The 50,400-nt window shown below is 71.3% G+C and carries 43 protein-coding genes (1 of these 43 only partly in view); 15 read left to right on the top strand and 28 right to left on the bottom strand.

What is annotated here, in order from left to right; genetic code table 11:
* The 4 genes in view from ACZ67T_RS33510 to ACZ67T_RS33525 are tightly spaced (at most 22 nt apart) and all read right to left on the bottom strand, a layout consistent with a single transcriptional unit that may run on beyond the window.
* Window positions 1-116, bottom strand: the start of a protein-coding gene (locus ACZ67T_RS33510; RefSeq protein ID WP_469989040.1) for a class I adenylate-forming enzyme family protein. 1,429 nt of this gene lie to the left of the window's left edge; only the first 116 of its 1,545 coding nucleotides appear in the window; the start codon lies at window positions 114-116; its stop codon lies beyond the left edge, outside the window.
* Entirely contained in the window at window positions 113-769 is a 657-nt protein-coding gene (locus ACZ67T_RS33515; RefSeq protein WP_469989041.1) for a 3-oxoacid CoA-transferase subunit B, read from the bottom strand. Before ACZ67T_RS33515 ends, ACZ67T_RS33510 begins: the two co-directional genes overlap by 4 nt.
* Window positions 766-1,506, bottom strand: coding sequence for a CoA transferase subunit A (locus tag ACZ67T_RS33520; RefSeq protein ID WP_469989043.1), 741 nt, complete (start codon window positions 1,504-1,506; stop codon window positions 766-768). The genes ACZ67T_RS33515 and ACZ67T_RS33520 overlap by 4 nt, the downstream gene beginning before the upstream one ends.
* 22 nt (window positions 1,507-1,528) lie before the next feature.
* A complete protein-coding gene (locus ACZ67T_RS33525; RefSeq protein WP_469989044.1) occupies window positions 1,529-3,190 on the bottom strand; it encodes an AMP-binding protein in 1,662 nt (553 codons plus the stop codon).
* A gap of 190 nt (window positions 3,191-3,380) precedes the next feature.
* Between ACZ67T_RS33525 and ACZ67T_RS33530 the strand changes: the two genes are divergently transcribed.
* A complete protein-coding gene (locus ACZ67T_RS33530) occupies window positions 3,381-4,475 on the top strand; it encodes an FAS1-like dehydratase domain-containing protein (RefSeq protein WP_469989046.1) in 1,095 nt (364 codons plus the stop codon).
* A gap of 2 nt (window positions 4,476-4,477) precedes the next feature.
* The gene (locus ACZ67T_RS33535; RefSeq protein WP_469989048.1) at window positions 4,478-5,602 is read left to right on the top strand and encodes a hypothetical protein; all 1,125 of its coding nucleotides are present in this window, start codon (window positions 4,478-4,480) and stop codon (window positions 5,600-5,602) included.
* 21 nt (window positions 5,603-5,623) lie between these two features.
* On the opposite strand, the gene ACZ67T_RS33540 is transcribed toward ACZ67T_RS33535, so the two are convergent.
* On the bottom strand, window positions 5,624-6,385 hold the full coding sequence (locus tag ACZ67T_RS33540) for a FadR/GntR family transcriptional regulator (protein ID WP_469989050.1): 762 nt from the start codon (window positions 6,383-6,385) through the stop codon (window positions 5,624-5,626).
* 60 nt (window positions 6,386-6,445) lie between these two features.
* The gene (locus ACZ67T_RS33545) at window positions 6,446-8,176 is read right to left on the bottom strand and encodes an acetyl/propionyl/methylcrotonyl-CoA carboxylase subunit alpha (RefSeq protein ID WP_469989052.1); all 1,731 of its coding nucleotides are present in this window, start codon (window positions 8,174-8,176) and stop codon (window positions 6,446-6,448) included.
* A 142-nt stretch (window positions 8,177-8,318) separates the two neighbouring features.
* On the opposite strand from ACZ67T_RS33545, the gene ACZ67T_RS33550 reads away from it, so the two are divergent.
* Both ACZ67T_RS33550 and ACZ67T_RS33555 read left to right on the top strand, forming a co-directional pair.
* A complete protein-coding gene (locus ACZ67T_RS33550) occupies window positions 8,319-9,767 on the top strand; it encodes an acyl-CoA carboxylase subunit beta (RefSeq protein WP_469989053.1) in 1,449 nt (482 codons plus the stop codon).
* Between the two features lie 45 nt (window positions 9,768-9,812).
* Entirely contained in the window at window positions 9,813-11,057 is a 1,245-nt protein-coding gene (locus ACZ67T_RS33555) for a CaiB/BaiF CoA transferase family protein (RefSeq protein ID WP_469989055.1), read from the top strand.
* A gap of 22 nt (window positions 11,058-11,079) precedes the next feature.
* Here the strand turns inward: ACZ67T_RS33555 and ACZ67T_RS33560 are convergent, their stop codons facing one another.
* Window positions 11,080-12,165, bottom strand: coding sequence for an SMP-30/gluconolactonase/LRE family protein (locus tag ACZ67T_RS33560; protein WP_469989057.1), 1,086 nt, complete (start codon window positions 12,163-12,165; stop codon window positions 11,080-11,082).
* 55 nt (window positions 12,166-12,220) lie between these two features.
* Window positions 12,221-13,195 (bottom strand): alpha/beta hydrolase, encoded by a 975-nt coding sequence (locus ACZ67T_RS33565; protein ID WP_469989059.1) that lies wholly within the window; start codon window positions 13,193-13,195, stop codon window positions 12,221-12,223.
* Window positions 13,196-13,263: 68 nt separating this feature from the next.
* Between ACZ67T_RS33565 and ACZ67T_RS33570 the strand changes: the two genes are divergently transcribed.
* Window positions 13,264-14,325, top strand: a complete 1,062-nt coding sequence (locus ACZ67T_RS33570) for an alcohol dehydrogenase catalytic domain-containing protein (protein ID WP_469989061.1) — start codon at window positions 13,264-13,266, stop codon at window positions 14,323-14,325.
* Window positions 14,326-14,375: 50 nt separating this feature from the next.
* On the opposite strand, the gene ACZ67T_RS33575 is transcribed toward ACZ67T_RS33570, so the two are convergent.
* The 6 genes from ACZ67T_RS33575 to ACZ67T_RS33600 form a co-directional block, all read right to left on the bottom strand.
* Window positions 14,376-15,905 carry a class I adenylate-forming enzyme family protein gene (locus ACZ67T_RS33575; protein ID WP_469989062.1) on the bottom strand — a complete coding sequence of 510 codons (1,530 nt, stop codon included), beginning with the start codon at window positions 15,903-15,905 and terminating at the stop codon, window positions 14,376-14,378.
* Between the two features lie 88 nt (window positions 15,906-15,993).
* Window positions 15,994-17,229: a cytochrome P450 gene (locus ACZ67T_RS33580; RefSeq protein ID WP_469989064.1), complete on the bottom strand. Its 1,236-nt coding sequence runs from the start codon at window positions 17,227-17,229 to the stop codon at window positions 15,994-15,996.
* Window positions 17,230-17,285: 56 nt separating this feature from the next.
* Window positions 17,286-18,761, bottom strand: coding sequence for an aldehyde dehydrogenase (locus ACZ67T_RS33585; protein WP_469989066.1), 1,476 nt, complete (start codon window positions 18,759-18,761; stop codon window positions 17,286-17,288).
* Entirely contained in the window at window positions 18,758-19,600 is an 843-nt protein-coding gene (locus ACZ67T_RS33590; RefSeq protein ID WP_469989067.1) for a nuclear transport factor 2 family protein, read from the bottom strand. The genes ACZ67T_RS33585 and ACZ67T_RS33590 overlap by 4 nt, the downstream gene beginning before the upstream one ends.
* A 41-nt stretch (window positions 19,601-19,641) precedes the next feature.
* A complete protein-coding gene (locus ACZ67T_RS33595) occupies window positions 19,642-20,850 on the bottom strand; it encodes a thiolase family protein (RefSeq protein WP_469989069.1) in 1,209 nt (402 codons plus the stop codon).
* Window positions 20,847-21,266 (bottom strand): Zn-ribbon domain-containing OB-fold protein, encoded by a 420-nt coding sequence (locus ACZ67T_RS33600; protein WP_469989070.1) that lies wholly within the window; start codon window positions 21,264-21,266, stop codon window positions 20,847-20,849. The genes ACZ67T_RS33595 and ACZ67T_RS33600 overlap by 4 nt, the downstream gene beginning before the upstream one ends.
* Window positions 21,267-21,424: 158 nt before the next feature.
* Here ACZ67T_RS33600 and ACZ67T_RS33605 point away from each other — a divergent pair, with 158 nt between their 5' ends.
* On the top strand, window positions 21,425-22,594 hold the full coding sequence (locus ACZ67T_RS33605) for a CaiB/BaiF CoA transferase family protein (protein WP_469989072.1): 1,170 nt from the start codon (window positions 21,425-21,427) through the stop codon (window positions 22,592-22,594).
* Between the two features lie 3 nt (window positions 22,595-22,597).
* Here ACZ67T_RS33605 and ACZ67T_RS33610 read toward each other — a convergent pair whose 3' ends face one another.
* Window positions 22,598-23,362 carry an SDR family NAD(P)-dependent oxidoreductase gene (locus ACZ67T_RS33610; RefSeq protein ID WP_469989073.1) on the bottom strand — a complete coding sequence of 255 codons (765 nt, stop codon included), beginning with the start codon at window positions 23,360-23,362 and terminating at the stop codon, window positions 22,598-22,600.
* A gap of 159 nt (window positions 23,363-23,521) precedes the next feature.
* On the opposite strand from ACZ67T_RS33610, the gene ACZ67T_RS33615 reads away from it, so the two are divergent.
* A complete protein-coding gene (locus ACZ67T_RS33615) occupies window positions 23,522-24,286 on the top strand; it encodes a crotonase/enoyl-CoA hydratase family protein (protein ID WP_469989074.1) in 765 nt (254 codons plus the stop codon).
* Window positions 24,287-24,362: 76 nt separating this feature from the next.
* On the opposite strand, the gene ACZ67T_RS33620 is transcribed toward ACZ67T_RS33615, so the two are convergent.
* Window positions 24,363-25,133, bottom strand: coding sequence for an SDR family NAD(P)-dependent oxidoreductase (locus ACZ67T_RS33620; RefSeq protein ID WP_469989075.1), 771 nt, complete (start codon window positions 25,131-25,133; stop codon window positions 24,363-24,365).
* 80 nt (window positions 25,134-25,213) lie between these two features.
* Here ACZ67T_RS33620 and ACZ67T_RS33625 point away from each other — a divergent pair, with 80 nt between their 5' ends.
* Window positions 25,214-26,029 (top strand): SDR family NAD(P)-dependent oxidoreductase, encoded by an 816-nt coding sequence (locus tag ACZ67T_RS33625; protein WP_469989076.1) that lies wholly within the window; start codon window positions 25,214-25,216, stop codon window positions 26,027-26,029.
* Window positions 26,030-26,097: 68 nt separating this feature from the next.
* Here the strand turns inward: ACZ67T_RS33625 and ACZ67T_RS33630 are convergent, their stop codons facing one another.
* The 5 genes from ACZ67T_RS33630 to tcuA are packed head-to-tail and all read right to left on the bottom strand — an operon-like array spanning window position 26,098 to window position 32,028.
* Window positions 26,098-26,973, bottom strand: coding sequence for an enoyl-CoA hydratase/isomerase family protein (locus ACZ67T_RS33630; RefSeq protein WP_469989077.1), 876 nt, complete (start codon window positions 26,971-26,973; stop codon window positions 26,098-26,100).
* Between the two features lie 57 nt (window positions 26,974-27,030).
* Complete coding sequence (locus tag ACZ67T_RS33635) at window positions 27,031-28,158, bottom strand: alcohol dehydrogenase catalytic domain-containing protein (protein WP_469989078.1); 1,128 nt, start codon at window positions 28,156-28,158, stop codon at window positions 27,031-27,033.
* A complete protein-coding gene (locus tag ACZ67T_RS33640) occupies window positions 28,155-29,042 on the bottom strand; it encodes an N-acyl homoserine lactonase family protein (RefSeq protein WP_469989079.1) in 888 nt (295 codons plus the stop codon). Before ACZ67T_RS33640 ends, ACZ67T_RS33635 begins: the two co-directional genes overlap by 4 nt.
* Window positions 29,035-30,522, bottom strand: coding sequence for an aldehyde dehydrogenase (locus ACZ67T_RS33645; RefSeq protein WP_469989080.1), 1,488 nt, complete (start codon window positions 30,520-30,522; stop codon window positions 29,035-29,037). The genes ACZ67T_RS33640 and ACZ67T_RS33645 overlap by 8 nt, the downstream gene beginning before the upstream one ends.
* Window positions 30,523-30,534: 12 nt before the next feature.
* The gene (gene tcuA, locus ACZ67T_RS33650; protein ID WP_469989081.1) at window positions 30,535-32,028 is read right to left on the bottom strand and encodes an FAD-dependent tricarballylate dehydrogenase TcuA; all 1,494 of its coding nucleotides are present in this window, start codon (window positions 32,026-32,028) and stop codon (window positions 30,535-30,537) included.
* A gap of 116 nt (window positions 32,029-32,144) precedes the next feature.
* Here tcuA and ACZ67T_RS33655 point away from each other — a divergent pair, with 116 nt between their 5' ends.
* Window positions 32,145-33,092, top strand: a complete 948-nt coding sequence (locus ACZ67T_RS33655) for an alpha/beta fold hydrolase (protein ID WP_469989083.1) — start codon at window positions 32,145-32,147, stop codon at window positions 33,090-33,092.
* Between the two features lie 9 nt (window positions 33,093-33,101).
* Here ACZ67T_RS33655 and ACZ67T_RS33660 read toward each other — a convergent pair whose 3' ends face one another.
* On the bottom strand, window positions 33,102-35,513 hold the full coding sequence (locus tag ACZ67T_RS33660; protein WP_469989085.1) for an acetyl-CoA acetyltransferase: 2,412 nt from the start codon (window positions 35,511-35,513) through the stop codon (window positions 33,102-33,104).
* 227 nt (window positions 35,514-35,740) lie between these two features.
* Between ACZ67T_RS33660 and ACZ67T_RS33665 the strand changes: the two genes are divergently transcribed.
* Window positions 35,741-36,349: a TetR/AcrR family transcriptional regulator gene (locus ACZ67T_RS33665; protein WP_469989086.1), complete on the top strand. Its 609-nt coding sequence runs from the start codon at window positions 35,741-35,743 to the stop codon at window positions 36,347-36,349.
* A gap of 18 nt (window positions 36,350-36,367) precedes the next feature.
* Here ACZ67T_RS33665 and ACZ67T_RS33670 read toward each other — a convergent pair whose 3' ends face one another.
* Window positions 36,368-37,288, bottom strand: a complete 921-nt coding sequence (locus tag ACZ67T_RS33670; RefSeq protein ID WP_469989088.1) for a LysR family transcriptional regulator — start codon at window positions 37,286-37,288, stop codon at window positions 36,368-36,370.
* 264 nt (window positions 37,289-37,552) lie between these two features.
* Between ACZ67T_RS33670 and ACZ67T_RS33675 the strand changes: the two genes are divergently transcribed.
* The 3 genes from ACZ67T_RS33675 to ACZ67T_RS33685 all read left to right on the top strand — a co-directional run bounded on the left by ACZ67T_RS33675 (window position 37,553) and on the right by ACZ67T_RS33685 (window position 42,587).
* Entirely contained in the window at window positions 37,553-40,048 is a 2,496-nt protein-coding gene (locus tag ACZ67T_RS33675; protein ID WP_469989090.1) for a CaiB/BaiF CoA transferase family protein, read from the top strand.
* Between the two features lie 2 nt (window positions 40,049-40,050).
* Window positions 40,051-41,088: a zinc-binding dehydrogenase gene (locus tag ACZ67T_RS33680; RefSeq protein ID WP_469989092.1), complete on the top strand. Its 1,038-nt coding sequence runs from the start codon at window positions 40,051-40,053 to the stop codon at window positions 41,086-41,088.
* Window positions 41,089-41,150: 62 nt separating this feature from the next.
* The gene (locus ACZ67T_RS33685; protein ID WP_469989094.1) at window positions 41,151-42,587 is read left to right on the top strand and encodes an aldehyde dehydrogenase family protein; all 1,437 of its coding nucleotides are present in this window, start codon (window positions 41,151-41,153) and stop codon (window positions 42,585-42,587) included.
* 223 nt (window positions 42,588-42,810) lie between these two features.
* Here the strand turns inward: ACZ67T_RS33685 and snpA are convergent, their stop codons facing one another.
* The gene (gene snpA, locus ACZ67T_RS33690) at window positions 42,811-43,494 is read right to left on the bottom strand and encodes a snapalysin (protein WP_469989095.1); all 684 of its coding nucleotides are present in this window, start codon (window positions 43,492-43,494) and stop codon (window positions 42,811-42,813) included.
* A gap of 398 nt (window positions 43,495-43,892) precedes the next feature.
* Window positions 43,893-44,339 (bottom strand): integrase core domain-containing protein, encoded by a 447-nt coding sequence (locus ACZ67T_RS33695; RefSeq protein ID WP_469989097.1) that lies wholly within the window; start codon window positions 44,337-44,339, stop codon window positions 43,893-43,895.
* 131 nt (window positions 44,340-44,470) lie between these two features.
* Between ACZ67T_RS33695 and ACZ67T_RS33700 the strand changes: the two genes are divergently transcribed.
* On the top strand, window positions 44,471-45,511 hold the full coding sequence (locus ACZ67T_RS33700) for an NAD(P)/FAD-dependent oxidoreductase (RefSeq protein ID WP_469989099.1): 1,041 nt from the start codon (window positions 44,471-44,473) through the stop codon (window positions 45,509-45,511).
* Between the two features lie 127 nt (window positions 45,512-45,638).
* Here ACZ67T_RS33700 and ACZ67T_RS33705 read toward each other — a convergent pair whose 3' ends face one another.
* Window positions 45,639-47,000, bottom strand: a complete 1,362-nt coding sequence (locus tag ACZ67T_RS33705; protein ID WP_469989100.1) for an MFS transporter — start codon at window positions 46,998-47,000, stop codon at window positions 45,639-45,641.
* Window positions 46,997-48,058 (bottom strand): zinc-dependent alcohol dehydrogenase family protein, encoded by a 1,062-nt coding sequence (locus ACZ67T_RS33710; RefSeq protein ID WP_469989102.1) that lies wholly within the window; start codon window positions 48,056-48,058, stop codon window positions 46,997-46,999. Before ACZ67T_RS33710 ends, ACZ67T_RS33705 begins: the two co-directional genes overlap by 4 nt.
* A gap of 274 nt (window positions 48,059-48,332) precedes the next feature.
* Here ACZ67T_RS33710 and ACZ67T_RS33715 point away from each other — a divergent pair, with 274 nt between their 5' ends.
* The gene (locus ACZ67T_RS33715) at window positions 48,333-49,283 is read left to right on the top strand and encodes a sugar-binding domain-containing protein (RefSeq protein ID WP_469989104.1); all 951 of its coding nucleotides are present in this window, start codon (window positions 48,333-48,335) and stop codon (window positions 49,281-49,283) included.
* Between the two features lie 219 nt (window positions 49,284-49,502).
* Here the strand turns inward: ACZ67T_RS33715 and ACZ67T_RS33720 are convergent, their stop codons facing one another.
* A complete protein-coding gene (locus tag ACZ67T_RS33720; protein WP_469989105.1) occupies window positions 49,503-50,114 on the bottom strand; it encodes a hypothetical protein in 612 nt (203 codons plus the stop codon).
* Window positions 50,115-50,400 lie beyond the last annotated feature (286 nt).

Consider the following 50,400-nt stretch of genomic DNA (forward strand, 5'->3'; position numbering starts at 1 on the left):
GTGTACCAGCGGTCCTCGAAACACAGGGCCCGCGCCCCGGCGTCGAGACGCACGACCGCGTCGACGGTCTCGGCCAGATCCATGTCGCCCCGCTCCCTGTGTGTGGTGGTGGTCACCGTTCGCCCCCGTCGTCCAGGCGCACGGCGACCGGGGCGTCCGTGCGGTCCTGTACGTCGGCGACGCTCACGCCCGGGGCGAGTTCGCGCAGGACGAAGCCCTCCTGGGTCACGTCGAGGACGCCCAGCTCGGTGATCACCCGGTGGACGACGCCCCGTCCGGTGAGCGGCAGGGTGCACGTGTCGACGAGCTTGGCCGCGCCGTCGCGGGTCGTGTGCTCCATGAGGATCACCACGCGCCGCGCGCCCCGGACGATGTCCATGGCGCCGCCCATGCCCTTGATGAGGCGGCCCGTCGTCCGCCAGTTGGCGAGGTCCCCTGCGGCGGAGACCTGCATACCGCCGAGGAGCGCCAGGTCGAGATGGCCGCCGCGCACCATGGCGAAGGAGAGCCCGGAGTCGAAGGCGGACGCCCCGGCGGTCAGCGTCACCGGCTCCTTGCCGGCGTTGACGGTGTCCGGGTCCTCGTCCGTGGGCGAGGGGAATCCGCCCACCCCGAGTACCCCGTTCTCGCTGTGCAGGACGACCCGTATGTCCGGGGCGAGGAAGGAGGGGACGGACGTCGGGATGCCGATGCCCAGATTGACGTACATCCCGTGTGTCAGTTCACGGGCGCCGCGTGCGGCGATCAGGGTGCGGATGTCCGTGCTCATCCGACGGCCACCCCCCGGCGTTCGACGCGCTTCGGCGTCGAGTCCTGCGCCTGCACCACGCGCTGGACGAAGATGCCGGGCAGATGGATGTGGTCGGGGTCGAGGGCGCCGCTCGGCACGATGGTCTCGGCCTCGGCGACGGTGATGCGGCCCGCCATCGCGCACAGCGGGTTGAAGTTGCGGGCGCTGGAGTGGAAGACGAGGTTGCCGTCGGTGTCCGCGACGGCGGCGTGGACGAGCGCGAAGTCGCAGGTGATGGCGTGTTCGAGGACCACTTCTAGGCCGTCGATCACGCGGGTCTCGCGGGCCGGCGCCCAGGCTGCGACCGAGCCGTCAGGGGCGTGGCGCAGCGGCATCTTCCCGGTGACCAGGTCCGTTCCGGCACCGACCGGTGTGTAGAAGGCGGGGATTCCGGCGCCGCCCGCCCGCAGCCGTTCGGCAAGGGTGCCCTGCGGCACCAGTTCGACCTCCAGCTCGCCGCTGAGGAAGCGGCGCCCGAACTCGGCGTGTTCCCCCAGATACGAGGAAGTCATACGAGCGATGCGGCCGGCGGCCAGCAGGATGCCGAGCCCCCAGTCGTCCACACCGCAGTTGTTGGACACGACGCGCAGTGCGCCCGCGCCGTGCTCGGCGACGGCCCGGATGAGGTCCATCGGGATGCCGCACAGTCCGAAGCCGCCCACGGCGACGCTCGCGCCGTCGCCGATGTCGGCCACAGCCTGCTGAGCGCCCGTCACTTTGCCGACCGTGTTCACCGCCTCACCGGGCCACGTCGAAGCCGGCGCGGTCGCGGTCCCAGACGTCGTCGGAGAGCGGCCGGGAACGCAGGGCGACCTTGTCAGTCTTGAACTGGGCGTTGCGCGGCAGGTCGTCGACGATCTCGATGTAGCGCGGCACGAAGTAGTACGGCGCGTGGTCGTTGACGTACCGGGCCAGCTCCCCTGCGTCGAGTTTCGTCCCGGACCTGGCGACGACGGCGAGGGCCAGTTCGGCCTCCGACTCCAGTTCCGCCGACTGCCGTCCGAAGGCGGCGACTTCGGCGACGTCCGGATGGCGCGCCACCACCGACTCCACCTCGGCCATGGAGATGTTGCGGCCCTTGTAGCGGATGTAGTCCTTCTTGCGGTCCGCGAAGAAGTACTGCCCGTCCGGCTCGGCCCGCGCGAGGTCCCCGGTGTGGTGCCACAGGTTGCGCCAGGTGCGGGCGGTGGCCTCGGGTGCGTTGAAGTACCCGGCGAACAGTGTGAACGGCTCCTTCGGCCGGACGACGATCTCGCCCACCTCGCCGACGGGCACGTCCTCGTCGTGTTCGTCCACGAGCCGTACGTCGAGCCAGGGCACGGGCCGGCCGATCGCGTTGTCGCGCCACGGCGTGCCGTCGTCGGGCGCCGCGAAGATCCGGCACGGCACCTCGCTCTGCCCGTACGCCTGCTGGATGTCGGGGATGCCGAACCGCTCCTTGAACCGGGGGACCTGGCTCCACGGCATCGGCACCGGCACGGCGCAGCGCACGGTGTTGTCCTTGTCGTCGGGCCGCTCGGGGGCCTGCATCAGGAACATGTGCATCGCACCGAGCGTGAAGATCTGCGTGGCCTTGTAGTGCCGTACGCGGTCCCAGAACCGCGACACCGACAGGCGCGGGTCGATGGCGGCCGTCGTCCCGCTGACCAGGGACGGCCACAGCGCCGTGGTCCAGGCGCCGCCCAGGTACATCGGCAGGCAGGAGTACCAGACCTCGTCCTCGCGGATGTCCCGGTCCCTTATCCAGCGGACGGCGGAGTGCATCAGCCCCGAGTGCGTCTGCATGATGCCCTTCGGGGCACCGGTGGTGCCCGACGACCACCACATCATCAGGACGTCGTCGTAGTGGGCGACGGACGGGAGGGCGAGCGGAGCGCTCGTGAGCAACTCGTCGAAGGCGTGTGCCTCCAGGCCGGGGCGCCGCAGCGCGTCGAGGTCCGCGCCGCCCGCGACGACGAGGTGCTTGACCCGGCCGATGTCGGCGAGCGTCACGTACTGCGCGGCGTGCTCGGCGTCGGTCACCAGGACCTCGGCGGTGGAGGAGGCGATGTTCCGGCTGAGGAACTCGCCGTGGTAGTCGGTGCTCATCGGGGCGAATGTGGCGCCCAGTTCGGACGCGGCGACGCCGGCCAGGACGAGGTCGATGGAGGCGTCCATGTGGACGGCCACCACGTCGCCGCGGCCGACGCCGAAACCGGACAGGGCGGTGGCGAGGCGCGAGACGGTGTCGCGTGCCTCGCCGAAGGTGACGACTCGGTCGTCGGAGACCAACCAGTGGTGGTCGCCCTGGAGTTCGGCCTGTTCGGTCAGGACGCGACCGACGACCCGGTCGGTCGCGCGGGGGAGATCGACGATGTGCACGGGATGCTCCACGGTGTCGAAAGCACGGGTGCGCCTCACGGGCGCTATTCAGTACACTCTAATCTGGCGTCGGGGGTGCAGCAATGGGCGTCGCGATCGCTGGCACCGTAAAACAGACGGATGCCGTTCAGCAATGACCGTGCGACCGGCTTCCCCTGTGGGGCGGGCAGGTGCAGAGGTATTGCTGAACGCTGACCGTCAGTTTTAGTGTCCTTCCCGGAGGAGGCTCATGACCACGAGTGAGACCGACAGGCAGGCCCCATGGGCGCGCGCCTGGGATCCCCTGATGGCCCTTGTCGGAACCGACCTGTCCGACGGGCGGATCCACTGGGGAGCCGACCGCGTCGAGGCGGGGACCGTCCGACGCTTCCTCGAACCCATCGAATTGGGTTCACCCATCCACTACGACGAGAGCGTCGCGCGCCACCACGGCTTCGACGGACTGGTCGCCCCGAGCACCAGCCTGATCAGCTTCGCCCTGCCACCCATGTGGAACCCGGGCGAACCCCCGCTGTTCGCGGCAGCGGACGCGGACGTGGGCGCCGACGTGGGCGCGGACCGCGACGCCCAGCCGTCCCGCTCCCCGGTGCAGAACCCGGACATGTCCCGGATGCCCCCGGTGCGCGGCTTCTTCGCCACCGACATGGAGCTGGACTTCGTACGGCCGGTGGTCGCGGGCGAGTGGCTAGGCCGCCGCGGGCGACGCCTCCTGTCGTGCGCGCCCAAGGAGACCCGGGTGGGCCGGGGAGCCTTCTGCACGTACGAGTCCGAGATCGTCTCGGACCGCGGCGACGTCGTCGCCCGCGTACGCAACGGCTCGTACGCCTACGATCCGCACCCATCCGCGCGGCACCGGGAAACGCCGCGCGAGACCATGCGGCCGCCGGCCGCCGACAGCGGCGAGCAGATCCCCGCCGTCGCCTTCCCGCTCCCCGTCTACCGCCTCGTGATGGCTGCCGGAGCCAATCGCGACTTCAACTCCATCCACCACAACACCACCCACGCCCGCGCCACCGGCGCCCCCGACATGTACGCCAACACGCTGTTCCTGATGGGCATGTGGGAGCGCGCCGTACGCGACTGGGCCGGTCCCGGCGCCCGGTTCACGGCGATCAGGGGCTTCCGGATGCGCAGCTTCAACACCGCGGGGAGCACCGCGACCGTCCGCGGCCGGGTCACCGCCGCCGACGAACGGACCGGCATCGTCACGCTGAGCCTGCGCACCGAGGACGCCGGCGGCGCCACGACCGTGGGACCGGGCGAGGTCGACGTACACCTTCCGCCGTCCGGCCGGAAGCCACCGCACGATGCGACGAGAGGATGACCATGACGACCGTGCCTCACGCCCAGCTGATGGCTGAATGCGCCTACAAGATGCGGGTGTTGGACGCAGGTTTCGAGGGCCGCGTCACGATCGACGCCGGACAGTTCCTCTACGACCCGATTCTCGGCTGGGTCGAGGACGACGGCACGCTCTACTTCAGCGACCACGGGCCCCAGAAGGACCCCGACGTCTGGGTCCCGTTCGCCGGCCACGGCACCATCCACCGCCTGACCCGCGACGGGAAGCACTCACGGCTCTTCGAGCCCGGCGCCGTCCCCGGCATGCCCTATCTCATCCGTCGCGCGCCGGACGGGTTCGGCCCCTACGGCGGCGACATCTTCTTCCCCGGCCAGGCCAAGGGCGGCCGCGAGGGCGCGCTGAGCGGGCACCGCCTCTACCGGATCACCGAGGGCGACACCGAGCCGGAGACCTTCGTCGACATCCCGCACGCGGGCACCACCGGCGGTGGCACCCCGGGGGCGATGATGATCGGCGGGTTCGGCCGCAAGGGCACCGCGCACGAAGGCACATACCTGTGCCAGACGATGATGAACTGCGTGATCTACCAGATCACCCCGGACCGCGAGTGCCTCCCGCTGTTCGTCCTCGAAGAGGTCTTCGGCCGCCCCGTCATGCCGTACTTCCTCTTCTACGCCACCGCGGTCTGGGGGCCCGAACTGGACGGCAAGCTGCTGCTCGGCGGGATGCCCGACACCAGCTTCGAGACCGACGACCCCGGCCACAACACCCTTGAGTACTACGTCATCGACGGGGACCGCATCGACACCGAGCCGGTGTCCCGGCGCGACATCGGCTGGGCGATGGCCGAGGTCGCCCCGCCGGAGTTCGGACCGTACGGGGGGCACACCTTCCTCTTCGACTTCGGCGCCACCAACTTCATGCACGTCTCGAAGGCGGAGCCGGGACCGCTGCCGTACGACTCGAAGATCCTGCGCGTGGACCCGGCCGGACAGGTGCACGTCTTCGCGGACGGGCTGCAGGGCGGCTGGAACGAGCTGCGTTTCGACCGGGACCGCATGTACATTTCCTGCCTGCGGCGCAGCTTCTCCACCGGCGAGTACCACGAGCCCGACGGTTCCCTGTACGAGATCCGGGTGAAGCCCTGATCCCGCGCCTGCCGTGCGGCGTCACTCGTCCAGGGCGGCGGCCAGTGCGTTGAGGTGGCGCACCGTGCGGTGCTGGGCGAGGCCGGCGTCCCCGGCGATGATGGCGTCCGCGATCGCCTCGTGGGTGCGGTGCACCTCCTCGACCTGTTGCGAGGCCTGGACGCTGCGGGCCGCCTTCTTGTCGAACATCGCGGTGGCGCCGAGGAACCCGGCCGCACTGAGCTGGGTCAGCACGTTGACGAACAGGTGCAGCGCCGGATTGCCGCTGAGTTCGGCGACGACGGTGTGGAAGTCGTGGATGGTGGCGTCGGACTCGCCGCCCACGAACTGCGCCTCGTGCTCGAGGGCGTCGCGCAGCTTGCGGATGCCGTCCTCGTCGATGTGCTCGCAGGCGCTGCGGACCGCGGCGACTTCGAGCGCGGTGCGCGCCTCGAACAGGGCCTTCGGGGTGACCTTGCGGTAGCGCAGATAGACGGCCGCGGCGTGCGCCATGGCGTCCGGGTCGGGCTCGGCGACGACCAGGCCGCCGCCGGGGCCGCGGCGCATGTACGCGACATTGTGGTGTTCGAGCAGACGGATGGCCTCGCGCAGTGCCGCGCGGCTCACTCCGTACTCCGCGAGGAGGTCGGCCTCCGAGCCGATCACCTCGCCCACCGGCCAGTTCATCTCGATGATCTTCATCTCGATTTTCTCGCAGGTGAGCTCGGCCAGCTTCTTGGTGTGGCTGCGGCTGGTGGCCGCCGTCGTCCCGGAGGGCTCTGCCGTCACCGACTTGCTTGCCATGCGTGTAACTCCACCCTCGCCGGAAAAAAGCTTCCTCAAAACATGCCTGGAGCAGGAAATTTACCCTAGCAGGCCAAGAAAGGTGCCCTCTTTGATCACCGCCAGGGCGGTTCCGGGGGCGACGTGGTCACCGGGGGCGACGAGGAGTTCGGCGACGTGTCCGGCCACCGGGGTGCGGACCGTGGTCTCCATCTTCATCGCCTCGACATGGCACACGGGGTCGTCGGCGTTCACGGCGTCGCCGAGCGCGACGGCCAGGCCGACCACGGTCCCCGCGAGCGGTGCGACGATGCTGCCGGGGGTGTCGGTGCGGGCGCCGCACTCCTCGTCCGCGCGCGGGGGCCAGGTGGTGAGGGCGGGGACGCCCCGGCGGGAACGCCGGCCGGCCGGCGTGTGCGGCTCCTCGGGCTCCCACGGCTGTGCCGGAGCGGCCGGTGGGCGCAGGGCGGACAGGTCGAGTTCTCTGTCGACCCAGTTGGTGCAGTGCTCCGCGCCCGCGAAGTCCGGGTGGCCGAGCAGGAACCGCTGCGCCGGGAGGCCCGTGGCCAGGCCCTCGATGCGTGTCTCGTCGAGCGCACGGGCGAGGCGTGCCCGGGCCCGGTCACGGTCGGGCGCCCACACCGCGGCCTTCGCGAGCAGGCTGTCGTAGTACGGACCGATCGTGTCCCCTGCCGCGTATCCGGTGTCGCAGCGCACCCCGGGCCCCGACGGCAGGTCGAAGCGGGTGAGCCGGCCGGTGGCGGGAGTGAACCGCCCGCCCGTGGGGTCCTCGGCGTTGATCCGGACCTCGATGGCGTGCCCGGTGACGGCGATGTCCCCTTGTCCGAAGGTGAGGGGCTCGCCCGCGGACACCCGCAGCTGCCACTCGACCAGGTCGAGGCCGGTGACCAGCTCCGTCACCGGATGCTCGACCTGCAGGCGGGTGTTCATCTCCAGGAAGTGGAACGCCCCGTCCTGGTAGAGGAATTCGACGGTTCCCGCTCCCACGTACCCGCAGCCCAGGGCGAGGCGCACACTCGCCTCGCCCATCGCGCGGCGCACGTCGCCGGGCAGGCCGGGGGCGGGGCACTCCTCGATCAGCTTCTGGTGGCGCCGCTGCACGGTGCAGTCGCGTTCGCCGAGCCAGACCGCGTGACCATGGGTGTCGGCGAGGATCTGCATCTCGATGTGGCGCGGCCGGTCGAGGAACCGCTCGGCGTACAGCTCGGGGCGCCCGCAGGATGCGAGCGCCTCCCGTCGAGCCGCGGCCACGGCGTCGGGGACCTCGGTAGCCGAGCGGATCGTCCGGATCCCGCGACCGCCGCCACCGAAGGCGGCCTTGACGGCGACCGGCCAGCCGTGCTCGGCGCCGAAGGCGGTCAACTCGGTTTCGTCCCGCAGAGGTTGGTCCCCACCGGGCAGAACGGGAACTCCGGCCGAGCGTGCTGCCCGCCGGGCGCTGATCTTGTCACCCATGGTGGCGATCGCGTCGGGCGGCGGTCCGATGAAGGTGGCTCCGCGGTCGAGGACGGCCCGGGCGAACGCCGGGTCCTCGGAGAGGAAGCCGTAGCCGGGGTGGACGCCGTCCGCGCCGGAGCGGTCGAGGGCGGCGAGGAGCGCCGCCGCGTCGAGATAGGTCTCGGCCGCGGTCGTACCGTCCAGCGCGCAGGTCTCGTCGGCGTACTGCACGGCGAGCGAGTCGCGGTCCGGCACGGAGTGCACGGCGACGGTCCGCACGCCCAACTCCCGGCAGGTGCGGATGATGCGGAGCGCGATCTCGCCCCGGTTGGCGATCAGTACCTTCTCCAGCATGCTGACGCTCCCGTGAGGTCGGTTGAGCCTGAGCGGGCCCGACCGAGCCGGATCGATCGGGCCCGCTCAGGCTTGATCCGGCTCGAATCCGATGCCAAAAATCAGGATACTTAATTATGGCGAGGCGGCTATACTTCTGCGCATGGCCGACTTGGATGAGCTCCGTCGCAGGCCCACCGATGCCGCCCGCCCGGAGGCCGTCGCCCGGCAGCGGGCCCGAGGGGCGCGGACCGCGCGCGAGCGCATCGACGCGCTCGCCGACCCCGGATCGTTCCGTGAGTACGGGGTCCTGGCGCGGGCCGCGGAGGCCGGGAGCGACACCCCGGCCGACGGACTCGTCACCGGCATCGTCCGGGTGCGCGGGCTGCCCGTCGTCGTCGCGTCGTACGACTACACGGTTCTGGCGGGCAGCCAGAGCGAGGTCAACAACACCAAGCTCGCCCGCGTCCTGCACCTCGCCGAGGAGCGCTCGCTGCCCGTGGTGCTCTTCTCCGAGGGTGCGGGGCATCGCGTGCAGGAGGCGTCGCTGCGTTCCCGCGGTGGCGGCGAGGCCGTCTTCCCGACCCTCGCCCGGCTCTCCGGGAAGGTACCCACGGTGTGCGCCGTGCCGGGGCGGGCGTTCGCGGGGAACGCGGTGCTCGCCGGACTCTGCGACTGCGTGGTGGCCACGCGGAACGCGGCGGCCGGCATGGCGGGGCCACCGCTCGTCGAGGCCGCGCTCGGCGAGCGCTTCACCCCGGAGCAGATCGGCGCCGCCGACGTGCACGCCACCTCCGGCGCCGTCGAGGTCCTCGCCCGCGACGAGGCCGAGATGACCGCTCTGATCTCGGCCTACCTGTCCTACTTCGAAGGGCGCCTCGAACCGGCCGCCCCGCTCGCCGACGCCCGCGGCCTGCGCGACGTCGTACCGGCCGATCCGCGTCGGCCCTATGACGTACGACAGGTCATCGCGCACCTCGCCGACCTCGGCGAACTCCTCGAACTGCGCGCCGGGTTCGCCCCCAACCTCGTCACCGCGCTCACCCGGGTCGACGGCTGGCCGGTCGGCTGCGTGGCGAGTCAGCCGACGGCCCTCGCCGGGGCGATCGACGCCGACGCGGCGGACAAGGCGGCGCGCTTCGTGCGGCTGTGCGACGCGTTCGGCCTGCCGGTCGTGTTCCTCGTGGACTCGCCCGGCTTCGCCGTCGGACCGGCCGCCGAGCGCACGGCTCTGATGCGGCACAGCACTCACCTGATCCACACCCTGACCCACGCCAAAGTGCCCTTTTCCAGCGTCACGTTGCGCAAGTCCTACGGCCTCGCCCACGTGGCCATGGGCGGGCGACCGCTCGGCGCCTCGATGGTCCTCGCCTGGCCGACCGCGGAGTTCGGGGCGATGGGGCCCGAGGGCGCGGCCAACGTCCTGGGCCGCGCGAACGGGACGGACCCCGCCACGGCGCTGCGGCGCCAGGGCGCGCCCCTGCGCATGGCCGAGCTCTTCGCCGTCGACGACATGATCGACCCGGCGGACACCCGCGGCGCGCTCACCGACTGGCTGGCCGCCGTGATGCCGGGCACCCGGCCGAGTCACGGCCCCGTACCGCCCTGGTGATCGAGTTCCCCGACACCTGAACCCTCTTGGAGACAAGGACAGTTGATGGGTCTGCTCAGTGGCTACCGCGTCGTCGAGGTGTCGATGCTGCTCAACGGCGCCTCGACGAGCATGATGCTCGCCGACCTCGGCGCCGACGTGGTCAAGATCGAGAGCCCGCGCCTCGGCGACTATCTGCGCATCGACGAGACCCGCTATCTGCACGAGCAGGCCAACCGCAACAAACGCAGCGTCGCCGTGGACCTCACCACCGAGGGCGGCCGGGAGATCCTGGGGCGGCTCCTCGCCGGCGCGGACGTCCTCGTCACCAACGCGACCGGGAACCGCCCGGCACACCTCGGTCTCTCGTACGAGCAGGTGTGCGTCCACCGTCCCGACATCGTCTACTGCCAGAACACCGGCTTCGGCGCGAGCGGTCCGTACGCCGATCTGCCCGTGCACGGACAGATGATGGACGCCCTCGCCGGAGCACGCCCGGTCGAGCTCGACGAGGAAGGACTGACCCGGCCCGCGGGCGGCGCGATCACCTGGCCGAGCCTGCGCATCGGCGGCGAGGGCACCGCCACCGGCGCGGTCTACGCCGCCTTCCACATCGCCGCCGCCCTGGCCCGGCGTGAGCGGACGGGGCGCGGGTGCCTCCTTGACGTGTCCGCTGCGACCGCCGTGCTCGCCGACGCCTGGACGGCGGTCGCCGCCCACCTCAACCAGCCCGAAGCCGCCGCCGCCGTCGCGGACCCGGCGCAGCGCCGCGGCGTCGCCCGGTACCAGTGGTACGAGACCGCCGACGGGAAGTTCGTCCTCTTCTGCCCGGAGGAACGGAAGTTCTGGACCGCCTTCTGCGCCCTCGCGGACCGCCCCGACCTCGTCGATCAGGTGCACGGCGAGCCGCTGCGCCGCGACGTGCAGGCGATCATGCGCACCAGGACACAGGCCGAGTGGATGCGTGTCGCGGTCGAGCACCGGCTGCCGATCGGTCCGGCGCACGACGGCATCGAGGACGTGGTGGCCGATCCGCAGATCGCAGCGCGCCGCGTTCTGGTCGAAGGGCCGGCCGATCTGGGTGACGGGCGCACGATCACCCACGTCGGTCAGCCCGTCCTGGTCGACGGAGCGTCCACGCCTGTGCCCAGGCCCGCGCCTGCGCACGGCGCGGACACCGATGACGTGCTGCGCGAGCTCGGCTACGGCCAGGACGAGATCCGCGCGTTCGCCGACGGGAACATCACGGTGGCCGAGGACGTGGACGACGACTTCATCGCGCTGAACGTGCATGCACGGGTGGAGAGTTGAACCTCCACCCGTGGCGGCGTGTTCAGAGGCCGGGCACCGCCACGACCGACACAGTGCAGTCTCCGGGCGGCGTGCCGACCATGATGTCGGCGACCATCAGCGCCGGTTCGCCGTCCAGGCAGGTCGGGTAGACGACGTTCAGATCGGACGGCATCCGGGTCGGCAGCCCCTCGGCCGTAACGAGACCGTGCGCGCCGTCGGCGGTGAAGGCGTGGATCTCGTTCTTCATCGGAGCCGTCACGAACACCGTGCCGCGCCGGCTCACGCACACCCCGTCCATCTCCCCGATGTCGCGCCAGCGCGGCGGCGGCTGCACCCCCGACTCGAAGGCGCTCAGCGGCAGTTCGTACACGCCGCCGCCCACCGGATCGAGGGGCGAGCAGCTGACAGCCCAGCAGGTGCCGTCGACGGGGGAGACCGCGCAGCCGTTGACGTATCCGGGCATCACGACCCGGGTCACCGCGTCGGCGGCGCCCGGCTCCTGACGGACCAGCGCCCCGAGCGAGGCGACCGGAATGCGGTAGACGGCGGGCGACACCGGCGGCGGGGCGGCGGGGTCGGTCGACGGGTTGGTGTGCGGGCAGTCGGCGACGTAGAAGTTTCCGGCGGAGTCGATGGCGAGCCCGTTCGGCATCTGGAGCGGCTCGAACCGGTCGCCGATCGCGGAGCCCTCCCACAGCGGGATCCGGCCGCGGATCGTCCCCGTCATGGGATCGAACCCGATGATCTGCGGCTGCGACGGGGCGGGACCGGATCCGTCGGGGCGCGCGACCGGTTTGCCGTCGGCGACGGTGAAGGCGGTGCCGCTCGGGAACACCTCGGTGTCCGTGCGCAGGATGTCGCAGCCGAGGGTGGTGGTCAGCCCGTCGATCAGCCTGCGCTCCTCGACCGACACCTTGCCCTCCGGGCTGATCCGGGCGCGGGTGACGAACGCCTCGCCCTGGAGGTAGACCAGGCCCTGGCTCTCCCGGAACCACGGAAAGCCCACGTCGAGGCGGCAGTTGCCGAAGACGAACGTCTCGCCGTCGTCGAGCAGTTCCGCGCTCTCCGGATTGGTGCAGCCCTCGACGATGCCCAGAATGGTTCCCTTGAACCGGTCGTCCGGCATGGACGTGCCTCCCGCGATCAGTAGTCAGGTGGTGAGGTGGTTCGGTGTCCTGAAATCAGGCGCCGGCGTGCGTCGGGTGCAGGGCGCGCCGGAGCGCGCCGGTGATCTCGGCGTCGCAGCGCCGCGATACGTCAGCGCCGGGGACAAGCACCTCGAAGCCGTGCGGCACGCCCGGATAGACGTGGAGTTGGGTCTCGACGCCCGCGGCCAGCAGACGCGTCGCATACGCGACGCTCTCGTCGCGGAACAGATCCGCGCCGCCGACCACGACGCACGCCGCCGGGAGCCCGGTCAGGTCCTGCGCGCGGGCGGGCGCCGCATACCCCGGCACGTCCGAGCCCGCGGCCCCGAGCGGGCCGAGGTAGGCGCGCCAGCCGAGCGCGTTCGCCGACCTGCCCCACACCGCGGCACCCTCCCTGCGACTCGACGGGGTGCTCTGCCGGTCGTCCAGCATCGGGTAGATGAGCAACTGCAGGCCGAGGCGCGGGCCGCCGCGGTCGCGGGCGAAGAGCGCGAGCGCGGCCGCGAGGCCGGCCCCCGCGCTGGAGCCGGCGACCAGGATGCGCTCGGCGTCGATGCCGAGCCGGTCCGCGTGCTCGACCGCCCACTCCAGACCTGCGTAGCAGTCCAGAAGCGGTGCGGGATACGGGTGTTCGGGGGCGAGACGGTAGTCGACCGACACCACGACACAGTCCAGTGTCTGCGCCCAGCAGTTGAGCCGCGCGTCGACCGTCAGCCCTGACCCGGAGATGTAGCCACCGCCGTGGATCCAGTACACGCAGGGGCGCGCGGCCGCGGGAGCCGGCGGGCTGTACACCCGTGCCCGGACGTGGTCGTCGACTTGCTCCTCGTGCGACACGGTCGTCGTCTCGGGGAGGGCCGCGGTGTCGTCCTGCGTCCGTGCCGCCCGTCGCTGGGCGACGGTCTCCAGGGTCCACTCGTCGAAGTCGAAAGTGCCCGAGGGGAGCTGGGCCATGAAGGCGGCAATCTCAGGGTCGTGAATGTCCGCGCGATCCTCCGTCGTGGTCATGAATTGAGGATACTCTAATCACTGTAGGGTCGCCAGAGTCGTGATCCGATGAGCCGAGGAGGATGAGGGTGAAGATCTACGCCTTCGAGGAACCGGGGGGACCCGCACGGGAGTTGACCGTGCGGACCCCGGAGCCGTCCGGGCCCGAGGTGCTCGTACGGCTGACCCACAGCGGCGTCTGCCATTCCGATGTCCGCCTCAGGGACGGGGCGGCGGGAGCAGCGTTCACGTACCCACTCGTCGCGGGACACGAGATGGCGGGCGAGGTGGTCGCCGTCGGCCCCGACGTCACCACGGCAGCAGTCGGGGACGCCCGCACGGTCTATCCGTGGATCGGCTGCGGCAGGTGCGCGCGCTGCGCCGCGGGCAGCGACCACCGCTGCGCCGAGCGGCGCTTCCTCGGGATACACGGGTACGGCGGTTACGCCGAGGCCGTCCTGGTGCCGCACGAGCGCTACCTCCACGACATCGAGGGGCTCGATCGGGGCTGGGCCGCGACGCTCGCCTGCTCCGGGCTCACCGCCTACTCGGCGGTCGCCAAGGCCGTGCCTTCCGGTCCCGACGGCGCCGACGGTCCGGACAACGCCGACGATCCGGTCGTGGTCATCGGCGCGGGCGGAGTGGGCCTGACGGCCGTCGCCGTGCTGCACGCGCGGGGCCTGCGAAGGATCGTCGCCGTCGACGTGAACGACGGGCGCCTGGCCCTCGCCCGCGGCCTCGGCGCCTCGGGCACCGTCAACAGCGCAGCTGGTCACGACGAAGCACGGGCCGCGCTGCTGGCCGCGACGGAGGGCGGGGCGGCTGCCGTGATCGACCTGGTCAACTCCGGGACCACGGCCCGGCTCGGCTTCGACGTCCTGCGTGAGGACGGGAAGCTCGTGCACGTCGGCCTCTTCGGCGGTGAGATGGTTCTGCCGACGGTGATGATGCCGTCCAAGCGCCTCACCCTGCAGGGCAGTTTCATCGGATCGCCCCAGGAGATGGGGGAGATCGTGGCGCTCGCGCGCTCCGGCCGCCTGCCGCAGACCCCGCTCGTCACCCGTCCGCTCACGGCCGACGGCGTCAACGAGGCACTGCGGGGACTGGAGGAGGGGACGGTGCCGGGGCGCGTGGTACTGACGGCGACCTGAGTGACGTACGGGGGCGACCTCTTGACCGGCTCAAGGGGTCGCCGCCCGCCTCAGCCGCTGCGTTCCGACAGCCGGATCGCCCGCTCCGGGTCGTGCGCCGCCCGCAGCCGCTTCTTGTCGACCTTGGCGCCGTCGACCGGCAGTGCGTCGACGAACTCGTACCACCGGGGGCGCTTGTACGGGGCGAGATGCTTCAGGCACCACCGGTCCAGGGCTTCGGCATCAGGTTCGCTCCCGGCGAGGACGAGCACCGCCTTGACGCCCTCGCCCCACCGCTGGTCGGGCACGCCGATCACCGCACAGTCGCGGACCGCGGGGTGGCGCCGCAGGGCCTGCTCGACCTCGACGCTGTAGACGTTCTCACCACCTGACTTGACCATGTCCTTGAGCCGGTCGAGCAGGTAGAGATAGCCGTCCGCGTCGGCGCGCATCACGTCGCCGGTGTGCAGCCAGCCGCCGCGCAGGGTCTGCGAGGTCGCCTCCGGCATGCCCCAGTACCGCGACATGACGCTAGCGCCGCGCACGACGAGCTCGCCGGCCTCGCCGGCGGCGACCGGCCGGTCCTGCGCGTCGACGACCGCGGTGCGGAACCCGATGAGCGGCCGCCCCACCGTGCCGGGGTGGGCCAGCTCGTCGGCGCGGCTCGTGGTGGTGGTGAAGTTGCCGGCCTCGGTCGAGCCGTAGATCCCGACGAAGGCGGCATGGGGGAGCAGCGCCCCCAGCTCACGGTGCTCCTCGGGCGTGTGCTTGCCCGCCTGCCCGGTGACCAGCCGCAGCGAACGGCCGTGGGTGGCGCGCAGCGGATGCCGCGCCGCGGCCAGCAGGTTGCCGCCCACGAACGATCCGAGGGTGACGCCGTGCCGCGCGATGAGCTCCCAGGACTCCGCCAGGGTGCGGCTCGCGCCGAAGACCACGCGCCCGCCCACGGACAGCACCGACATCGCCGTGCCGAGCCCCGCCACATGGAAGAACGGGCCCGCCCCGACATGTACGTCCCGCTCGCTCAGGCCGAGGCCCGTCACCAGGTTCGTCGCCGAGGCGACCCAGGCGCGCTGGGAGAGCACGCACCCCTTGGACCGGCCCGTCGTCCCCGAGGTGTACAGCTGGATGTACGGGCTGCCCGGGTCAGGGCGCGGAGCGTTCACAGGAGCCGGTTCGAGGGCGGCGAACCGGCGCCGGTGACCGTCGTCGAGCATCACCGTCGCCAGGCCGAACGCGCCCGCCTCCCCGGCCAGTTGGTGGTACTGGGGGTCGACGACCACCAGGCGGCTGCCGGAGTCCGCCAGCTGGAACCGGACCGACGCCGCGTCGAGCCGCGTATTGAGCAGCACCACCACGACACCGCCGAGCGAGGCCCCGTACAACAGGCCCAGATAGTCGGGCCCGTTGGGCGCGAGCACCGCCACCCGGTCGCCTTCTCGCACGCCGGCGTCGTACAGCAGCCGCTGCCAGCGGCGCGCGTCCTCGGCGAGCTGCCCGTACGAGACGGTCGTATCCCCGGTCACCAGGGCCGGTCGACGCGCGTGGTTCGGCGGTGTCCCCGAGACGACCAGGTCCGCGACGAGCAGACCGGCGGTCACGCCGGGACCCCCGAGGGGCTCCCGGGCCTGCTGTGCCTTCCCGGGGGGCGCCCCCCGGGCCTCCGGCCGACGACGAGCAGGTAGGTGCTCATACCGCACCCCCCACCTGGTTCCCCGGCGTAAAGCGTGCGGGCAGATGGTGCCAGCCGTTGACGGTACCGATGTTGGTGTAGTGCTCGGCGCCCTCGGCGAGGGTGTAATCCGGGATACGGCGCAGCACTTCGCGTACGACGATCCCGAACTCGGCGCGCGCCACCGGGGCGCCGATACAGCGGTGCTGGCCGATCCCGAACGCGGCGTGCCGGTTCGGCGAGCGGTCCGGGACGACCTCCTCGGGGCGGGCGAACTCCGCCGGATCGTGGTTGGCGGCCGACCAGTTGAGGAAGATCCTCTCCCCCCGGCGCAGCGGGCAGCCGCCGAGGTCGGTGTCCTCGGTGACGGTACGCGCGAAACCCTGCACCGGGCTGTAGTAGCGCAGCATCTCCTCGCAGAAGGAGCCCAGATACGCGTCGTCCTCGGCGAGCCGGTCCCGGTGCTCGGGGTGTTCGCCGAGGTAGGAGAAGGCGTTGGCGAGCAGCGCCGTGGTGGTGTCGACACCGCCGCCGAGCGTGGTCGCGATGATCGACGCGACCTCCTCGTCGGTCAGCGCGCGTCCGTCGATGTCGGCCTGCGTGAGCATCGTCAGCAGGTCGTCGCGCGGACGGGACCGGCGGTCGGCGATCGCGTCGAACACCGACCGGTCGATGGCGTGGATCGCCGCGATGGCCTCGTCGTGCCCCGCAGTCCCGGGGACGTGGGAGACGAGCCCGTGGAAGGCCTTGGCGTGCTGCGGCCAGTCCTCGGGCGGAAGGCCGACGAGCAGGAGGGTCGTCATCGCGGGCACCGGGGTCGCCAGGTCGTCGACGAAGTCGATCTCCCCGGACGCGATCACCTGGTCCACGCACCAGGTGGTGAACCGCTCGACGTCCGGCAGCAGCCGGGCCACGGCCGCAGGCGAGAAGGCGGGGTTCATCACCTTGCGGTAGGCCCGCAGCTCGGGCGGGTCCACCTCGACCGGCAGCAGATGCATCGAGGGCAAGGAGGGGATGACGACCCCGGTGTAGTCGAGGCCACCGTGCCGGCCCTTCTTCGAGGAGTACGTCGACGGGTCCCGGCCCGCCGCGAAGGTCTCGGCGTACGTCGAGGTGACCCAGAAGCCACCGTGGGCCTCGGTCCACGCGACGGGACACTTCTCACGCATCGAGCGGTTGACCGCCAGGGGCTCGGCGGCGTACTGCGGGGAGAGATGGTCGAACGCGAACAGGGGTGGGTCCGTCGCCGTCATCAGTCGACTCCAGTGGTTTCGGCGGTTCGGTTGGGCTGCGGGCGGGGCCTGTACGGTCAGTCGGCCGCGAACGGACTGAACCCGTCGGGCAGGGCGACGGCCTTGGTCTCCAGGTACTCCTCGAGGCCCTCAGGGCCGCCCTCGCGTCCGAGTCCGGACTGCTTGTAGCCGCCGAAGGGCACGGAGGGGTCGTTGTCGTAGCAGTTGATGCCGTACGTTCCCGTGCGCACCCGGCGTGCGACCGCGAAGCCGCGCGCGGGGTCAGCGGTGTAGACGGAGCCCGCGAGGCCGAAGTCGGTGTCGTTGGCGATCTCGACGGCCTGGTCGATGTCGTCGTAGGCGAGGAACGAGGTGACCGGGCCGAAGATCTCCTCGCGGGCGATGCGCATGCCGTTGTCCACGGCGGTGAAGACCGTCGGCTCCACGTACCAGCCCTTGGGCAGATGCGCGGGCCGTCCGCCGCCCATGACCAGGTGGGCGCCCTCGGCCTTGCCCACCTCGATATATCCCTCGACCCGGTCGCGCTGCCGCTTCGCGATCAGAGGTCCGTAATACGTGTCGCCGTCGAACGGGTCGCCGACTTTGAGCGCCCGTACTCCCTCGCAGAACGCCTCCACGAATTCGTCGTGGCGCGAACGCGGCACCAGTACACGGGACTTGAGCAGGCACATCTGGCCTGTGAGCATCGTCGCCATCGGCAGCAGCTGCGGTATGGCGGTCGCCGGGTCGGCGTCGTCGAGGATGATCGCGGCTGACTTGCCGCCCAGTTCCAGGCTGACGCGCTTGATCCGCCGGGCGCACTCGGCCATGATCGCCTGCCCGGCGGCGCTGCTGCCGGTGAAGGAGACCTTGTCGACACCGGGGTGGGCCACCAGTTGCCGCCCCGTGTCGCGGTCACCGGCGAGGATGCTCACGACGCCCTCGGGCAGTCCCGCCTGCTCGCAGACCTCGGCGAGGACGGTGAAGACGAGCGGTGTCTCCGGCGGCGGCTTGAGCACGAACGTGCAGCCCGCGGCGAGCGCGGGACCGAGCTTGATCAGGGCCAGTGCGAGGGGGCCGTTCCACGGGACGATGCCCGCGACGACGCCGACGGGCTCCTTGAGCAGGGCGGCACGGACCCGTTTGCCCTCGCGCAGCTCGTCGAACGCGAACTGCTCGGCGAGATCGGCGTAGTACCGCAGCCGTGGGATCGCGCCGCTGACCTGCGCGGGACCGCTCAGCTGGATCGGTGTGCCGTTCTCCGTGGTCACGATGCGGGCCAGTTCGTCCGCGCGGGCTTCCAGGCCGTCCGCGACGCGGCGGATCACGGCCGCGCGCTCCGCGGGTGCCATCCGTGGCCAGGGACCGTGGTCGAAGGCCTCGCGCGCGGCGCGGACGGCGCGGTCCACGTCCGCGGCGGACGGCAACGGCACGCGGCCCACGACCTCTTCGGTCGACGGCGAGACGACCTCGAAGGTGGCGTCCGACTCGGGCTTGACCCACTGGCCGCCGATGAACAGCGCGTCCTGGTTGATCACGTCCTGTGTGGTCATGCTCCCTGCTCCTTCTGCGTGGGCTCTTTCGGTACGGGGTCCTTCCGTGCGCGGTCGCCGAGCGTCCAGAGGAGCCGGCAGGAGTGCGCGGCGAACCGCCAGCCCTCCGGTGTGCGTACGGCGTCGAAGGTGAAGGTCCCGCCGTGTGTGTACGGGGCGCCGTCCTTCGGGACGTGGTGCGAGACGAAGTTCGTCGACGCGGTCGCGGTGTCGTGCCGTACGCGTACGGAGACGTTCGTGACGAAGTGCTGGAGGGCGGCGAAGTCCACGAGCCTTGGGGCGAGTTCGGCGATCAACGCGTCGCACGACTCGTATGTCCCGACCGTCTCCATCGTCGTGCGGGCGTCGGGCGTGAAGCAGGTCCGGAAGAGGTCCCAGTCCTGGGTGTCGAGAGCTCGCGCGTAGTCGGTGATCAGGTCCGCGACCGCCTGGCGGCCCTCACGGGGAGGGCCGGCGAGGCTCGTCCGCTTCTGTTCAGTCTGTTTCGTCCTTACGGGAATGCCCCACACGAAGTCCCGTTCCGCGGTCGCGGCGTTGAGCCCGTCCAGGTCATGTCCCGCGAGGGAGCGGGCGCGATGGGCGTCGAAGTCTGCGCGCGAGCGGAAGAGTTCGAAGCAGAAGAACAGATCCGGGTCGTCGACCGATCGGATCAGCGAGTAGAGCTCTGTCCCGTCCTCGTCCGCGACCTGTGCGAACACCGGGTCGTACCCCTTGATGAGCTCGTCGCCGCGGCCGGGGTGCGCGCGGGCGCGCACGAAACAGGCGAACTTCTCGGAACTCTCGGCACTCTCGGCACTCTCAGAACTCTCGGTGTTCTCGGGGGCGGTGTCGGTCGTCATGCTGCTCCTTCGAATTGTTCGGAGAGACGCAACAGGGCTGCTCAGGCGGCCCGTTCGAGAATGTGCACTCCGCACGCCTGGCCCAGGCCGATCACGTGCGCGAGGCCGACCCGGGCGCCCCCGATCTGCCGGTCGCCGCCCTCGTCGCGCAGATGCCGGCAGATCTCCCAGACGTTCGCGATGCCGGTCGCGCCGATCGGATGGCCCTTGGACTGGAGGCCGCCGGAGACGTTCACCGGGAGCCGACCGTCCCGCCAGGTGGCGCCGCTCTCGAAGAAGTCGACGGCGCCGCCGGGCGCGCACAGCATCAGGTTGTCGTAGTGGATCAACTCGGCGGTGGCGAAGCAGTCGTGGAGCTCGACCAGGTCGAGGTCCTCGGGCCCGATGCCGGCCGCCTCGTACGCGGTCGCCGCGGCCTGCCGGGTCAGCGTGCTGACGTCGGGCAGGACCTGGCAGGCCTCCTGCCACGGGTCGCTGGTGAGCACCGAGGCGGACACCTTGACCGCACGTCTGCGCTGCTCGGGGTCGAGGCGGCGCAGCGCGGCGTCCGAGACGAGGACGGCGGCCGCGGCGCCGTCGCAGTTGGCGGAGCACATGGGACGTGTGTTGGGGTACGCCACCATCACGTCGTTCATGATCTGGTCGAGGCTCATCCGCTTCGTGTAGGCGGCCAGCGGGTTGAGCGTGGAGTGTGCGTGGTTCTTCTCGCTGATCCGCGCGAACAGCTCCAACGGCGTTCCGGAGTAGGGGTTTTCGTGCAGATACTCAAGGCCGATCTGGGCGAAGACGCCCGGCATCGTCTCGGTCCCCACCCAGCCGTCCATCGGTGCGACGCTGCCGTACCGGCCCTGCGGCGTCCACGGCGCGCCGTCTGCCCGCTCGCTGCCGGTGACCCCCAACAGACCTGCCCCGGAAAGCTGTTCCACGCCGACGGCGAGGGCGAGGTCCGCTTCGCCCGCCCTGATCGCCATGACCGCGGTGCGGAGCGCGGTCGCCCCTGTGGCGCACGCGTTGTGGACGTTGTATACGGGGATGCCGGTCTGCCCGATCTGCTTCTGCAGCCGCTGGCCGATACCGGCCGGGCCGCCGGTGACATTGCCCGCGGCGAGCACCTGGATGTCCTTGATGCTCACCCCGCCGTCGGCGAGCGCGCCGAGCGAGGCCTCGGCCGCGAGGTCCACCAGGTCCTTGTCCCGGTGCTTGCCGAATCTGGTCATGTGGATCCCGAGGATCCAGACGGTGTCCGTCACGAGCTCTGCCTCTCCTGGGGATCGCCGGGCTCGAAACCGAAGCCGATCGCGGTGACCCCGTCGCGGTCGGTGCCGAGGCTGAAGGTGGCGAGCCGCACGGGCATACCGGTGTGCAGGAGCGCCGGATCGGGCTTCACGTTCACGAGGTTCGCCCGCACGCCGGTGCCGTCGAGGTCGACGACCGCGGCCGCGTACGGCACCGGGACGCCTGGTGCGGCGACCGAGACGACGGTGAACGTGCGCACGTACCCCTCGGTGGGCAGGGGAGCGGCCGCGAAGCCGGCGGTCGAGCCGCAGGACGCGCAGGCGTTGCGCCGGTCGAAGAAGCGGGCGGAGCAGTCGCGGCACTCCTTCGCCACCAGGTGGGGGTGCGGGCCGAGCAACAGATAGTCGACCAAGGGGACTTCGGACGGCATGCGTCTCTCCCGAGCGTCTCTCCCGAATAAAGTATCCTCTACTCTGGAATCTAGACCCTGTCGCGGCGGAGCGACAGTCACGGGCGCGACGGAATTCGACCGGGATCCCGACCGGGATCCGATCGGGGTCGGACCGGGATCGGACCGAGGAGGAACCCATGACGGCTGCAGTGAGCGGTCCCCTGGCGGGACTGCGTGTGCTGGAGTTGGCGGGTCTCGGCCCGGCCCCGTACGCCGCCCTGCTGCTCGCGGACCTGGGCGCCGACGTCGTCCGGGTCGACCGGCCGGGGCAGGTCGAGGACCCGCCCTGGCCGGTGCTGGGCCGGGGGCGCAGGTCCGCGCTGCTCGACCTCAAGAGCGCCGAGGGGGTACACACCTTCCTCGGCCTCGCCGACCGGGCCGACGTACTCCTCGAGCCCTACCGGCCCGGCGTCGCCGAACGCCTCGGCATAGGCCCCGACGTGTGCCTGCGGCGCAACCCGCGCCTGGTCTACGGGCGGATGACCGGCTGGGGGCAGACGGGACCGTGGAGCGGGATGGCCGGACATGACATCGACTACATCGCCGTCACCGGGGCCCTGCACGCGATCGGCAGGGCGGGCGGACCGCCGCAGGTACCGCTCAATCTGCTCGGCGACTTCGCGGGCGGCAGCATGTTCCTGCTGGCCGGCGTGCAGGCCGCGCTGTGGGAGCGGGAGCGCTCCGGGCGCGGCCAGGTGGTCGATGCGGCGATCGTGGACGGCACCGCCTCGCTGACCGCCTTCGTGCACGGGGTGCGCGCGGCAGGCATGTGGCGCGACGAGCGCGGCGTCAATCCGCTGGACACCGGGGCCCCGTACTACGACGTCTACGAGACGGCGGACGGCGAATGGATGGCCGTGGGGGCCGTCGAACCGCGCTTCTTCGCCGAACTCGTCCGCGTCCTCGGCCTCGACTCCGGCTCCGGCTCCGACGCTGTGCCGCCGCAGCACGACACCGCCCGCTGGCCCGAGCTGCGCACCGCGCTCGCCGCGGCCTTCGCCAGTCGTACGCGCGCCGCGTGGACGGAGCTCTTCGCGGGCACGGACGCCTGCGTGGCGCCCGTCCTGTCCTTCGCGGAGGCTGCCGCACACCCCCAACTCGCGGCGCGCGGCGTGCTGATGATGGAGGAGGCGGACGAGGCGGGCGAGGCGGGCGAGGCGGACGTTGCGACGTATCACCCGGCGCCGGCCCCCCGCTTCTCCCGTACCCCGGGCCGAAGGGGCGGGCCGGCTCCGGCGGCGGGGGAGCACACGAAGGAGGTCCTGGCGGAGTGGGGCGTCGAGGGCCGGGCCCAGGAGGGGCGGTAGTGCTCAGCGCGGTCCCATGCGGATCGCCCCGTCGAGCCGGACTGTTTCCCCGTTGAGCATCGGATTGCGTACGAGTGCGTCCACGAGGTCCGCGTACTCGCCCGGGTCGCCGAGGCGCGCCGGGTGCGGGACCTGCGCGCCCAGCGACGCCCGCGCCTCCTCGGGGAGCTTCATCAGCATCGGCGTGAGGAAGATCCCGGGCGCGATCGTGTTCACCCGGATCAGCTTGTCCGCCAGGTCGCGCGCGACGGTCAGAGTCATGGCGTGCACACCTCCCTTGCTCGCGGCGTACGCGACCTGCCCGATCTGCCCCTCGAACGCGGCGACCGACGCGGTCATCACGATGACACCCCGCTCGCCGTCGACGGGCTCGTTGCGCCTCATCCGGTCGGCGGTCAGGCGTACGACGTTGAAGGTGCCGACCAGGTTCACCTCGACCACGCGCCGGAACTCGGCGAGCGGGAGCACGCCGTCGCGGCCGATGAGGCGTCCGGGGTTGCCGATCCCCGCGCAGTTGACGAGGAGGCGCACCGGTCCCCTCGCCTCGGCGGCGTCGAGCGCGGCGCCGACCTCGTCCTCGTCCGTGACGTCGGCCGGGGCGAAGACCGCCGACGGGCCGAGTTCCGCGACGAGTTCGGCACCCCGGGAGTCCTTGAGATCGAGGACGGTCACCTGGGCGCCGTCCCGGACGAGTCGGCGTACCGTTGCCTCGCCGAGCCCGGAACCGCCTCCGGTGACCACGGCCACGTCACCTTGTGTGAGTTTCATCGGGGTGGATGTCCTTCCTTGTGGCTTCCTTGGCGAGCGAAGTAAAAAGTACACTCATTTTGAGGGTGTGGGCAGAGCTCGCCATCACCACATCGAACCCACAGCCGAACCCACACCGAACCCCGCACCGAATCCCTCATCGAACCCAGGAGTGGACGCATGGTCGACAGCGTGCTTGTGGAACGGCACGACCGAGTGCTCGTCGTGGCCATCAATCGGCCCGAGGCGCGCAACGCGGTCAACCGCGAGGTGACCGAGGCGATCGCGGCAGCCGTCGACGAACTCGACGCCCGCGACGACCTCTCCCTAGGTGTCGTCACCGGAACCGGCGGCACGTTCTGTTCCGGCATGGACCTCAAGGCGTTCCTGGCCGGCGAGGACGTGTCGCTGCCGGGTCGCGGGCTCGCGGGCATCACCCGGCGTCCGCCGCGCAAGCCGTTGATCGCCGCCGTGGAGGGGTGGGCGCTGGCCGGAGGCTGCGAGATCGCGCTCGCCTGCGACCTCGTCGTTGCCGCCGAGGACGCGCGGTTCGGGATACCCGAGGTCAAGCGTGGGCTGGTCGCCGCGGCCGGCGGCCTGCTGCGGCTGCCGCGGCGCGTGCCCCACGCCGTCGCGATGCACATGGCGCTGACCGGCGACCCGATGACGGCCGCCGACGCCCATCGCTTCGGTCTGGTCAACGAGTTGACGCCGTCCGGCGGAGCGCTCGCCGGTGCGCTGGCCCTGGCCGAACGCATCACTGCCAACGGCCCTCTCGCGGTCCGGGTCACCAAGGAGATCCTCGACGGCGCGACCGATCGCACCGTCGAGGAAGGCTTCGTCGGCCAGGAGTCGCTGCTCGAACGGATCCTGGCTTCGCAGGACGCCCAGGAGGGCGCCCGCGCGTTCGCGGAGAAGCGGCCGCCGAAGTGGACCGGCCGCTGACGGGAGTCCGACGACAGGACTTGGCTCTGACGAGGGGGCCTGGCTCTGGCGAGGGGACCCGGTTCGGGGGCAGGCCCTAGCGGGGGCCGAAGCGGTGCGCGCCGTCCAGGCGGATCACCTCGCCGTTCAGATAGTCGTTGTCGACGATCGACCACACCAGGCGGGCGTACTCCTCGGGGCGGCCCATGCGCCGCGGGTTGGGGATCGTGTTGCCCCAGCGCTCCTGGGCGTCCTCCTCGCTCATCCGGAACGCGGGGGTGAAGAACGTACCCGGCGCGATCGTCATCACCCGGATCCCCAGCGGTGCGAGATCGCGGGCCGCGACCAGACCGAGGCCCACGACGCCGCCCTTGGCCGCGGCGTAGTCGGACTGGCCGGCCTGCCCCTCGAACGCGGCGATGCTGGCCGTGTTGACGACCACGCCCCGCTGGCCCGACTCGAGCGGTTCGGCCTGCGCCATCCGCGCCGCGGCCAGGCGCAGGGTGTTGAAGGTGCCGGCCAGATAGATGTCGAGGGTGCGACGGAAGACGTCCAGTCCGTACGGCTCGCCCGAGCGGTCGAGGATGCGGCTGCCCGCCACCGGCCCGCCGTGCGCCGTGACGGCGATCCGTAGGGGCCCCAACTCGGTTGCCGCGTCCACCGCTCGACGAACCGATTCCTCGTCGGTCACGTCGGTGTGCACGTACCGGGCGAGGGGGCCGAGCTCGTCGGCGAGGCGCTTTCCGGCGTCCTCGGCGAGGTCGGCGATCACGACGTTGACGCCGTGGGCCGTCAGCTGCCGTGCCGTGGCCGCGCCGAGCCCGCCGGCTCCGCCGGTGACGAGCGCACAGGCTCCGTGGACGTCCATGTGGGGTTCCTCTCTGCCGCGTAAATAAGGATACTGAAATAGACGGTCATGGGTGAGGGCTGACGGTGAAGGAGCGCTATATGCCTCTCGGCTGGAGCGAGCGGAACCCCGCGCGGGTTCTGATCACGGGGTGTACGTCGGGCATCGGCCGGGCGCTGTGCACGGAGCTGACGCGGCGTGGACACCACGTCGTCGCCACGGCGCGCGAGCCGGACACGCTGGCCGAACTGCCGGTCGCCGAACGGCTCGTGCTCGACGTGACGGACGGCGAATCCGTCAAGGCCGCAGCCGAGGCCGCGGGCCCCGGCCCCGTCGACGTACTGATCAACAACGCCGGAGTCACCGCCTGGGCCCCACTCGAGGCCATGCCGCTCGACACCGCGCAGCGCGTCTTCGACACCAACGTGTGGAGCATGCTGCGTACGACCCAGGCGTTCCTGCCCGCGATGCGGGCCGCGCGCCGCGGCCGGGTGATCAACATCAGCTCCGCCGCGCAGCGCGGCTATCCGCTGCTCGGTGTGTACGCCGCGAGCAAGACGGCTCTGGAGGCGCTGAGCGAGACACTCCGCCTCGAACTCGCCGGATCCGGTGTGGACGTCGTCGTCGCCGAACCGGCCGCCGTGGTCTCGTCGTTCGGCGCGAACCGGCTGCCGGTGGAGGTCGCCGAGGACCCGTACCGCGACCTCACCGACCGCGCCTTCCGGTTTCTGCAGAGCATGCGCTCCACCGTGCTCACCTCCGAGCAGGCGGCGGCCGCCATCGCCGACCTGGTGCACCGCGACGATCCGCCGCTGCGTGTCCCGATCGGCGCGGACGGCGCGCGGATCGTCGCCGAGCGGCAGACCGTCGGCGACGCGGCGCACGAGCGATCGGTGCTCGACGGCCTCGGCCACTGACGAGGCGACCGGCGAGGCGACCGGCGAGGCGACCGGCGAGGCGACTGACGAGGTGACCGGCGGGGCGCTCACCCGTAGAAGCGCTCGGCCGTGTCGAACGTCTCGGCCAGGCTCTCGTCCGAGGACCTCTTCTGCACGAAGTTGAACTCGTCCTTTTCGAACTGGAGATTCGTCCCGTACGCGTGCAGGAGGTAACTGCTCACCTCGGACAGGGCCATGCCCATGCTCTGCTCGACCAGCCGGTACGCCTCCTTGGCGATGACGATCCCGTCCGCCGGCATCCGTGCGACCTGGGCGGCGAGCTGCTCGGTCGTCTCGTGCACTTGGTCCGCGGGGACGTACCGCGTGAAGATCCCCAGTGGCGCCAGCTCGGCGGCGGGCGCGATCCGGCCGGTCAGGAGCAGGTCCTTGGCGAGGACGGGCCCGAGGCGGTGGAAGAAGAGGTGGAGATCGCCGAGGACGGGGCCCAGATAGCGGGTGGCCGGCATGCCCAGCTTCGCGTCGTCGCCGACCACGCACAGGTCCGCGCCCATCAGGAACTCCAGGCCTCCGCCGAGCGCGTAGCCGCGGGTCTCGGCGATGACGACCTTCGGGTGGTACGTGACGCGGCTGTAGACGTGCGAGGTCCTGCGGTCGACCACGAGGCGGCGACGCTGACTGGGGCGCCGCTTGCGGCCGCCCGGTTCGCTACTGTCGCCGGGTGTGCTGTACCAGTCGTACACCTCGTTCATGTCGACGCCCGCGGTGAAGTTCGCGCCCGCCCCGCGCAGGATGACGACCTTGATGTCGTCGTCCTCGGCCACGTCGTCCAGGCAGGCGACTATGCGGTCGTACATGGGCAGGGTCATCGCGTTGAGCTTGTCCGGACGGTTGAGCGTCAGGCGGGCGATGTGCGTGGCCGGGTCCTTCTCGTAGAGCACATCGTCGAGCACGTCCTCGTCCATGGTGGGTCCTCACTCGTACGTCGTGGTGGTGGGGTTCGAAGACAGGCGCTCAGCGCCTCAGCGGGCTGGGCGTACGACATCGCGTACGGACGCGCCTGAGGCCAGGCGGTCGAAGGCGCCGTTGATCTCGTCGAGCGGTACGGCGGCCGACCTGAGCCGGTCGACCGGGAGTCGGCCCGAGCGAAAGAGCTCCAGGTAGCGGGGGATGTCCCGGCGCGGCGACGCGCTGCCCATGTAACTGCCGCGCACGGTGCGTTCGGTGGCCACCAGGTCGGCGAGCGGCAGGTCGAGCCGCGCGGCGGGGTCGGGCAGGCCGGCCGTGACCAGGACGCCACCGCGTCCGGTGACCGCGTACCCGAGGCGGGCGGCGGGCGCGGCACCGGCGAACTCCAGGACATGGTCCGCGGGGCCGAACTCGTCGAGGATCCGCTCGGCGCAGTCCGGCCGGGACGCGTCGTACACATGGGTCGCCCCCAGCTCGCGCGCCAGGTCGAGCTTGGCGGGGGACAGGTCGATCGCGGCGATCCGGGTCGCGCCGGCCGCGACCGCGCCGAGCAGGGCGCTGAGGCCGACCCCGCCGAGACCGATGACGGCGGCGGACGAACCGGGGTGCAAACGTGCCGTGTTGAGTACCGCGCCCACACCGGTCACCACCGCGCAGCCGAAGATCGCGGCGATGTCCAGGGGCACGTCCGGGTCGATGCGGACCAGGGACCGCGGGGTGACGACGGCGTACTCGGCGAAGGCGGAGACGCCGCTCCAGTGGTGCAGCGGCTCGCCGTCGAGGCTGAGTCTGCGTGCACCGGTGGGCAGGGTGCCGTCCGCCCGGGACCGCCATGACGCCTGGCAGAGATTCGGCCGTCCGGCCAGGCACACGGCGCAGTCGCCGCAGCTCGCCACGAAGACCATCACCACGTGGTCACCGGGCGCGAGTCCCGTCACGCCCTCGCCCAACTCCTCGACCACGCCGGCCGCTTCGTGTCCGGCCACGGCGGGCAGTCTGCGCGGCCGGGCCCCGGTGACGGCGGACAGGTCGGAGTGACAGACCCCGGCCGCGGCGATCCGTACGAGCACCTCGCCGGGCCCGGGTCCCGCGAGGTCGACCTCGGTCACCTCGAAGGGGCGGCTCTCGACGAACGGCGGCTCGGCGCCCGCGGTACGCAGCACGGCGGCACGCATCTTCATGACCGCACCACCGCCGCCTCTTCGTCCTCCTTCGCCGCCTCTCGGTCCTCCTTCGCGGCCTCCTCGGGCATCGGCGCGGGCGCGAGGTGCAGTGCCACCGCCCCGTCGAGGCCGGGAGCGGCCGCGGGGAACCTTCGCAGGACGAGCGGATCGTGGCCGGGGACGATGTGGTCGGGCCCGTCCGCCAGGCGCGTGACGGTCCGCAGGGCCCCGATGTAGTCGACGGTGCTGACCAGGACCGGGAACGGGTTCTCGGCGGTCAGGTTCTCGTAGTAGTGCACGGCGTCGGAGGCGAGTACGACGTTCCCGCGTGCCGTGGCGACGCGCACCACCTGCATGCCGGGTGTGTGACCGCCCACCCGGTGGGCCGTGATCCCGGGCGCGATCTCGGCGTCCCCGTCGTGGAAGACCACCCGGCCCTCGTACAACGCGCCCAGCCAGTTGCTCAGTTGGGGCCGGTCGAAGGGCCTGCGCAGGAACGGGCTGCACATCGCGGGCCCGGTGGCGTGCGCCAGCTCGGCGCGCTGGATGTGCAGCCGCGCTCGCGGGAAGTCGTCGACTGTGCCCGCGTGGTCCCAGTGCAGATGGGTCGTGACGACGTCGTCGACGTCCGCCGCGTCGATGCCGACGTCGGCGAGGGCGGCGCGGGGCGAGCGGTGGTGGTCGTGGCCGCGCGCGGTCATCGTCGCGGGCTCCGAGCCGGTGTCGACCAGGACGACGCGGTCCGCGCCGACGACGGCCCAGACGAAGAAGTCCATGGGCATGGCCGCGTCGTGGCAGTCCCCCGGCGGCAGATGGATCACGTTCTCGTAGCGGCGGCGCCGGGGATTGGCCCCGTAGCGCAGGGCGAAGACCCGGTACTCGGGCCCGCCGGTGTCAGGCATGCTGCTCCGCCTCCTGTGCCGTGTCGACCGGATCTGCCGTCAGATCGATCCAGACGCTCTTCGTCCGCACGTACTCCCTGATCCCGTCGAAGCCGCTCTCGCGCCCCGTCCCGGAGGCCTTGTAGCCGCCGAACGGCGACTGGGGGACCGTGTTGCGGTACGTGTTGATCCAGACGGTGCCCGCCTCCACCCGCCCCGCGACGCGGTGCGCACGGGCGAGGTCGCGGGTCCAGACCCCGGCCGCCAGACCGAACGGCACGTCGTTCGCGAGCTCGACCGCCTCGTCCTCGGTGTCGAAGGACGTCACGGCGAGTACGGGGCCGAACACCTCCTCCTGGAAGAGTCGGTCGTGCCGACTCACGCCGTCGAAGACGGCTGGCAGCGCGAAGCGCCCGGCGGGGTCGGCCTCGTCGAGGACCGCGACCGCGCCGGACGCGCGGGCCGCCTCGACGTGCTCCTGTATGGCCGCGTACTGCCGCGCGGTCGCCACCGGTCCGACATCGGTCGCCGGGTCGGCCGGATCGCCCACCCGCATGCGCTTTGCCCTCTCCGTGATCCGGGCGAGCAGCGCGTCGTGGGCCGACGTGTGGACGAGCAGCCTCGAGCCGGCCAGGCACGTCTGCCCGCCCGAGGCGAACACCCCGGCGCAGATTCCCTCGGCCGCGCGGTCGAGATCGGCGTCGGCGAACACGATCTGCGGGGACTTGCCTCCCAACTCCAGGGTGCAGGGTGTGAAATGACGTGCCGCCAGTTCCCCGACCAGCCGCCCTGCGGCTGCCCCGCCGGTGAACGAAACTTTCCGCACGAGAGGGTGGGCGATCAGATCCGGCACCACCTCGGGGCCGAGCCCGGTGACGACATTGACGATGCCCGGCGGGAAACCGGCCTTCCCGAACAGCTCGTTGAACACCAGGCTGGAGGCGCTGGCGTGCTCGCTGGGCTTGAGCACGACCGCGTTGCCCGCCGCTAGTGCGGGTGCCACCTTCCAGGCCGCCAGGCGCAGCGGGGAGTTCCACGGCAGGACGGCCGCGACGACCCCGTACGGTTCGAGGACCGTGTAGTTGAGCGAGGCCGGGCGGTCCACGGGGATCACCTCGCCCTGCACCTTGTCGGCCATGCCGCCGTAGTAGCGGTACCAGCCGGCCATGGAGCGCAGGGACGTCCGCAGCTCCTTGCGGGACTTGCCGTTGTCCCGCGACTCGACCTCCACCAGCTCGTCGACGTGTTCCAGTACGAGATCGGCGAGACGGTTGAGGAGCACGCCCCGGTCCGTCGCGGTGAGCGTGCGCCAGCTGGGGGAGCGGAAGGCCGCGTCCGCGTCGCGCACCGCCGCGTCGACATCGGTCGCGCTGCCGCGAGCGATCGCCGCCCAGGGATCTCCGGTCGCCGGGTCGAGCGATTCGAAGGTGCCACCGTCGGCGGCCGGCACGGACACGCCGCCTATCCGCATGCCGAACGTCTGCATAACCCCTCCCTTCATGAGTCCGCTCCTTTAAAAGAGTGCGCTGTATGTGGCTGCCTGTGTGCCCGCGATGCGCCCGAACACCGAGCCCGCGGTGAGCCCCGTACCGCCCGGATAGTTGTGGTAGAAGAGCCCGCCGACGATCTCGCCGCAGGCGAAGAGGCCCGGCAGTTCGGGTCCTTCGGCGCCGCACACCTGGGCTCGCGGGGTGATCCGCAGGCCGCCGAAGGTGAACGTCACGCCGCAGGTGACCTGGAACGCCAGGAAGGGGCCCTGTGTCAGCGGGTTCGCCCAGTTCGACTTGGGCACGGCGAGGCCCCTCGTGTCCCGCCCGTCCTTCACCGTCGGATCGAACGGCACATCGCTTCGCACCGCCGCGTTGTACGCGGCGACCTCCGTGAGGAAGCCGTCGGCGTCCACCCCGTCCATGCGGCGCGCCAGTTCCTTAAGAGTCGGGGCCTCGACGCGGGTGGCCTCCTTGATGCGGTACTCGTCGCGCAGCAGATGTGTCACCTGCTGGTCGAAGACCTGCCAGGCCATCTGGTGCGGCTGCTCGAGGATGCGCCTGCCGTACTTCGCGTACGTGTAGTTGCGGAAGTCCGCACCCTCGTCCACGAAGCGCCTGCCGTCGGCGTTGACCATGATCCCGAACGGATAGCTGTGCTTCTGGAAGCCGTCGCCGACCGCGAGATCGCCGTGCTCGGGCGCGTTGCGGTCCCAGCCCACCGCGTGACAGCCGGACCAGTGCCCGGCGGGCGACGCCCCCGCGGCGAGTGCCATGCGGTGTCCGGCTCCGGTGTTGAAGCGGGTGCCGCGGACCTTGGCGAGGTCCCAGCCGGGTCCCAGGTAGCGGGTGCGCCACTCGGCGTCGGCCTGGAAGCCGCCGCTCGCGAGCACGACGGCGCGCGCCTCGATCTCCGTCGTGGCGCCGTCGACGACCGCCCGTACACCGTGCACCCCGGAGTCGTCGGTGAGCAGGTCGACGGCCCGGCTGTTGTAGCGGATGCCGATGCCCGCCTCGGCGGCGATCTTGTGTTCCCGCTCGACCAACCCGGCGCCGCCACCCACGACTTCGACCGTCAGGCCGCCCCAGAAGCGGAACTTCCCGTCGACCTCGAACGCCTGCCGTCCGTAGGCCGGTGCGAACCGGACGCCGTGGCCGGCCATCCAGCGCAGCGTCTCGTGGCTGCGGCCGACGAGGACCTCGACCAGGTCCGGATCGGCGCGGTAGTCGGTGACCCGTGCCATGTCGTCGAAGAACGTCTCGGCGTCGTAGCGGCCGAAGTCGGTGGTGTCCTCGGCGTCCGCGGGCAGATCGGGGATGAGTGCCCTCAGGCCGGTGGTGCCGTCCACGCCGTCGTACACCGTGCGCATGGCCCCGGCGGTGAACGCGGTGTTGCCGCCACGCTCGCCCTCCGGGGCCCGTTCGAGCACCAGCACCTCGGCGCCCGCCTCCCGCGCCGCCAGAGCCGCACACATCGCCGCGTTGCCCGCGCCGACCACGAGCACCTCGGTCCCCGTCATTCGCACTCCCTGTCGTCCGTCTGCGCTGCCCGTCGGTCGGGTAATTGAGTGTACTCTATAGTGAACCTGCTGCATATGAAGGAGAGTTGAGCCGAACAGCTCCGAGGAGGAGACGCATGCCGCTGGAGGACGCGCACCCCAGGGAGTTCACGCCGAGGGGCGGAGCCGTGCGCGTCACCCGGCTCACCGTCGACGGCGCCGACGGGGTTCCCCTCGCCGCCGATGCGTACGGGGAGCGTGGTGACACGCCGGTCGTCCTCCTGCACGGCGGCGGTCAGACGCGGCACTCCTGGCGCTCGACCGCCCGCGAGCTCGCCGGGCAGGGCTGGTACGCCGTCGCCGTGGACCTGCGGGGCCACGGCGAGAGCGGCTGGTCACCCGACGGGGCGTACGGCCTTGAGCGGTTCGCCGCCGACGTCGTCCGGATCGTCGAGCACCTCGGCACCGCGCCCGTTCTCGTCGGGGCGTCACTGGGCGGCAATGCCTCCCTGGCGGCGCTCGGGCACCGCCCCGAACTCGCCCTCGGCCTGGTGCTGGTGGACGTGTCACCGTTCCTGCGGCCCGCCGGGGCGGACCGGATCCGCGCGTTCATGAGCAGCGGCGCCGAGGGCTTCGCGTCCTTGGCGCAGGCCGCCGACGCGGTCGCCGCCTATCTGCCCCACCGGCCGCGCCCGCGCACCACCGACGGGCTGCGCAAGAACCTCCGTCAGGAGAACGGGCGTTACTACTGGCACTGGGACCCTGCCTTCCTGCGGGCCCCGGCCGATCAGGCGGTCCAGCGGGACACGCTGATCGACCCGGCGCGTCTGGGCGCCGCGGCGACATCCCTGCGCGTCCCCACCCTCCTGGTGCGTGGCGCCGAGTCCGACGTACTCGGTGAGGCCGACGCCCGGCGCTTCCTGGAACTCGTGCCGCACGCCGAGTACATGGACGTCAAGGGCGCGCACCACATGGTCGCGGGCGACGACAACGCCGTGTTCGGGCGTGTGCTCGGCGACTTCCTCGACCGTCGGGTCGGCGCACGCCTGCGTCTGCTCCGGGAGACCGGACCGACGCAGGCGTGACGCCATCGATCACTGGTTTCGCCACCGTGGTTCGCGCTTCGCCGCGAAGGCCGTGAGGCCCTCCACGAAGTCCGCGCTCAGCGTGACCTCGTCGTGGGCCTGCGAGTGGAAGGTGACCGCCTCCAGGGTGTCGGGGATGGCCTGGGTCTCCGCCATCACCTGGAGCGAGGCGCGCACCGCGGTGGGAGCGCCCTGAAGGATCTCCGCGGCGAGCGCGCGGGCACCCGCGAGGGCGGTGCCTGCCTCGACCACGCGGTTGACCAGGCCGGACGCGAGAGCCTCCTCGGCCGTCAGCCGACGGCCGGTGAGGATCATCTCGGTGGCCAGTTTCTGCGGGACAGCCCGCGGCAGGCGGATCAGACCGCCCGCGCCCGCGATCAGGCCGACCCTGACCTCGCTCAGCGCGAACCGCGCCGTGCTGTCGGCGACGATCAGATGGCAGGCGAGGGCGATCTCCAGACCGCCGCCCATGGCGAAGCCGTTGACCGCGGCGATGACCGGCTTGGGCAGGCTCGGGCGCGAAGTGAGCCCGGCGAAACCGTTCTTGGGTACCCACGACGGCTTGCCGGAGGCGGTGTGCACGAGGTCGTTGCCGGCCGAGAACGCCTTGTCGCCCGCGCCCGTCAGGATCGCGACCCACAGATCGGGGTCGGCGAAGTAGGCGTCGAAGACCTCGTCGAGCTCGTCGTTGGCCTGCGGGGTCAGGGCGTTGCGGGCCTCGGGGCGGTTGATGGTGACCTCGAGGAGGTGACCGGCGCGGTGTACGAGGATGTGCTCGTAGTCGTCGCGGAAGACGGCGGGGCGGGGCGGGAACAGCGCCGTCATGCGGGTCTCGGTGAGCGCGACCCGGTTGCCCTGCCCGAAGGAGCGGGCGAAGACCCGGGTCCCCGCCGGGTCGCCTTCGGTGAGCAGATCGAGGAGTTCCTTGTCACCGTCCGCGGCCTTGGCGATGAAGCGCCGGTCGTCGGCCTCCAGGCGTCCGATGACGATGCCGGTGGCGGACCCGTCGCGTCCGTACGCCACGGTCCAGGTCTCGATCGTGGCCCAGCCGTCGGCCCGGCGGGCCTCGGTGGGTGCTGGCAACGCGTCGATCTCCGCCTGGAGTTCGGCGCTGCGGTCCGCGCGCCAAGGAGCCGGCGCCGTCGAGTAGACAGCGACCGAGTACTTGCTGAGGTTGCCGCCGTTGGCGCCCACCAGGCCGTACGTGCCGGGGACGGCGCGCAGGCGGTGCGCGGTCTCGGCGACGGCGTGCATCGAGTAATTGTTGCCCGCGCCGCCGAAGAACGGCAGGCCGCCGGTGAGGGTGAGGCCACGCGGGTCGGCCGCGTCGAGACCGAGGCCGTCGCAGATGTTGGCGACCGCGATCGGGAAACAGCTGTAGAGATCGAGCGTGGCCAGGTCGTCGACGCCGATCCGGGCGACGTCGAGCGCGTGCCGTACGGCGGTGACCGACGCGGGTGCCACCGACAGGTCCTGGCGCTCCATCAGGTCACGCTCGCGCAGATCCGCGTGCCCGTGCAGGAACACCCACCTGTCCTCGGGCACCCCGAGCCGCCGCGCCGCCCCGACCGACATCAGCAGCGCCGCCGCGCCCTGGTTCACCTTGTCGCGGGCGATCACGTACCGCGGATAGGGGTCGACGACCATCCGGTTCTGTGCGGTCACCGTGACCAGTTCCGCCGCGTCGCGCACGAGGGGGGCGGAGGCGTGCGGGTTGCGGGCGGCGACGTTCGTGAACGGGGCGAACAGGGCGCCCATCGAGGCGGCGTACTTCTCGCGTGACAGGCCGAGACGGGCCCGGCGCGCGTTCTCGAAGAGGGCGTACTGGTGCGGGGCGCCGGTCAGACCGTGGTCGTTCAGATGGCGCGACACCAGCCCCCTGAGCCCGTACCCGCGGTCCTCCAGAGAGCCCTCGATGTGCTCCGTGAAGTCGGGCCGCTCATCGGCCGGTTCGGAGGCGGCGAGGTGCTGGACGGTGGAGATGGCCTCGGAGCCGAAGACGAGCGCCACCTCGGCGTCGCCCGCGGCGATCGTCGCGGCCAGCTCGTTCAGCAGGTGCTGGGGACTGTCGCCGCCCGCCTTCTCCAGGATCGCGCGCGCCGGGTCGGCGCCGACCCGGCGCGCGACCGAGCGCGGGTAGTTGTCCGAGCGGCCGAGCGGCGCGGTCGACCGGGGCTGGGAGATCTCGAACTGCCGCACTCCGGCGACCGTGTCGACGGCGGCGGCGAGGGCCTCCTCGCCCGCCGTCGCGGCGGCGTCGGCCAGCGCCTCCCGGGCGGCGTCCGCGGCCAGCTCGACGGGGGAGCGGCGGCGGTAGCCAGGGTCCTGGATCCGCTCGGAGGACTGGCCGACACCCACGAGGACCGGAGTGCGCGGGTCTAGGGCGTCGAGGGCGTCGGAGGCGGTGCTGGGTCGGGGCATGGGGAGCCGCTCCTGAAGTCGATGGGGCCCGCGGCGGCGCGGTGGCGGAGGGGCCGCGGGGCGAGTGGCTAATACTGAACGGCAACCGTTCTGTAATTGGAGGATAGGACGCCGTCCGGCGAACTGGCAATGTCACGTACGGCATGGCCGGTGAAACGCGGAGCCTGTTCCGCGCCGCCGGACACGGTGTAGGAACATGGGTCCATGACCGTGAGGACGGGGGGCCGATGACCGTGCCGAGAAGCGCCGCGGGGCGCCCGCGCGACCCCGAGGTCGACCGCCGGGTCGCCCACGCGGCCGTCTCCGTCTTCGCCGAGGGCGGCTGGATGTCGTTCAGCATCGAGGCGGTGGCCCGTCGGGCGGGTGTCGGCAAGGCGTCCGTCTATCTGCGCTGGACCAATAAGGAGGACCTCCTCGCCGAGGCCCTCACCCTGCAGCTCGGCCGGATCGCCGACGTCGACACCGGCACGGTCCGCGGCGACCTGGTCCAGCTCGTGCGCCAGCAGCTGGAGCTGTACGCGGGCGAGCACGGCGGCGCCGCGCTGCGGCTCGGCCTTGAGGCGCGCACGATCCCGCGGCTCGCCGACCGCTACGAGGCGATGTCCGAGGAGCAGATCCTGGCCGCGCGCGCGATCGTACGGCGCGGCATCACCCGCGGTGAACTGCCCGCGAACACCTCGGTCACCTTCCTGCTCGACGCCCTGTGCGGCGGCGCCATGAACCACGCTCTGGCCACCCCGCCGCACCTGCGCGCGCGGGTGACCGAGACATCCGCGCGCTACGCGGAGGAGTTCGTGGACTTCGTCCTCGCCTCGGTCCTCGTGGCCACGGACTGACCGGGGCGCCTGCCGCCCCTAGAGCTCCAGCGGAGCGTCCCCGAACGTCGCGCGCAGGGAGTCGAGCACCTCGGCGAGCCCGTGCACCCGCCGCACGCTCTCCGCGCACCAGACGACGCCCACGTGCATGGCGAGGTCCGGCTCGGCGAGCGGTACCACCGCGTACTCCGGGGCGTCGAAGACCCGCGTCGAAGGATGGGCGAGACCGTTCAGCGCGAGGGAGAGCACGCCGGTGCGGCGTACCTGGGCCGCGACCTGGACGCTGTCGTTGTGGGGCAGCTCCACGAGCCGGGTGACGCCCGCCTCCCGCAGGGCACGGTGGAGCGCGTTCACCACCGACGGGTGCACCTTCGACGACGTCGCCACCAGCGCGCGGTCCACCAGGTCCGGGAGCCGGAGCGACTCCCGCGCGGCCAGGGGGTCGTCGGCGCGCATGGCGACCGCGAGCCGCCCGCGGAGCAGCGGCAGGGCCTCGAAGCCGGGCTCCCCCACGGGGAGATGGACCACCGCGAGATCCAGCTCGCCCGCCTGCAGCGCGGGCACCAGCTCGGCCGACGACGCGAGCGTGAGCGGCAGATCGACGTCCGGGGCCTGGGCGTGGAACGCGTCCAGGACCGCGTCGAGGGCCTGCGGTGCGGCGAGTGTCGCGGCTCCGATCCGGCAGGTGCGGCGGGTGGCGGCGGCCGGATCGGGGGAGAGACGCTTGAGGGCGTCGAACCGCCGCACCACCTCACGGGCCGGCACCAGGAACCGCTGCCCGAACGGGGTCAGCTCCACTCGGTGGTATTCGCGTACGAAGAGATCGGACCCCAGTTCCCGCTCCAGCTCCTTGACCCGGCGGCTCAGCGGCGAGGGCGTCAGGTGAAGGCGTTCGGCCGCCCGCGCGAAATGCAGCTCGTCGGCCACGGCCAGGAAGTACCGGATCTGCTGGATGTCCATCGCTTCCGTACGCTACCGGCCCACCGTCCGGACGGCGATGAGCGGGTCGGAGCACATTGCGCGTCCCGACATGCGTACGTGCCGGAATCGGCGATGGGCAACGCCGGGCCCCGGTGCCAGCATGAACGGCAACGCACCGTTCACACGGCCGTCATCCGCAACGGCCCGGCACCCGCACCGCACCGTCACGCCGGGCCGCGTCCAGCACTCACCGCCATGCCCGGCCCCTCCCCGCGAGGCCCGCCGCCCCTCCGGCCTGCCCGGATGCGGCCGCGCCCGGGCGTGCCTGCCCCTTGGAGGTGCCTGGTGCCAGCACACGAGCTGTCCGCCCCGATTTCAACCCCCCTACCGCTGGAGGGAGTTCGCGTCGTCGACATGACCGACGGCCTCGGCGAGAGCGCGGGTCGCTACCTCGCCGACCTCGGCGCCGATGTCATCCTCGTCGAACCCCCGACCGGCGCGGCGGCCCGCCGCCAGGCTCCCGTGCACGACGGTGCAAGCCTCTACTTCGCCACCCGCAACGCCAACAAGCGCGGCGTCGTCCTCGACCTGGAGCACAGCGAGGCCGACCGCGAGCGACTGCTCGCGCTGCTCGACACAGCCGACATCTGGTTCGAATCCGACCGTCCCGGCCGTCCCGTACGCCAGGGCGTCGCCCTCGACACGGTGGCGGAACGCAACCCGGCCCTCGTCATCGTGTCGATCACCGACTTCGGCCACACCGGTCCGTACCGGAACTGGACCGCCACGGAGCGTGTCCAGCTGGCCCTGGCCGGCGTCCTGTCCCGCTCCGGGCAGCCGGGGCTCGAACCGCTCACCCCGCCCGGACTCCTCGCCACCGAGTCCGCCGCGTACCAGGCCGCCTGGGTGGCGCTGCTCGCCTACTACCAGCGCCTGGAGACCGGCGTCGGCGACCGCGTCGACTTCTCCGTGTACGAGGCCGTAGCCCAGACCGTCGACCCCGGCTATGGCATCGGAGGCTCCGCGGTGGGCGGCCGGCGGGCCGCCGAGCTGCCGCGCGGACGTCCGGACGCCGGCGCCCTGTACCCGATCTTCCCCTGCAAGGACGGGCACGTACGCATCTGCGTGCTCAGCCCGCGACAGTGGCGGAGCATGCGGGCCTGGCTCGGCGAACCGGCGGAGTTCAGCGACCCGAAATACGAAGGGCTCCTCGAACGACGACGCGTCACCGACCGGATCCACGCCCTGATCGGCGAGTTGTTCCGTGACGCCTCCAAGGACGAACTGGTGGCACAGGGCCAGCGCCATGGCGTTCCGGTCGCCGCCCTGCTCACCCCCGAAGAGGTGCTGACCACCGAACACTTCCTGGTCCGTGCGGCGTTGGCCGACGCCGACATCGCGCCGGGTGTCACCGGACGGGTGCCGACCGGGTTCCTGGAACTCGACGGACACCGCGCCGGGCTGCGGCACCGGGCGCCGAACCTCGGCGAGCACACCCGGCAGGTCTTCGAGGATCTCGGGCGGCGAGCCGACGCCGCCCTCACGCCACGCGGCGTCGGACGTCGGCCGCTGGAGGCCCTGCGCGTTCTCGACCTCGGTGTGATCGTCGCGGGCGCCGAGTTCGGCCGGCATCTCGCCGACCACGGCGCCGACGTCATCAAGGTGGAGAACCGCGCCTTTCCGGACGGCGGCCGCCAGTCCATGACCGGTGAACTCATCACCGCCCACTTCGCCTGGGGACACCGCAACAAGCGCAGCCTGGGCCTCAACCTGCGCGACCCGCGCGGCGTCGAGCTGTTCAAACGCCTGGCCGCCGAGGCTGACGTCGTCCTGTCCAACTTCAAGCCCGGCACCATGGAGTCGCTCGGACTCGGACCGGACGAACTGCACAAGGTCAACCCCCGTCTGATCCTGGCGGAGAGCAGCGCTCTGGGCTCCACGGGACCGTGGAGCAAGCGCATGGGATACGGGCCGCTGGTGCGAGCAGGCGCCGGACTGACCGGCCTGTGGCGCTACCCCGAACCGGGGCGCGAGAGCAGCTTCAGCGACGCCATCACCATCTTCCCCGACCATGTCGTCGGCCGGGTCGGCGCCACCGCGGTCCTCGCCCGTCTCATCGAACGACGGCGCACCGGCAGGGGCGGCACCGTCGGCATATCGCAGGCGGAGATCGCCCTCACCGAACTGGCCGAGCTGTTCCTGCGCGAGTCCCTCGAACCAGGGTCGGTCGTCGCCGTCGGCAACACCGGTACGACCGACGCGCCGCAAGGCCTCTTCCCGTGCGCGGGCGACGACGACTGGTGCGCCGTCGAGGTCCGCGGCGACGGCGACTGGCAGCGCCTGTGCGCCGCCATCGATCGCGCGGACCTGGCCGCCGACCCGCGTCTCGGCACCGTGGACGGTCGTCTGGCGCACCGCGCAGAGGCCGAGGCGGCGCTGGTGTCGTGGCTCGCAGGACACGGACCGCGCGAGGCGATGCGACTGCTCCAGGACGCGGGCGTACCCGCCGGCGCCATGCAAAGGGTGGCCGAGTACCCCGACGACCCGCAGCTCGCCGCGCGCGGCTTCTTCGCCCGCATGCGGCAGCTCGAACTCCCCGACGAGCTGCCCACGGAGGCACGCCCGGCCCTCGCCCACAACCTGCCCGACGCGCTGCTCGGCCCGGCCCCGCGCCAGGCCGCCCACACCCGCCAGGTGTGCCGTGAGGTGCTCGGCCTGACGGATACGGAGATCGACGAACTCCTCGCCCAGGGAGTCCTGGAGGAGGAGGCGGACACACAGTGGAAGGGAAAGTTCTGAAGATGAAGGTCTACGCCTTCGAGGAAGCAGGCGGCGCCGCGCGCGAGACAGAGATCCTGACGCCGGCCCCGACCGGGCACGAGGTGCTCGTGCGGCTCACGCACAGCGGCGTCTGCCACACCGATGTCCATCTGCGCGACGACGACACCGGCGCGCTGCCGTTCCCGATCGTCGCCGGACACGAGATGGCCGGTGAGGTCGTCGCCGTCGGCGTCGCCGTCACCGGTGTCCGGGTCGGTGACACGCGTCTGGTCCATCCCTGGACCGGCTGCGGAACGTGCGCGCACTGTGCGGTGGGCCGCGACGACGCCTGCGCCGACATGCGGTATCTCGGCATGCACCGCCCCGGCGGCTACGCCGAGGCCGTGCTCGTACCGCACGAGCGCCATCTGCTGGACATCGACGGCATCGACCCGGCCTTCGCCGCGACCCTGGCCTGTTCCGGGCTCACCGCGTACTCCGCCGCCACCAAGGTGCTCAGCCCCGAGGCCGACATGGACGAGGAGATCGTCGTCATCGGCACCGGCGGCCTCGGTCTCATGGCCATCGCACTCCTCACCGCCCTCGGCAGGCACCGGATCACCGCCGTCGACATCAACGACGAGCGCCTGGAGATGGCCCGCGCACTCGGTGCGGCCCATGTCGTCAACAGCGCCGCCGCCTCCGGCGGGGCCACGCGCGCGGCGATCACCGAGGCGACGGGCGGCGGTGCCACCGGCGTCGTCGACCTGGTCAACAGCGGGCAGACGGCCCGGCTCGGCTTCGACGTGCTGCGCCGGGACGGAAAGCTGGTCCCGGTCGGCCTGTTCGGCGGCGACGTGACGCTCCCCACCGGCGCGATCCCCTCCAAGCGGCTGACCGTGCAGGGCAGTTACATCGGCACGCTCGCCGAACTCGCAGAGGTCGTCGACCTGGCGAAATCCGGCCGTCTCGCGCCGACCCCGGTGGTCCGCCGCCCGCTCACCGCCGCCGGTGTGACGGACGCGCTCGACGCCCTGGCCGCGGGCACGGTGCCCGGCCGCATCGTCCTCACGGCCTGAACCGACGTACGACAAAGGCTCGAACGGACCCTGACGTGAACAACCCTGAAAGGTGCAGCTCCATGACGCAGACCCCAGCGCCGACCCTCCGCCGCATGCTCGTCGACGGCCGCCAGGTCGCCGCCGAGGGAGCCCCGCTCGATGTCCTCAACCCGGCCACCGAACTCCTCGCGGGGCAGGCCCCCGACGCCACCGACGCGCAGCTCGACGCCGCCGTGGAGGCCGCCCAACGCGCCTTCACGACCTGGCGTGAGACCCCCTTGGACGAACGCCGCGCGGTCCTGGGCGCCATCGCCGCCGTGATCGGTGAACACCTGGAGGAGCTGGCCGTCCTCCTCACCACCGAGCAGGGCAAGCCGCTCGCGGCGTCACGCGGTGAACTGCAGTCGGCCGTCCACTGGTGCGAGGGCTTCGCACAGATGGATCTGCCCGCCGAAGAGATCCGTACGACCGACACGCACCGGGTCCGGATCCGCCACGTCCCGCTGGGCGTGGTCGCCGGGCTCGTTCCCTGGAACGTCCCCATCGCGCTCGCCATGTGGAAGATCGCCCCGGCGCTCCTGACCGGCAACACCATCGTCGTCAAGCCGTCCCCCTTCACCCCGTTGACCATGCTGCGGATCGGAGAACTGCTCGCGCAGGCGCACGTGGTCCCGGCCGGTGTGCTGAACATTGTCAGCGGCGGCGACCACCTCGGCCCCAAGCTCTCCGAGCACCCCCGGGTACGGAAGATCGCCTTCACCGGCTCGACCGCCACCGGCAAGCGGGTCATGGCCTCCGCGGCCCGCAACCTCGCCCGGGTCACCCTCGAACTCGGCGGCAACGACGCGGCCGTCGTGCTGCCCGACGTCGACGTGGACGCTGTCGCCGAGAAGGTCTTCTGGGCCTGCTTCATGAACAGCGGACAGGTCTGCGTCGCCTCGAAGCGGGTCTACGTCCACGACGAGATCTACGACGCCTTCGCCCGCCGCTTCGCCGAACTGGCGGAACGGGTGCAGGTGGGCGACGGCCTGGACCAGGGGGTGAGCCTCGGCCCCCTGCAGAACCGCGTCCAGTACGAGAAGGTCGTCCGGCTCATCGAGAAGACCGCTGCGGACGGCGCGACGTTTCTCGTCAAGGGTGACATTCCCGAGGGCGCCGGATACTTCGTCCACCCGACCGTCGTCGACGACCCGGCCGACGACTCGGACATCGTCCGGCTCGAACCCTTCGGACCCGTCGTACCGCTCCTGCGCTTCCACGACATCGATGAGGTCGTCGAGCGGGCGAACGCCTCCGAGTACGGCCTGGGCGGATCGGTCTGGAGCGGCGATCCCGAGGCCGCCGAACGGGTCGCCGCCCGTATCGAGACCGGCGTGGTCTGGATCAACGAGGGACCACTTCTCGCCCCCGGCCTGCCGTTCGGCGGCCACAAGTCCTCGGGCCTGGGCGTGGAGAACGGATCCGAGGGACTGCTCGAGTATCTGGACACTCAAGTGCTCTGGTCCCCGGCCGGGTGACGGCTCCCGCAAGTCCGGGATGTGGTTGCGCAGGGTGACCGGGGAGACACCGAGCAGTTTGGCGGTCGAGTCGATGGAGCGGCATAGGCCGGGCAGCGGGTCGCGCACGGCCCGCCGGGCACACGTACCGACCGTTGCCCGGCGCCACGGTCCGTTACGGACCGTGGCCCAGCGCTACGGTCCGTAAGGGCGAGGGAGTACTCAGATGGTCAGCGGGCCTGGCTCAGTGCCTCCAGGGCCTGCCCGAGTCCGGGGTCTGCGTGAGTCCGGTGGCCCACATCTGGTCGACACGCGAGCGCTCGGTGGCGTTCGGGTAGCGGTTGGTGCAGGACGGGCCGGGGCCGCCGCCCGACATCAGCTCACTGCACGGCCCGCTGTAGTCGTCTTCCAGGCCCAGCACATGCCCGGTCTCGTGGGTGGCGACGCGGATCGAGTCGTTCTGCCGGATCTGGGTGTAGTCGAGGAAGATGTAGCCGTTTCCGTGGCCGTCGGTGGAGGCGTAGGACCCGCGTGAGTTGTTGCCCTCGCGGTAGGAGAAGTCGGCACCACTCGACGCCGGCTGGAGCTTGACGTTGGACTGGGTGCTGTTCCAGATCGAGGCCGCGCTCGATATCTGCGAACGGAAGCTCGGTGCCTGGGAGGCGTTGTAGTAGACGGTCACCGCCTGCGCGTTCGGCTGGGCGGCGCGCTTCTCGGCGACCGATTTGAGCACGGCCTCGGAGAACGCCTTGTTGTTCGCGGTCTCCTCGACCGACCCGGCGTACCGCGCCGTGGAGGTACCGGCCGCAGCGGACGGGGTGGCTGCCGTCTGGGCGCTCGCCGGCACCGCCGCGCCCAGCGCGCTGGAGGCCAGACCCAGGCCGAGAGCGAGGGCGAGAGGCCTCGCGGATGTTCGGGACAACTTCATACAGGGGCTCCTACTGGCTCGGTGACGCCGAGCGCCCGGTGCGTGGTCGACTCGGCGTGAGCACCGGCTCCGAACTGCGGCGACGTCCTGTGGGTCGTCATTCTTAGAAAGGCTCGACAGAGAGCACAAGGGGCCCCCACCGCTACGTCGCCTAGTAGGTCCGCGGCCCCCGCCAGGGCCATCTGCGGGCCTTCGGTCCGCAGATGGCGGCCGGAGGGGAAGCTGTCGCGGCGTCAGAAGCGTTACGCCATGGGGCGATGAGCGTGAGGCCCGGCCGGGCGGAATCCCGGGAGGCGCGGGAGGATCCAAATTAGGGTCAAAACGGACAAATGCTTAGATGTCTGTCATGCGGTATCTACTAAGTACGCCGGTTGATTGGCGGAGCGCTGTGACTGATGTCATAGAACATGGACTTCTGTCTCTTTCGCGCCCCGTCGGCCCCCGAGGCGCCTCAGGGAGTCGCCCCCTCGGCGCGGGGCAGCTCGGTTGAGGGCCCGGCGTGGCCGACGCCCGTTGTAGTGCAACTCGAACTCGCGGAGCCCGTCCAGGAGATGGCTGTGGTTCCACGTCAGCGCGCGGTCCGGCGGTTGCCGACGACAGGTCTGTATCCCGCGCTCCGTGGCCGAGTTCATCGGCGGCATGCGGATATCGCCGGTGATACCGCCGGTGACGACCTGCAGCCCTGCATCGGTTGGCGCGGCGTCGAACGCATCGGTGAACTTGGAGTCCCGGTCTCGTATGAGGAACCTGGCCTTGCTGCCCACGTCCTCCAACTCCGCCATAAGGTTGCGCGCTAGCCGCACCGCCCGGTCCGCGGTGAAGTGTGTGCCGGCATCGAGGGTCATGATGCGCCGGGTGTGTGCTCGATGACGGCGAAGACGTGCAGACGCTCCCCGGTCAGGGTGCGGACGGACCAACTGTGTCGCTATGGCTGCGGCCACCGACTGAACAGTCGTTGACCTACCGAAAGGACCTCATGTCAGCCGTTGTTGTTGTCGGTGCGGGAATCGTCGGCTCCTCAGTGGCCTACCACCTGGCCCGTCGGGGCGTCCCGGTCACCCTGCTCGAGCAAGGACCTGCACCGGCCACTGGGGTCACCGGAGATTCCTTCGCCTGGATCGGCGACTCGGGACGCCACTGGCCCGGCGGCGCGCAAGACCTCCGCGAGCACGTCCTGGCGGACTACCGACGCCTGGAGAGCGAACTGCCCCATGTCACCGTCCGCCGGACCGGCTCGCTGTCCTGGGCCGGCACACCGACTGAGGACGCACGTCCGGGGCCAGGCCAGTTCCGCGTCGGACGAAGTGACGTCGTGGCCCTGGAACCCCACCTAGGGCACCCACCCGACCAGGCCATCCACACTCCGAGCGACGCAGGCGTCGACCCAACAGCCTTGGCCCACGCACTCGTGGCAGCCGCCGTCGCCCACGGAGCAACCGTGCTCCACGACACCGCGGTCACCTCCCTGCAGGTAACCCATGGAGGCGTCGGGGGAGTGCTGACGTCGACCGGGCTCCACGCCGCCACCACCGTCGTGCTCACCGCCGGAACAGCCGTCCCCAAGCTTTGCGAGCCGCTGTCGGCCGATCTGGCCATTGCCGCCTCACCCGCCACCCTCGCGCGGGTCACAGCACCGCCTGGCCTGGTCAAGACCATCGTGGCCCGCCCTGAATTCGAGGTCCGAGAAGTCCGGGACGGTGACCTCCTGCTGGTCGTGCCGCATGTCGAAGGCACAGCAGCAGCCCTTGAGCAGGCCGCTCAAGACGCGCTCCGGCACCTGAAGACGGCCTTCCGGGGAAGCGACCAGTGCCGCCTGCTGGGCTACCGCACCGGCAGACGCCCCATGCCCGCGCACGGACCCGTCATCGGATACGCGACCCACGATCGCTCCGTCTACGTCGCCGTCATGCACTCCGCCATCACCCTGGCGCCCACCGTCGGACGACTCGTAGCAGACGAACTCGTCACCGGCCGGCAGGCCCCCGAGCTGCAGCGTTGCCGCCCGCGCGTCCACTGACATTCCTCCAGACAGGTCGCTAGCGGTACTCGCCCTGGCAAGCCCGGCGACTTCCCGCCAGCGCAGTGTCGTGCCGGTCCTCGTCGGCGCTGAGCCGAGAACCGGCACGACACCTGACGCGGCCTTCTTACTGGACCAGGCCCGGCTCGCCCGAGGAGCGCACCCCGATCGCATGCGGAGCCGCGGTTTTCCGGCGGCCTGGGAACGCCTCCCTGCTCCGTACCCACCTCTTTCCTCGCGCCGCGCCGGGGTCGCCCGGCGTGCGCAGGAACAGCAGGGTCAGTGCGGTGCCGAGGGCGTAGAGGGCGACGTAGACGAGGACGACTCCGCCGTAGCCGAGGGCCGGGCCCAGCAGGCTGTACGTCGCCGGGCCGATGAACACGCACAGGCCCGCGGCGAGGCTGTACGTCGCCATCGCGTTGCCCTTGTCCCGCTCCGGCACCATCGAGGTCATCATCGCCGACAGCGGGATGTACCCGGCGAGCGCGGCGCCGTACAGACCTGCGAGCGCGCATGCCACCCAGACGTTGCCGGGGAACGCCTGAGGCACCCAGTAGAAGGCGAGTGCGGCGACGGCGCTGCCGACTCCGCCGACCCAGGCGACCGTGGTGCGCCATCCGAGGACGTCCCCGAGCCTGCCCAGGAAGGGGTCCACGAGCAGGCCGACCAGCCCCATCACGGTCACGACCAGCAGGTACTGGGATGTGCTCAGGCCGATGCGGTGCTCGAAGTAGAACGGGAAGAAGACGAAGAAACCGAAGTAGGGGGCCATGTTGATGACACGCACCACGGCGGCGACGGCCAGCCGGGGGTGCCGCTTCAACACCATTACGCTGTGGGTCAGTTGAGACCGGACGGAACCCTCCGTCGCGGCGACGAGCGGACGGGCGCCATGTGCCTCGCGGACGCACCAGGATCCGAGGACCGTTCCCGCGACCACGAACGCGAGGGAGAGCCACAAGGTCGCGTACGTTCCGGCCAGCGGGATGGCGACCGCGGCGATGGCGGAGCCCAGCGTGGGCAGGCCCGCGGTGTAGGCGAACCAGAACCAGCCGGAGGCGGCACCCAGCCGGGAGGCCGGTGTGGCGACCTGGATCCACAGCAGGAAGGCGTACGCGAAGAGCGGGTAGGCCACGCCGCGCAGCCCGTAGAACAGGTAGATGAGCGGGGTGTGTTCACCGGGGAGCGCGACGGTGAGGAAGCAGACCTCGAGGGCCATCCACAGCAGGCCGCCGAGCCGCATCACCCTCAGCGGGCCCCGGAGGTTGGACAGTGCTCCGGAGAACCAGGCGCCGACGGCTGCGAAGACGCCGTACAGCGTGATCACATTGGCCGCCGACTGCTCGGTCAGGCCGTGTTCGGTCAGGTACGGGGTGAGGAAGTTCGACTCGACGCCGTCGCCGATCATGAAGAGGAGTACGGCGAGGTAGCCGGCGAGCAGGGGGCGGGGCAGGCCGAGCCGGTCGAGGAGAGCCGCCGCGCTCCTCATGCGCCACAGCTTTCCCGGGAGTCTTCCGTGACGATGGCGACCTTGCCGCCGCGGCCGCTGTCGGCGGTCTTGTAGGCGGTGTCGACCTCGGCGAGCGGGAACCGGTCGGTGACCACCGTCTCGGGGTGCAGCCCCCAGCGGTCCAGGTTCTCCAGGAGTTCGCGCATCCGGTGCACCGAGGTGACCCAGGAGCCGATGAGCGTGATCTGGCGGTGGATCAGGTCGTGGGAGACGTCGAGGGTGAGGCTGCCGCCCTCTCCGACCATGACGGCACGGCCCCAGCGGCGGGTGTGGCGTACGGCGGTGAGCTGGCCGGCGCCGTTGCCCGAGCAGTCCATGGACACGTGCGCCCCATCCCCGAGCAGCGCGGGCAGCTCGTGCGCCTCGGCGGCATGATGAACGGCTCCCAACTCCCCTGCCTGCTCACGGCGTTCGGCGCTGACGTCGGTGCCTACGACGAGCGGCGCGCCCAGCCGACGGGCCAGCAGACCGGCGGCGAGTCCCACCGGGCCGAGCCCGGTGATCAGGACGGTGTCGGCCCCGGAGACGTCCGCCCGGCGCAGGGCCTCGTAGGCGGTGCCGAAGCCGCAGGCGACGCACGCGCCGTCGAGGTAGGTGAGCGAGTCGGGCAGGGGAAGGAGGTCCTTCTCGTCGGCCAGCAGGTACTCGGCGTGGCCGCCGTCGCGCTGCCAGCCGTACGCCGCGCGCTCCGGAGAGAGACAGCCGATGGGATAGCCACGGCGGCACTCGTCGCACAGCCCGCAGCCGCTGATGTGGTAGACCACCCTCCTGTCGCCGACCGCGGTCTCCCGACAGCCAGGGCCGACCACGACGACCTCACCGCACGGCTCGTGCCCTCCGACGACCCCTTGGTAGGCCTCGGGGCCCGAACCCAGATGCTCGCGGTAGATGGCGCGCAGGTCGCTGCCGCAGATCGTGGAGGCACGCACCTTGAGCAGCACCTGGCCGTGCCCGGGGGTGGGCACGGGGACGGTCCTCAACTCGGTGCGGCTGCCGCCGGGCAGATGGGCGGCGAGCATGGCTGTGGGCAGGGGCATGGTGATCACCTCGGAGGGGGCAGGGGACGCGGCATTGCGTTGCCGACAGATTTCGCCGCGAGAAACAGCAGGTCAATGGCTGCCCGAGAGAGAGCACCCGGCTCTGCTCAACCGAGCACGAGGGAGATGACGTGCGTCACCTCGCTACGCGGATGACCTCGACGGCCGCACAGGTGCGCGGCACCGCCGCCCTACGCTGTGACTCGCGCGAACCCGCCGAACGGGCGGCGTGCGCGGACCACGACGAAGACACCGGACCGGCGAGGAGGACACCGTGGCCACCAGGGCGTGGGAGTCGCTGCGCGCTGCCGAAGCCGCCCGCCTGCGCTTCGTCGAAGGCCTGCCGATGGCCGAGATCGCGGAGCGGCTCGGTGTCAGCCGCTTCAAGGCGGGGCGCCTGGTACAGGCGGCCCGCGAGCAAGGGCTCGTACAGATCATCGCGCCGCCGCTCGCCGACCCTGCGCGGTCGGCCGCCCTCCTCGCCCGGTACGCGCCGTACGGGCTGAAGAGCGCACTCGCTGTACCCGCGGCCGCGGGTCGCGCGGCTCTGGACCGGGCCGCAGCCGAGGCCGTGGAGGACGCGGTGCTGCCCGGCGACGTCCTGGGGTTCGCCTGCGGCCGGACCGTCAACCGGGTGGTCGCCGCCGTGGAACGGCTGCCCGACTGCGACGTGGTGCAACTGACCGGCCTGACCGCGCCCGGAGACGTGAACGACAGTTCCGTGGAGACGATCCGCCGCGCCTCACGCCTCACCCGGTCGACCGCTGTGCCCGTCTACACCCCCATGGTCCTGCCCACACTCGCCGACGCCTCGGCCCTGCGAAGCCGGCCTGCCGTGGCCAAGACGTTCGCCCGGCTCGACACCCTCACCGTCGCGCTGATCACCATCGGCGCCTGGCAGGCCGGCGACTCCAACCTCTACGACTCGCCCGCCCTGCCAGAAAGCGACCGGGAGGCAGCGACCCGACGCGGCGCCGTCGCCGAATTCGCCGGCCACCTCGTCGACAGGGCCGGACACACCGTGGCCACCGACCTGACCCGGCGCTGCATGGTGGTTCCGCTGGCGCGGCTGCGTGCGGCCCGGGAAATCATCGCGATCGCCGCCGCCACACGCCGTGCGGGCGCCGTCGACGCGGCGCTGCGCAGCGGCGTCGTCCGCACCTTGGTAACGGACAGCGACGTGGCGGACGCCCTCCTCGACGAGTCTGCTTGTGAGGGCATCTGATGTAGCCAGTTGCAAGGTGTGGGCCGACCACGGCTACGAAACCGGCGTCGAACGATGCCTGATGACGGCACTTGACTTCGTGGGCGGAATTGACGAGGTGCTGTCGTACAACCTCGACAGCTGACCGACGCCGCTACCAGGGCTGCCGACGGATCTCGGACGTCACGCATGTGCGCGCAAGCGCACCGAAACGCACCTGGGTCATCCTGCTCTGGGGCTTCAATGACCCATGAGCGCTCTTTTGACGGTCTCGCTCAGCTCTGCGCGCAGTGGCCTGATCCTCGTACGCCACCACTCGGCGCGCTCGTTCAACTCGACGTGCATGGAGAGGGTCTGGCACAGCAGATCGATGCGCTCAACGATGCTGATGACCTCATCAGGGCCGAGATGACCGATGTAGTACCGACTCCGGTGGAGCTCTGCGAGGACGTCCACCACGTGATCGCTGCCGGCTCGATGATTCAAGAAGGCGCGTCGGAACTCTGCCAGAGTGTTCTCAAAGTTCCGGTATTCAGCGCTCCGTGACTCCACCATCCACTGACGGTGCTCAGCCTCTCCCTGCAGACCGGCGACTTCTACAGCGCCCCGATGGCTCTCCGCTGCAAGTTCCAAAGCTCTCTGGTGGTTCGCCTCTGCGGCCTCCATGGACTTCTGGTGGTTCGCGTCCACCACCTCCAATGCAGCCCGATGGTTGGCTTCCGTCACCTCCAACGCCACCCGGTAGTTCGCCTCCGACTGCGCCAGCGCAGTGCGCATCTGCCACCGGGCGATCAGCACACTCGCGGGGATACTCAGGAGAGCGAGAACTGCGGCAACACCGGAAAGGTCCATGACAGTCATGATGGCCGGTGAGTCCGTCAACTCACCTGAAAGCGGCATGGCTTCTGCCAATCCCTCTGGCCAGGCTCGCGATGATTGCCGGCCGGGCGGGCGGAAGGTCGCGGCACGGGCCCGGTCAGTGCTGCGGCGTCCGCACCGTGGACGGCGGACTGTCCGCCGTTCGACTGGCGGGCGCATGTCCTGTGTCAATCCCCCCGAATCGTGGAGACCTTCTCATGCAGCCAGCTCCTCGTTGAGGCTGGCCCAGTAGTCGCGTTCGTAGTCGATCGGGCTCGCG

The sequence above is a fragment of the Streptomyces sp. NPDC107517 genome (assembly GCF_055582645.1).

Bases quoted from the DNA above. Each gene is read 5' to 3' on its own strand.
- ACZ67T_RS33700 (WP_469989099.1), top strand. From the start codon at position 44,471: ATGTCAGCCGTTGTTGTTGTCGGTGCGGGAATCGTCGGCTCCTCAGTG.
- ACZ67T_RS33720 (WP_469989105.1), bottom strand. From the start codon at position 50,114: ATGGACCTTTCCGGTGTTGCCGCAGTTCTCGCTCTCCTGAGTATCCCC.
- ACZ67T_RS33555 (WP_469989055.1), top strand. From the start codon at position 9,813: ATGGGTCTGCTCAGTGGCTACCGCGTCGTCGAGGTGTCGATGCTGCTC.
- ACZ67T_RS33550 (WP_469989053.1), top strand. From the start codon at position 8,319: ATGGCCGACTTGGATGAGCTCCGTCGCAGGCCCACCGATGCCGCCCGC.
- ACZ67T_RS33580 (WP_469989064.1), bottom strand. From the start codon at position 17,229: ATGACGGCGACGGACCCACCCCTGTTCGCGTTCGACCATCTCTCCCCG.
- snpA (WP_469989095.1), bottom strand. From the start codon at position 43,494: ATGAAGTTGTCCCGAACATCCGCGAGGCCTCTCGCCCTCGCTCTCGGC.
- ACZ67T_RS33535 (WP_469989048.1), top strand. From the start codon at position 4,478: ATGACGACCGTGCCTCACGCCCAGCTGATGGCTGAATGCGCCTACAAG.
- ACZ67T_RS33560 (WP_469989057.1), bottom strand. From the start codon at position 12,165: ATGCCGGACGACCGGTTCAAGGGAACCATTCTGGGCATCGTCGAGGGC.
- ACZ67T_RS33630 (WP_469989077.1), bottom strand. From the start codon at position 26,973: ATGGACGAGGACGTGCTCGACGATGTGCTCTACGAGAAGGACCCGGCC.
- ACZ67T_RS33610 (WP_469989073.1), bottom strand. From the start codon at position 23,362: ATGAAACTCACACAAGGTGACGTGGCCGTGGTCACCGGAGGCGGTTCC.
- ACZ67T_RS33625 (WP_469989076.1), top strand. From the start codon at position 25,214: ATGCCTCTCGGCTGGAGCGAGCGGAACCCCGCGCGGGTTCTGATCACG.
- ACZ67T_RS33530 (WP_469989046.1), top strand. From the start codon at position 3,381: ATGACCACGAGTGAGACCGACAGGCAGGCCCCATGGGCGCGCGCCTGG.
- ACZ67T_RS33685 (WP_469989094.1), top strand. From the start codon at position 41,151: ATGACGCAGACCCCAGCGCCGACCCTCCGCCGCATGCTCGTCGACGGC.
- ACZ67T_RS33615 (WP_469989074.1), top strand. From the start codon at position 23,522: ATGGTCGACAGCGTGCTTGTGGAACGGCACGACCGAGTGCTCGTCGTG.
- ACZ67T_RS33675 (WP_469989090.1), top strand. From the start codon at position 37,553: ATGCGGCCGCGCCCGGGCGTGCCTGCCCCTTGGAGGTGCCTGGTGCCA.
- ACZ67T_RS33660 (WP_469989085.1), bottom strand. From the start codon at position 35,513: ATGCCCCGACCCAGCACCGCCTCCGACGCCCTCGACGCCCTAGACCCG.
- ACZ67T_RS33585 (WP_469989066.1), bottom strand. From the start codon at position 18,761: ATGACCACACAGGACGTGATCAACCAGGACGCGCTGTTCATCGGCGGC.
- ACZ67T_RS33590 (WP_469989067.1), bottom strand. From the start codon at position 19,600: ATGACGACCGACACCGCCCCCGAGAACACCGAGAGTTCTGAGAGTGCC.
- ACZ67T_RS33665 (WP_469989086.1), top strand. From the start codon at position 35,741: ATGACCGTGCCGAGAAGCGCCGCGGGGCGCCCGCGCGACCCCGAGGTC.
- ACZ67T_RS33645 (WP_469989080.1), bottom strand. From the start codon at position 30,522: ATGAAGGGAGGGGTTATGCAGACGTTCGGCATGCGGATAGGCGGCGTG.
- ACZ67T_RS33605 (WP_469989072.1), top strand. From the start codon at position 21,425: ATGACGGCTGCAGTGAGCGGTCCCCTGGCGGGACTGCGTGTGCTGGAG.
- ACZ67T_RS33670 (WP_469989088.1), bottom strand. From the start codon at position 37,288: ATGGACATCCAGCAGATCCGGTACTTCCTGGCCGTGGCCGACGAGCTG.
- ACZ67T_RS33545 (WP_469989052.1), bottom strand. From the start codon at position 8,176: ATGCTGGAGAAGGTACTGATCGCCAACCGGGGCGAGATCGCGCTCCGC.
- ACZ67T_RS33695 (WP_469989097.1), bottom strand. From the start codon at position 44,339: ATGACCCTCGATGCCGGCACACACTTCACCGCGGACCGGGCGGTGCGG.
- ACZ67T_RS33705 (WP_469989100.1), bottom strand. From the start codon at position 47,000: ATGAGGAGCGCGGCGGCTCTCCTCGACCGGCTCGGCCTGCCCCGCCCC.
- ACZ67T_RS33635 (WP_469989078.1), bottom strand. From the start codon at position 28,158: ATGAAGATGCGTGCCGCCGTGCTGCGTACCGCGGGCGCCGAGCCGCCG.
- ACZ67T_RS33640 (WP_469989079.1), bottom strand. From the start codon at position 29,042: ATGCCTGACACCGGCGGGCCCGAGTACCGGGTCTTCGCCCTGCGCTAC.
- ACZ67T_RS33540 (WP_469989050.1), bottom strand. From the start codon at position 6,385: ATGGCAAGCAAGTCGGTGACGGCAGAGCCCTCCGGGACGACGGCGGCC.
- ACZ67T_RS33710 (WP_469989102.1), bottom strand. From the start codon at position 48,058: ATGCCCCTGCCCACAGCCATGCTCGCCGCCCATCTGCCCGGCGGCAGC.
- ACZ67T_RS33655 (WP_469989083.1), top strand. From the start codon at position 32,145: ATGCCGCTGGAGGACGCGCACCCCAGGGAGTTCACGCCGAGGGGCGGA.
- ACZ67T_RS33565 (WP_469989059.1), bottom strand. From the start codon at position 13,195: ATGACCACGACGGAGGATCGCGCGGACATTCACGACCCTGAGATTGCC.
- ACZ67T_RS33620 (WP_469989075.1), bottom strand. From the start codon at position 25,133: ATGGACGTCCACGGAGCCTGTGCGCTCGTCACCGGCGGAGCCGGCGGG.
- tcuA (WP_469989081.1), bottom strand. From the start codon at position 32,028: ATGACGGGGACCGAGGTGCTCGTGGTCGGCGCGGGCAACGCGGCGATG.
- ACZ67T_RS33600 (WP_469989070.1), bottom strand. From the start codon at position 21,266: ATGCCGTCCGAAGTCCCCTTGGTCGACTATCTGTTGCTCGGCCCGCAC.
- ACZ67T_RS33515 (WP_469989041.1), bottom strand. From the start codon at position 769: ATGAGCACGGACATCCGCACCCTGATCGCCGCACGCGGCGCCCGTGAA.
- ACZ67T_RS33680 (WP_469989092.1), top strand. From the start codon at position 40,051: ATGAAGGTCTACGCCTTCGAGGAAGCAGGCGGCGCCGCGCGCGAGACA.